Source organism: Methylobacterium sp. P1-11, from assembly GCF_008329595.1.
Taxonomy (GTDB): Bacteria; Pseudomonadota; Alphaproteobacteria; order Rhizobiales; family Beijerinckiaceae; genus Methylobacterium.
In genome coordinates this window covers 1-54,287 of the sequence record NZ_NPKS01000001.1, presented here as the reverse complement: position 1 = coordinate 54,287, position 54,287 = coordinate 1, and the positions used below count along the sequence as shown (strand labels likewise).

Below are 54,287 nucleotides of genomic sequence, written 5' to 3'. Positions count from 1 at the left end.
CAGCGGTGGCCATCGGCTGTGCGAATAGTGTCGCGTGGAACGTTCCGGCCGGCTCGGCATTCTTCGGCACGGGAGCGCGTCCGCTTCCGGGAATGACGACGTCGATGATCCCGACATCCTGGCGGCCGGCTTGCGTGGCTCTCCTTACGACCTGCCTCGCCGCGCAAGGCGCGGCGGCACGGTCCGAGAAGCGCCAGAAGACCGAAACCGCGCAGACGCCGGCTTTGACCGCCGATGCGGTGAATGCCGCCGCTCTGGGACCGCAGGACGGCGGGAAGACCGACGGCGCCAAGTCGAGCAAGAAGGCGCGGAAGGCCAAGACATCCGACGAAAAACCTGATCCCTTGATCGTCAAGGCACAGGTGCTGCTCGACCGCGCGCATTTCTATCCCGGCGCAATCGACGGCCGGAAGGGTGACAATTATCGGCGCGCCCTGTCGGCCTTCGCGGTGTCCCAAGGGCTTCCCGCAACCCAGGACCTGACGCCGGAACTCTGGGACAAGCTGCAGGCGACCAGCGATAAGCCCGCCGTCACGGAGTACACGCTGACCGAGGCCGATGCTGCGGGTCCCTATGTCGAGCGGATCCCGCCCAAGATGGAGGAGCAGGCCGAACTCAAGACGCTGGGATATACCAACCCCCGCGAGATGCTGGCGGAGCGCTTCCACATGAGCCGCGACCTCGTCGGCGCGCTCAATCCGGACAAGCCGCTCGACAAGGCCGGCACGACCATCGCCGTGGCGGCCGTGGACCCGATGACCACCGACAAGCCGAAGGGCAAGGACCTGCCCGGGGAACCGAAGGTCGAGCGCATCGAAGTCGACAAGACGAGCCGCGACGTCCGTGCGTTCGGAGGCGACGGGAAGCTCGTGGCGTACTATCCCGCCTCGATCGGCAGTTCCGAGAAGCCTGCGCCGAGCGGCGAAACGAAGGTGAAAGGCGTCGCCTTCAATCCCGACTACACCTACAACCCGAAATACGGGTTCAAAGGCGTGAAAGCGCAGCACAAGTTTACGATCCAATCCGGCCCCAACAACCCGGTGGGCCTGGTCTGGATCGACCTGGCAATTCCGAGCTACGGGATCCACGGAACGCCGGAGCCCGAGAAGGTCGGGAAGACCGAGTCCCATGGCTGCATCCGCCTGACCAACTGGAATGCCCGCGACCTGGCTGCGCATGTGACGCGGGGCGCAAAGGTCAGTTTCAAGGACGATTGACCGGCCGCTGTGCCGGTCTCCGGCCCTTGTGCCGAGAGCCACACGTACAAAAATGTATCATCGGTTAACATAGCGCCCGGTCTGAGGGTCGGAACGAGCCGGGAACGCTTGACACATTGCCCATTACGGGCGACGCCTCAGGTTGTCTCGCGGGCCGACCTTCGAGCCGCGTTCATGCACCCGGACGCTGCTCTTGCGGTGCGCAAGCCTGACCAACCGCACGGCAAATGCCCTGGCGACGGGGCATTCGAAGGGAAGACGGCCCGGCGTGATTGCTGATCCCAACGATGACGTTCTCAACGGCGTCCGCGTTCTCGTCGTCGAGGACGAGGCTGCGATCTCGATGCTGCTCGAGGACATGCTCCTCGATTTCGGCTGCGCCGTGGTCGGGCCGGCCGCGCGGCTCTCCTCGGCGCTCGAGATGGCCTCGCAGGAGACCTTCGAGGTCGCCATTCTTGACGTGAACGTGGCGGGCGAACCGATCTACCCGGTAGCCGAAGCCATCGCCAAGCGCGATCTGCCGCTCGTGTTCTCGACCGGCTATGGCGGGGCGGGCATTCGCGAACCGTTCCGGGACAGACCCGTGGTCCAGAAGCCGTTCAGCCAGGCCGATCTCAAGCGCACGCTGATCGGTGCGATCCGGGCAGCCCGCGCCTGAGGCGCGCATGGCCGCTCGGGTCGGGTGAAGCGGGCAACCCCGCGCCGGGGCCGCCGGTCAAAGCCCTTCGATCGTGAAGATCTGCTCGACATGCGCCGGCCATTCCCGGGCCCCGACGAACACGGCGTCGGCGCGGAACGTCGCCCCGGAGCACCACCCGTTGCGCCCGATCCACGCGCGGACCGCCCGGGAGAACCGCCGCCGCTTGGCGGCATCGATGGCGTCCCGCGCGTCGTCGCGCTTCGCCCGGGCCTTCACCTCCACGAACACGATGGTGTTCCAGCGCTGGACGACGAGATCGATCTCGCCGCCGGCTATGCTCACACGTCGGCCGATCGGCCAGTAGCCCTTGAGCATCAGCGCGGCCAGAGCCAGCCACTCGGCGTGGTGGCCCCGCCGATAGGCCGCACGGCGCCGCGCGGTGCGGTCTGGCAGAGCGCCGTTCATCCCTGTTCACGCGCGAGCGCCAGCGCCCGCGCGTAGACCTGGCGCCGGGGCTGCCCGGTCTCGTCGGCGACGAGGCTGGCGGCGTCCTTGATCGAGTGCCGCTCGAGCGCCCCCAGGATGAGCGCATCGAGTGCGGCATCCGAATCCGCATTCCGCTCCGGCGCCGTCGCCGCACCGATGATCACCACGATCTCACCCTTCGGCGGTCCCTCCTGGGCGAAGCGCTCGCTCAGGCTGCCCAAGGTATCCCGCCGGATGGTTTCGTAGAGTTTGGTCAGCTCGCGGGTCACGGCAGCCGGGCGTTCCGGACCGAGCACCGCGGCGGCGTCAGCCAGCATGTCGGGCAGGCGATGCGGCGACTCGAACAGGACCAGCGTGCCCGGGACCTGAATCAGCGCTTCCAGGCGGTTGCGCCGGGCTCCGGCTTTCTGCGGCAGGAAGCCTTCGAAGAAGAAGCGGTCGGTCGGAAGACCCGCGGCGACCAGGGCCGTCATCACCGCCGACGGCCCCGGCACCGGCGTGATCGCGATCCCGGCTTCGATGGCGGCCTGGACCAGCTTGTAGCCAGGATCCGAGACCAGCGGCGTGCCCGCATCCGAGACGAGGGCTAGGGCTTCGCCGGCGCGCAGCCGCGTGACCATCCGTTCGCGCACGGCCTCATTGGAATGCTCGTGATAGGCCAGCAGCGGTGTCGTGATCCCGTAATGCGCCAGAAGGTTGCGGGTGACGCGGGTGTCCTCGGCCAGAACCGCATCCGCGGCCGCCAGAGTGGCCAAGGCCCGGATGGTGATGTCGCGCAGATTCCCGATCGGGGTCGCCACGATGTGCAGGCCCGGCGACAGCGCTTCGGCTTCGCTCGCCAGCCCGAAAGCCGTGAACGTCATGCTGCGCGGTCGATCGGGGGCGAGCTTCTGGGACGGCGCGCGGGTCGAGGCGGCGGGCCCCGGGTCATCGAATCGTCGGGTCATGTCCGGCGATCTTGCCACACCCGCCGGCTCTCGTCGCGGTGAGGCCGCCCGACCGGGGGCAAGTCGGTGCCCTCACGTTTACTTTTCGAAATCCGGCCGTCAGGCTGGAGGGCCTGCCCGAAGGAGTCCGCGCCATGGCGCGCCCGACAAGCGCGCGGGACCGTCTCGTGCGCGTCACCGCCTCGACTGCCGCGCTCTGCGCCATCCTGCTGCCGCTGGGCGGCTGTCTGGGCACCGACCTCGCCCGGCGCGTGACGGCGCCGCAGGCCGAGCTGACGCCGCCGGCGGCCGTGCCGGAGGCTCCGGGCCCCGCGCCCGCGGCGCCGTCGATGCCGGCCGCGGGCAGCACCGCGCGCATCGGCTCCGGTTCGGTGAAGGTCGCCCTCGTGCTGCCGCTGACCGGCCAGGGCTCGACGGTGGGCGCGGCCCTGCGCAACGCGGCGCAGCTCGCCTACGACGAGGCGCAGCAGCCGGATCTGACAATCTTGGTCGAGGACGATCGGGGCAACCCGGACGGGGCCCGGGAGGCGACCCAGGAGGCGCTGCGCCAGGGTGCCGAGATCGTGCTCGGCCCGCTCTTCGCCGGCAGCGTCCAGGCCGCGGCGGTCGTGGCGCGGACTGCCGGCAAGCCGGTGATCGGTTTCTCGACGGATGTGACCGTGGCGAACCGTGGGGTCTACCTTTTGAGCTTCCTGCCGCAGCCGGAGGTCGACCGCGTCGTCGAGGATTCCGTGTCCGGCGGAAAGCGGTCCTTCGCGGCACTGATACCCGAGACGGCCTACGGCAACGCCGTTGAGGCGGAGTTCCGCGAGGCCGTTGCGCGCAAGGGTGCGCGGATCGCCGCCGTGGAACGCTATCCGGCCGGTGCGCCCGGGCCCGCGGTGGAGCGGCTGTCGCGTGTCATTGCCGGCCCCGGCGCCACCGCCGACGCGCTGTTCATCCCGGAGACCGCCGAGTCCCTGCCGGCCGTTGCGGCCGCGCTGACCAAGGCGGGGTTCTCACCGGCCCGGGTGCGCCCGATCGGCACCGCCCTCTGGAACGAGCCGTCGCTGTTCGCCCTGTCCGCGCTGCAAGGCGGCCGCTTCGCCTCGCCCGACCGCGCGGGCTTCTCGAATTTCAGCGGCCGCTATCAGGCCCGGTTCGGCGGCGTGCCGCCGCGCGTGGCTTCCCTGGCCTACGATGCGGTGATGCTCGCCGCAGCCCTGTCCCGGCGCTACGGCTCGCAGCGCTTCGCGGAGGCCACCCTGACGAACGGCTCGGGCTTCGCCGGCATCGACGGCACCTTCCGCTTCCGACCGGACGGGCAGAGCGAGCGGTCCCTGGCCGTCTACGAGATCCGCAACAACGCGGCGACGCCGGTCAGCCCGGCGCCGCGGGTCCTCGCAAAGCCAGGGATCTGATCAGGCCGCGAGTTCGGCGACCAGCGCGTTGAGGACGGGGGCCCCGCGCGCAGTGGTGGCAATGCGGCCGCCGGGCAGCCGCTCCAGCAGGCCGTCGCCGATCAGCATGCCGATGCGGTTGCCGTTCAGCGGGCGCCCCTTGAGAGCAGCGTAGCGCTCCGGATCGATCCCCTCGCGGAGCCGGAGGCCCATGACCAGGAATTCGTCGGCCTGATCGGCGGCCGTCAGCGTTTCGGTCTCGACGACGCCGTGTCCCGCGCGCTCGACGCGGGCGAGCCACGCCTCGGGCGACCGCTCGGTGACCGTCCCGATGCGCGCCGAGGGCGTCACCAGCCGGCCGTGGGCCCCCGGGCCGATGCCGGCATATTCGCCGTAGCGCCAGTAGAGCAGGTTGTGCCGCGACTCCGCGCCCGGACGGGCATGGTTTGAGATCTCGTAGGCCGGCAGCCCGGCCTTCGCGCAGAGATCCTGGGTGACGTCGTAGAGGGCGCGGCCGACCTCGTCGTCCGGCGTCACCAGCTTGCCGGCGGCGGCGAGCCCGTGGAACGGCGTCCCGGGCTCGATGGTGAGCTGGTAGAGCGAGAGATGCTCGGCGGCCCGCGCCAGCGCCGCGCTGAGCTCCGCCCGCCACAGCGCCGGGGTCTGCCCGGGCCGCGCGTAGATCAGGTCGAAGGAGGTCCGCGCGAAGGCCGATTGCGCCAGCTCGATCGCCTCCAGCGCCTGCGCGGCATCGTGCAGGCGTCCGAGGGTTCGCAGCGAGGCGTCGTCGAGCGCTTGGATGCCGAGGGAGACCCGGTTGACCCCGGCCGCGCGGTAGCCGTGGAAGCGGCCGGCCTCGACGCTCGACGGGTTGGCCTCGAGGGTCACCTCCGCGTCCGGCGACACCGTCCAATGGGCGGCCACCGCGTCGAGCAGGCCGGCGACGGTCGCGGGCTGCATCAGCGACGGCGTGCCGCCGCCGAGGAAGATGCTAGTGACGGTCCGGCCGGGCGTGCGGGCGGCATTGTGGGCGATCTCCGCCCGGAAGGCCGCGAGGAAGCGCGGCTCGTCCACGCCCGCGTGGCGGACGTGGCTGTTGAAGTCGCAATACGGGCACTTCGCGGCGCAGAAGGGCCAGTGCAGGTAGATCCCGAAGCCCGCGTCGCGGGTCGGATGGTCCGGGCCGGTCGATGCCATGATGGCCGGGATGTGAGCGTCCGCGCGCCGTTTGGCAATCAGGAGCCGGGCGCGAGGCAGGCCCGGCTCAACTCGACGAAGGCCCGAGCCCGGTGCGACAGGCCCCGCCCCCGCTGCCAGTCGACCCCGTGTTTCTCCTCGGCGCTCATCTCGCCGAAGGTCCGGTCGTGGCCGTCCGGCCGGAAGATCGGATCGTAACCGAAGCCCGCCGAGCCCCGCGGCGCGACAAGGTCGCCGAACACCCGCCCCTCGAACAGCTCGGTATGGCCGTCCGGCCAGGCCAGAACCAGGGCCGACACGAAATGCGCCCGCCGTTCAGTCGCGCTGCGCCTGTCGAGTTCGACGAAGATCCGGGCCATCGCGCCGGCGAAATCCTTGGTCGGACCGGCCCAGCGGGCCGAGAAGATGCCTGGCGCCCCGTCGAGACCGTCCACGCAGAGGCCCGAATCGTCCGCGAAGGCCGGAAGCCCGGTAGCGTCGGCCGCTGCCTGGGCCTTGATGGCGGCATTCTCGGCGAACATCGTGCCGGTCTCCTCGGGCTCCGGCAGGCCGAGTTCGCCCGCCGACACCGCCTCGATCCCGAACGGCGCCAGAAGTTCGCGCATCTCGGCGAGCTTGCCGGCATTGTGGGTGGCGATCACCACCTTCCCGGTGAGGCGTCGGCTCACGCGATGGCTTCCTTCTGGAGGGCGACCAAGCGCTCGGTGCCGGCGCGGGCTAGGCCCAGGAGTTCCAGGAGCTGCTCCTGGGTGAACGGCTCCATCTCGGCGGTGCCCTGCACCTCAACGATCCCGCCACGACCGGTGAGCACGAAGTTGGCGTCGGTCTCCGCCGCCGAATCCTCCGCGTAGTCGAGGTCGAGGACCGGCAGGCCCTTGTAGAGGCCGCAGGACACGGCGGCGACGTGGTCGCGGAGCGGATCGACCGAGATGATCGAGCGCGTCCGCATCCAGGCGAAGCAATCGTGGAGGGCCACCCAGGCGCCGGTGATCGCGGCCGTCCGGGTGCCCCCATCGGCCTGGATGACGTCGCAGTCGATCGTGATCTGGCGTTCGCCCATGGCCGGCAGGTTGGTGACGGCGCGCAGCGACCGGCCGATCAGCCGCTGGATCTCCTGTGTCCGACCCGACGGCTTCCCGGAACCGACCTCGCGGCGGGTGCGTTCGTGCGTCGCACGCGGAAGCATGGCATACTCCGCCGTGACCCAGCCCTTGCCGGAACCGCGCAGCCACGGGGGAGCACGCTCTTCCAGCGACGCGGTGCAGAGCACCCGGGTGTTGCCGAAACCGACGAGGCACGAGCCCTCGGCGTAGCGCGAGACCGCGCGCTCCAGGGTCACGGGCCGCAATTCGTCGGCGGCACGCTTGGAAGGCCGCATTGCGGGCCCCTTCTGTCGAAAGTGTCGAGGGCCGGGCTCTTAGGCCGACGCGCCAGCGCGGGCAAGCAGCGCCTGACGGATTGATCCGGGCGGGACGGTTCGACATGATCGGACCACAGGATGATTACGTGACACACCCCAGTCCCAACCTCTCCCACGGCCAGTCCATGCAGGCCCTTGCCGCCCTCAACGAGCGTGCCCGGGAGATCTTTCGGCAGATCGTCGAGAGCTATCTCACGACCGGCGAGCCCATGGGATCCCGGAATCTCGCCCGGATCCTCCCGATGGCGCTGTCGCCGGCCTCGATCCGGAACGTGATGGCAGATCTGGAGCATTCCGGCCTGATCTTCGCGCCGCACACCTCGGCCGGGCGCCTGCCGACCGAACTCGGATTGCGCTTCTTCGTCGACGCAATGCTCGAGCTCGGCGACGTCAGCCAGGACGAGCAGGCCCGCATCGAGGCCCAGATGCGCGCGGCAGCCTCGGGCCATACGTTCGACTCGGCTCTGGCCGAGGCCTCGACCATGCTGTCGGGGGTCTCGCGCGGGGCCGGCGTCGTCCTGACCACCAAGGCGAACGTGAACCTGAAGCACATCGAGTTTGTGCGTCTCGATCCCGCCCGCGCCCTCGTCATCCTCGTCTCGGACGATGGCTCGGTCGAGAATCGTCTCGTGGACCTGCCGCCCGGTCTGCCGGCGGGAGCCCTTCAGGAGGCCACGAACTTCCTGAACGCGCGGCTGCAGGGCCGAACCCTGGGCTCCTTGCGGGCCGAGATCGAGGCCGGCCGCAAGGCGATGAAGCGCGAACTCGATGCGATCACCGAGCGCCTGGTGGATGCCGGTCTCGCCACGCCGGTGGGACCGACCGAGGCGCGCCAGCTGATCGTGCGGGGTCAGGCCAACCTGCTCGACGACCTGCGCGCCGTGGAGGATCTCGAACGCATCCGCCTGCTGTTCAACGACCTGGAGACCCAGAAGGATGTCATCGACCTCCTGGCCCGCGCGGAGGGCGGCGAGGGCGTGCGGATCTTCATCGGCTCGGAGAACAAGCTGTTCTCGCTGTCGGGTTCGTCACTGATCGCGGCGCCGTTCCGCGACGGATCGCAGAAGATCGTGGGGGTCGTCGGGGTGATCGGCCCGACACGGCTCAACTACGCGCGCATCGTGCCGATGGTCGACTACACGGCCCGCGTGGTGTCGAAGCTGCTCGATGGCGGGAGATAGGGAACGCCGGGCGGATGATCCGCCCGGTGCTCGTGGTTGGCCGCCGGCCGATCAGGCCGGAATGACGTCGACAATCTCGTAGGTGTCGGGATCGATGATCACGATGTCGTCGCGCACGAGGATGAACTCGTAGCCCTCGTATTCCGGGACGAGGGTGACGATCGCCGGCGGAAGACGATGCAGCGTCACCGAACGCGGGATTGCGGTGCCGACTGCGAGGCCGAAGGCGACGTCCCGGATGGGCGAGACGCCCAGACGGGTGATCGAGCTGCGGAACTCGGTCCGCTGCCGGGTATCGAGCCGGCCGACGGCACCGCGGACGGCGCCACCCTCACGGGCGCCTGCGCGGCCGCCCCGCTCACCGGCCGGCCCGCGGCCGCCCCGATCGGAACCGGCGGCGTCGCGGTTGCCGCGCTCGCCACCGGCGCCTTGTTCGCGGGCCCCGGGATTTGCAGCCGTACCGGCCCGGTCCGACGGACCGTTGCGCTCGGCTGCGCCACCAGGGCGCCCCGGACCTTCGGCACCGCGACCGGCCGGACCACCCGGCTCAGCGCCGCGCGGACCGCCCTCGGCCCCCCCGGCACCACGCATGGCGCCGCCCTCGGCGCCGCCGGCACCGCCCCGCATGCCGCCGCCCGGGCCTGCGCCGCCACCGGCCGGCCCCGCACCTGCACCGGCAGCCGCTCCGCCGGGACCGCCGGAACCACCACCCGCCCCGGCACCGCCGGCGCCCGGGCCGCCCTGCGCGAAGGCCGTCGCCGCTCCGGCCACGACGATAGCTGCCGCAACGGTGTCTCTCAGAATGCGCTTCATGGCCTCTCCTCCTGGACTTGCCGGAGCGCCAGCGACGCCCATGCCGGCCCGCAACGGGGCCTCGGGGCGAACCGTTCCGTCCCGCGGCGTCGTGGACGCACCGCAGTGACACGGTCCCGCGCTGTCCTCGGCTAAGTCCGATCACGGCCTTGCGATCAGGCGCGTCGCCTGTAACGTCGCGCCGCACGAAGAAGAGACCGGCCGCGGCCGGCATCAAGATTGATCGACGGAGACACCATGTCCGCCTCGCGAGACGATACGATCGGTATCGCACCGAGCGCCCTCGATGACGCCGCGGACCGGAAGCGCCGCATCTGGGCGATCGTCGGCTCGTCCTCCGGCAACCTCGTCGAGTGGTACGACTTCTACTGCTACGCGTTCTTCGCCCTGTACTTCGCGCCGGCCTTCTTCCCGAAGGGCGATTCCACCAGCCAGCTTCTCCAGACCGCCGGTATCTTCGCGGTGGGCTTCTTCATGCGGCCGATCGGCGGCTGGCTGTTCGGGCGCATCGCCGACCGGGTCGGCCGCCGCACCTCGATGGTCATCTCGGTGCTGATGATGTGCTTCGGCTCACTGCTGATCGGCATCCTGCCGACCTACGAGCATGTCGGCACGCTCGCCCCCGTGCTGCTGCTCCTGGCGCGCATGCTCCAGGGCCTGTCCGTCGGCGGCGAGTACGGCACCTCGGCGACCTACATGAGCGAGGTGGCGATCAAGGGGAAGCGCGGCTTCTTCGCGTCGTTCCAGTACGTGACGCTGATCGGCGGCCAGCTCCTCGCCTCGCTGGTCCTGGTCCTGCTCCAGACCGTCATGACCGGCCCGGAACTCACGGCCTGGGGCTGGCGCATCCCGTTCTTCATCGGTGCCGCGCTGGCGGTCGTCGCGCTCTATCTTCGGCGCTCGCTGGCCGAGACCAAGGACAACAGCGACAAGGAAACCGCCGGCACCTTTTCCGAGCTGGCCAAGCACTGGCGCGCCTTCCTGGTGGTGGTGGCCTACACGGCCGGCGGCTCCCTGAGCTTCTACACCTTCACGACCTACATGCAGAAGTACCTCGTCAATACCGCCGGCATGCCGAAGATCTCGGCGTCGCAGACGATGACGGTGGTGCTGTTCGTCTACATGATCATCCAGCCGATCTTCGGGGCGTTGTCCGACAAGATCGGCCGCAAGGCCAACATGCTGCTCTACAGCGGCCTCGGCACGCTGATGGTGGTGCCGCTGATGACGGCGCTCGGCACCAACAAGGACCCCTATCTCGCCTTCGCGCTGATCACCCTCGGGCTCGCGGTGGTGTCGTTCTACACGGGCATCAGCGGCATCGTGAAGGCGGAGCTGTTCCCCACCAACATTCGCGCCCTCGGGGTCGGCCTCTCCTACGCGGTCGCCAACGCCACCTTCGGTGGCACCGCCGAGTTCGTGGCGCTGTGGTTCAAGGACAACGGCATGGAGAGCACGTTCTTCTGGTACGTGACCGTCCTGATGGCGATCGCCTTCGTGGCCTCGCTGATCATGCCGAACCCCAAGGTCCACGGCTATCTCGACGGCGCCGGTACCGTCGAGGAGGCTCTCGGCAAGAAGCCGCGCCTCGCCCATGCCTGATCGGTAGGCCGTCCGGCTGGACCGGCCCCCGTTTTCACGCTGATATGTCTCCCGCCGGGCGCGCCAGACGTCCGCGGGAGGATACCATGCTCAGGAAAGCCGCCGCCGGGGCGTTGGCCCTGCTTTGCCTTGCAGCCGTCTCGGCGCCGCGAGCCGAAGAGGGGGCATCCGCCCAAACGCCGTTCAAGCCGACGCTCCCGTCAGGCTACTTCTTCGTCGGCGGCCGCTACGCGACAGCAGGCGGCAAGACCACGGCCCACGGGCAGATGTTCGTGGAATACCGCGCCCCCGCGCGGGTGACGCAGCCCTATCCGATCGTCCTCGTGCATGGCACCGCCCAGACCGGAGCCAACTTCCTCGGCACGCCCGACGGAAGGGCGGGCTGGGCGGACCGCTTCGCCGCCAAGGGCTTCGCGGTCTACGTGGTCGATCAGGTGGGGCGCGGCCGCTCCGGCGGCGATCCCGAGACCTACGGCCCCTACGCCCGTCTCCCGGCCGAGGATCTGGAGACGGTGTTCACCGGCCAGGAGCGCCGCGTGCTCTATCCGCAGGCGACGCTGCACAGCCGGTGGCCGGGCGGCCCGGGGATTCGCGGCAACGCCGCGTTCGACCAATTCTATCTCTCCCAGGTGCCGTACATCGCCAGCGCTCTGAAAAGCGAGGAGCTGGTCGATCCGGCGCTGATCGCCCTTCTGGAGAAGATCGGCCCCGCGATCCTGCTGACGCATTCCCAGGCGGGCGTCTTCGGCTGGGCGGTCTCCGATCAGCGCCCCGACCTCGTCAAGGCGCATGTCGCCGTCGAGCCCAACGGGCCGACCTTCTACGACATCCGCTTCACGGGCGGGACCGACTGGTACGAACGCGTCGGCGAGGCGCGGGCGCGGCCCTACGGAATCACCCGGGTGCCGCTGCATTTCGAGCCGCCGGTGAGCAGCCCCGCCGACCTGACCGTGGTGCAGGCCGACGCAGCCACGGCGCCCGACAAGATCCGCTGCTGGCTCCAGGGCGAGCCGGTCCGCACCCTGCCGAATCTGGCCCGGGTGCCGGCCGTGATCGTGACGGCCGAGGCCTCGTTTCGCGCCACCATGGACGATTGCACGGCCGCTTTCCTCACCCAGGCGGGCGCCAAGCCGGACCGGCTGGCCCTCGCCGAGCACGGCATCCACGGCAACGGCCACATGATGATGCTGGAAGAAAACAGCGACGCGGTGGCGGATGCGATCGTCGGCTGGATCGAAGGCCGGATCCCGGCGCCTGCGCGTCCTTAACCGGCTGCTTACCCTGTCCCGGCGAGGGTGGGCCCGTCATCCGATGAGGGAACGCATGACCGACATGACCGACACCGTGGGCGTCGCGGGCGACCGCATCCGCTCGATCATCGAGCGCGTGGAACGGCTGGAGGAGGAGATCAAGGATCTGATGGAGGCCAAGAAGGAGATCTTCGCCGAGGCCAAGGGCGAGGGCCTCGACGTGAAGGTGCTCAAGGAGATCCTGAAGATCCGCAAGCAGGACAAGGACGAGCGCGACGAGCAGGAGACGCTGCTCGATGTCTACCTGCGCGCCATGGACGCGCCCTCGCCGGCCCCGATCGCGGCGGCGGCCTGACGTCTTCGACGGGGTGCGGCGCCGCCCGCGCCGCCCCTCCCCTCAGACCCGGGTCCCGGCGGCGAGATACGCGGCGATGTTGCTCCGGATCCGGTCCAGGGGCACCTCGGCCGGGTCCGGCAGGACGAAGCGCGCGCCCGTGATCGTCTCGTAGGCGCGGATGTAGACTGCGGCGGTCTCCAGCACGACCTCGGCAGGGATCTCCGGGATCGGATCCTTGTAGGGATCGCAGCGGGCCACGACCCAGTTGCGCACGAAGTCCTTGTCGAAGCTCTCCGGCGCCGATCCTGCGGCGAAGCGCTCGGGATAGCTCTGGGCGAACCAGTATCGGCTGCTGTCCGGCGTGTGGATCTCGTCCGCGAGGACGATCCGGCCCTCGGGATCAAGGCCGAACTCGTATTTCGTGTCGGCGAGGATGAGGCCGCGTTCGGCGGCCAGCGCCACGCCGCGGGCGAACAGGGTCAGGGCAGCCTCCGACACGGTGCGCCACTGCTCGGCCGTGAGTAGCCCGCGTTCCAGAATCTCCATCTCGGTCAGCGGCTCGTCGTGGCCGCCGTCGAACGCCTTGGTGGTCGGCGTGATGATCGCCTCCGGCAGGCGCTCGTTCGGCCGCATCCCATCTGGGAAATGATGGCCGTACATGTCCCGCTCGCCCGCCCGGTAGCGCGTCAGGATCGAGGTCGAGGTCGTGCCGGCGAGGTAGCCGCGCACCACCACCTCCACCGGCAGGATCTCCAGGCGCCGGCCGACCACCACGTTGGGGTCGGGATAGGCGATGACGTGGTTCGGGCAAAGGTCGGCAGTCTGCTCGAACCAGTAGCGCGCGGTCTGGGTTAGGACCTGGCCCTTGAACGGGATCGCCGCGAGCGGCCGGTCGAAGGCGCTGATCCGATCTGATGTGATGAGGATGCGGCGGCCGTCGGGCAGGTCGTAATTGTCCCGGACCTTGCCCCGGTAATGATTCGGCAGCTCGGGCAGGGTCGCGTCGCGCAGGACCTGATGCGCGTGTGGGGCGAGATCTGCCGTGTTCATCGAACTTTCCGTCAGGCTGTGCGGCGACCGCGCCGCCGGACCTCTGTGCGCGGATAGGCTAGAGATTTCCAGCCCCGGCCTGCGCGGGTGCCCCAGGGGTCGGCGCGGCTGCACACGCTTCGGCGAACAAGGGGCGGCGCTCGGGAGCTGCGATCTGCCACGCAATGCTCTGGTCGGGTTCGATCCCGGACCCTATTGTTGCGCGGGATGACAGAGGGTGGATTGCCGGCCGCACGAGGCAGAACGGCCCCGCTGGATGGCCGAGGCGCAATGTTCGAGACACCGCATCAATCGAGCAAACACCCGTTCCTGCGCCGGATCGAGACCGTTGCCCTCTTCAAACTCACCGATGAGGAGCAGGCCGCGCTCGTGGCGCTCCCCATGCAAGTCGCACAGATCGAGGCCAACCAGGACATCGTCCGGGAGGGCGACCGACCGTCCCGAAGTTTCACGCTGCTCAGCGGGATCGCCTGTACCTACAAGTCGACGCGTGCCGGCAAGCGGCAGGTGATGAGCTATCATGTCCCCGGTGACATGCCTGATTTTCAGAGCCTGTACCTGGACGTGCTCGATATCAGCATCGCCACGGTCAGTTCCTGCCGCCTCGGCTTCGTCCAGCACGAGACGGTCCGGGCGCTGCTGCGCGCGCATCCTCGGCTCAACGAGGTCTTCTGGCGCGCGACGCTCATCGACGCCGCCATGGTGCGCGAGTGGATGCTCAATACGGGTCGTCGCGAAGCCTACGCGCGGATGGCCCACCTGTTCTGCGAATTGGTAACCCGCCTCGGCGCGGTCGGGCTGGCACCGGACCGGGTCTGCGACCTGCCCATGACGCAGCCCGAACTCGCGGACGCGCTGGGGATCACGTCGGTTCATGTCAACCGCACGATCAGGGATCTCAAATCCGCCGGGCTGATTTCACTGCGTGGCCGCCGCCTCACCGTCCATGACTGGGCCGGGCTGCAGGCGGCGGCGGAGTTCGATGCAACCTACCTGCATCTGCGTGATCCGGCGGCTCAATGAGCCGTGTCAGGACGGTCAAGGCCCTTCCAGTCACCAGCGCGGTGCAGCTTTACCTCGCTCCTCGCGTCGGCAGAACCCGCGCCGGGCCCGGGTTCGCAGCGTAACGGAGAGATTTGAGAGAGATGGACAAACAGACGCCGCGCTTGTGATCGACTTCAGGATCGGGCGCTCAGCGAACTGATGGTGCCCAGGGGCGGAATCGAACCACCGACACTGCGATTTTCAGTCGCATGCTCTACCAACTGAGCTACCTGGGCGTCGTCCGCGCCGGTGTCGGCCTCGGACGAGGCGGGGTATAGTGAGTGCTTCGCGGCCTGTCCAGCCTTGCCGCGACGTCGGCGTGCCGGAAACGCCGGAAAAATTCATCCTTCCGGATCGGGCTCAGGCGGCACCTCGTCGGTGTCGATCTCCTCGGGGATCGCGTAGCGCTCGTTGAGCCATCGCCCGAGATCGACGTCGGCGCAGCGCTGGGAGCAGAACGGCCGGAATTCCGGCGTGGACGCACGCCGACAGATCGGACAGGGCGGCTGTCGCTCCCGGCTCATGCCAAGGCGCCCCAGCCGGCGCGCACCGGATATCCTTCGCCGTCGAGGAGGCTCAAGGTCTCGTAGAGGGGCAAGCCGACGACGGCGCTGTACGAGCCGACAAGCTTCACCACGAAGGCTCCCGCCAATCCCTGGATCGCGTAGCCGCCGGCTTTGCCGCGCCATTCCCCAGAAGCCACGTAGCCCTGGATGTCCCGGCCGGAGAGCCGCTTGAACCGGACACGGGTCTCGACGATCCGCTCCCGTCGCCCGCGCGGCGAGGCCAGGCAGACCGCGGTGTAGACCCGGTGCTGGCGCCCGGAGAGCAGGCGCAGGCAATCCGCGGCCTCGTCGGGGATTTCGGCCTTCGGAAGAACCCGCCGTCCGACCGCGACAACCGTATCGGCCGACAGGAGCCAGGTCGGCGTGGCGGTGTCCTCCAAGTGGAGCGCCGCTTCGGCCGTCGCGAGCTTGGTCCGGGCGAGGCGGCGCGCCAATTCGCGTGGCGTCTCGGCCTTGCGCGGCGTCTCGTCGATCTCGGCCGGCAGGAGAGCCGCCGGCTCGATGCCGATCTGCTGCAGCAGCGCGAGACGGCGTGGCGACGCGGAGGCGAGCACAAGTCGCGCGGTCGGCCCCTGCATCGCGCCGATCGCTTCAGGTTTGGCGTCCATGATGTTCCGTTCGCACAATCGACCGGAGCCGTGTGCGCCCTGCGCGGGGGCACTCCGTCGGCCGGGACAGGCTCGATGCGCCTGTCTGATAAGGGAAGGGGTCGGGCTTGTGAACTCAAGCGGATCCGGTCGGCCGCGCGGATCCAGGCTCCGCAGCGCCAAGGCTTCCGCGCCGGACGCCATACATGCCGGGAAGACTAGGCCGGACCGGCATTGTGAGTTCATCACCGCAGGCCGATCAGAAACTGGCGCAGGCACACGCCCAAGATCAGCGCAAGTCGTCGCCGGCGGCTGTAACGTCCCGTTAACCACGATCGCTCGAGTATGTCTTCGCCCGAACGGAATCGACATCGATGCTGAACGCTGATCCGCTCAAGCAGCGTCCGACCCTCGTCCACACGGCCCTGCTCGCTCGCGCCCTGGAGGGCCTCAGGCCCGAAGTCACCTCGCCGGTCGAGATCTGGCAGCGGCTCACCGAACGCTACGTCGTCGATCTCGACGCCGTCGCGGCCCTACTCCCCGCCGACGAACCGGAAACGCAGTGGTTGCCCGCCCGCGATTGAGCCGGCCCCGATCACGCATGCCGGAGGCTCGTGCAACTGGCATGTGACGTGCTTGAACACCGCGGCAAGAAGTCTTCGCTACCACGAGGAAGCACCCAGGCAACGACAACGCGGCGGCTCGCGCGCCAGAGCACCCCGCGGACCTTTCGATCACTCGAAGCCGAGGTCCGTCATGTCGGAACTGCTCTCCGTCGCTCTGGTCTGTGCCGGCACGCTGCTGGCCCAGGACTGCTCCCGCGATACCGCTCTCGACGTCATCATCGCTCCGGCGCACACGCCGATGGAGTGCCTCATGCACGCGCAGACGATGGCCGCACAGGCCGGGCTGCCGGGCGGCAGCGACCGGTACCTGAAGATCGCCTGCGAACATCGGCGGACCGAGGCAGACCCTCACCCGGTCATCCGCCGCGCCTCATGACGCGGCCCATGCATAGCCTGGTGCATCAAAGTCACGTCACGATAATTCTTGTTGGCATTCCACTTGAGGACAGTTGCCGGCTTTGGGAACGAGACCCATCCTGCACGGCCACGCCGATGCAGTCCGAAGTCCGGCATCCGCCAACATTGCCGCCCCGATGGCCCGCGTGCCGGGCAGGGCTCAAGCGAGTGCCTGCCCGATGCTGTACGACGCGTTCGACCTCCAGACCGACATGGCGGCCCAGACCCGGGCGTGGGGTCGGCTTCTGAACGACATCTGGTCGCCGTGGGTCGCGTGGGGCGAGCCGGCGACCTGGATGTCCGCCGGCGCCCGGATGATGATGCGTACGGGCCTGACCTTCGCGCGGCCTCCCTACGGCATCGAGTCGGTGAATGTCGGAAACAGGAGCGTCGCGGTCTCGGAGGAACCGGTCGAGGTCACGCCTTTCGGAACGCTGCTGCATTTCAAGAAGGACATCCACACCGAGCAGCCCAAAGTGCTGATGGTCGCCCCGATGTCGGGCCATTTCGCCACGCTGCTGCGCGCCACCGTGCGCACGATGCTGCCCGACCACGATGTCTACATCACCGACTGGCACAATGCCCGCGACGTGCCGCTGTCGGAGGGCAAGTTCGGCTTCGACGATTATGTGGGCCATCTGATCCAGTTCCTGCAGACGATGGGTGAAGGCGCCCATCTGGTGGCGGTCTGCCAGCCGGCCGTGCAGGCCCTCGTGGCCGCCGCCGCGATGGCGCAGGCCAAGGATCCCGCCGCCCCCCGCAGCATGACGCTGATGGCCGGCCCAGTGGATTGCCGGGTCAATCCGACAGGCGTGAACGAGCTCGCGAATTCCAAGCCGATCGACTGGTTCGAGAAGAACCTGATCGCGACGGTTCCGAAGCGCCACAAGGGAGCCGGCCGCAAGGTGTATCCGGGCTTCGTGCAGGTCTCGGCCTTCATGGCGATGAACACAAAGCGCCACGTTCAGGGCCATGCCGACCTGTTCTGGCACATGGCCAACGGCGAGCACGACAAGGCCGAGGCGATCGAGACTTTCTACGATGAGTATTTCGCCGTACTCGACCTCGCGGCCGAGTTCTATCTGGAGACGGTCAAGACCGTCTTCCAGGATCATGCCCTCGCCCGGAACGCCGTGACCTATCGCGGAGAGCCGATCGACCTGCGCGCGATCCGCCGCACCGCCCTGATGACCGTCGAGGGCGAGCGGGACGACATCTGCGCGGTCGGTCAGACGATGGCGGCCCACGACCTGTGCTCGGACCTCGCCCCCTACATGCGGACGCATCACCTGCAGGCGGGCGTCGGCCATTACGGCGTCTTCGCCGGGCGGCGCTGGGAGTCGCAGATCTATCCGCAGGTGCGCAACTTCATCCAATCACACGATTGATCAGACCCGCGACGAGGCGACCGTCGCGCCGATTTGACCCGCCGACCTGCCCGGCCCACCATGCTAGGCTCTTCTGACGGGAGCCCGAAGCGCGGTTCCTTGAGCCACTCCTTGCGGCGTGAGGCGGAACGGTCGGCGTGATCGGCAGGAACGGCATCGAGAGCAAGACCGAGGCGGGCGGTCTCAGCGCGGCATCCACGCGGCTCGACCGGCTCGTGGCGCAGGCGCGGGCGGCTTCCCTGTGGGAGCAGGCCTGGCCGATTATCTGGCGCGGGATCGCAGTCGGGCTGCTCTTCCTGGTTATCTCCTGGTCGGGCGTCTGGCTCGATCTCACGCCGCTCTGGCGTCAGATCGGCCTCATGGCCTTGGCCGTCCTCCTCATCGTCGCGCTTCTGCCGCTGATCCACATCGCCCGGCCGGACCGGCGTCTGGCCCTGGCGCGGCTCGATCGCGAGGCCGCGGCGTGCGATCCGAAGCTGCGGCATGGGCCGGCCTCCGCGGCGCAGGACAGCCTTGCCGTTGGCGCCGCCGATCCGGGAAGCCGGTTGCTGTGGGATCTCCATCAACGCCGCGCCGCGGAGGCGATCTCGGCTCTGCGGATCGGATTGCCGAAACCGGGTATGACCCGGCGCGATCCCTTCGCCCTGCGGGCCGGTCTGGTCGTTGCCGCAATCGCCAGCCTGTTCGCGGCCGGTCCCGAATGGCGTCAGCGGATCGGCGCCGCCTTCGACTGGCATGAACCGGCTGCGCCCGGCCCGAATTTCCGCGTGGACGGCTGGATCGATCCGCCGCTCTACACGCGGCTTCCGCCGCTGCTGATCGCCATGGACGGCAGCGATCAGCACCTGCGCGCGCCGGTCAATGCGCAGTTGATCGTGCGGATCGCCGGCCAGGGCAAGGCCGCGTCCGAGACGACCCTTACGCCCAATGCCGGCCTTGTCGCCGTCCCGGGTCAGGAGGCACGTCCCGACCTGCGGGAGGAGCGGTTTCGCATCATCGGCGGGGCCGCGCTGACGATCGTAACCCCGGCGGGCAAGCAGCGCCTGACCGTCGACGCGATTCCGGACCGGCCGCCGGAGGTGACCGCCGTGGGCGGCCCCGAGGTGAATGGGCGCGGCACCTTCAACCTGACCTACCGGGCCAAGGACGATTACGGGATCAGCTCGGCGGAAGCCGTGATCGCGCCGCTGAGATCGGCGCGCGCCCTCGTGCCGGTTCCGCAGATCAATCTGGCGCTGCCCGGCGATGCGAGCGGGGAATCCGACACCAAGACCCTGGTGGATCTGACGGACAGTCCCTGGACCGGGGCGCGGGTCCGCTATCACATCGTGGTCAAGGACGAGGCCGGCCAGGAGGGTCGCACGGCGGATTCCGAGATCGTTCTGCCGGCGCGCCCGTTCCGCGAGCCGCTCGCGCGGGCCCTCGCGGAGGAACGTCGCCGCCTCGTCACGGCTCCCGACACGGACCGCCGATGGGTCCAGGGGGCTCTGGACGCGCTGCTGGTCGCGCCCGCCACGTTCACGCCGCAGCCTGCGATCTTCCTGGGTCTGCGAACCGCGACCGAGCGCCTGCGCCGCGCCAGGACGGATGCGGACCTCGTCGAGGTGGCCGATCTCCTCTGGGAGATGGCCCTGAAGATCGAGGACGGCGACCTCTCTGACGCCGAGAAGCAGCTCCGCCAAGCCCAGGACCGCCTGAAGGAGGCGATCGAGCGCAACGCGCCCGATGATGAGATCAAGCGCCTGACCCAGGACCTGAAGCAGGCGCTCGATAAATTCCTGTCCGAGATGGCGCAGAAGCAGGGGCGTCAGCCCAGCGAGCAGAGCGAGCGCAGCCAGAACAACAGGCAATCGAAGACGGTTACACCCGAGGATCTCGACAAGATGATCCAGGACATGGCGGAGGCGATGAAGCGCGGTGACACCGCCGAGGCGCAGCGCCTGATGGAGCAGCTGCGCAACATCCTGGAGAACCTCCAGACCGCCGAACGCGGGAGCCGCTCGGATCAGGCCTCCCGTGAGATGCAGAAGCAGATGCGCGATCTCGATTCCATGGCCAAGGACCAACAGGGCCTGCGCGACGAGACCTTCAAGGACGGCCAGGAAGAACGCGGCGGCCAGCGCCAGCAGAATCGCGGTCAGCCGCAGCAGGGGCAGCGCGGACAGCAGGGCCAGAAGCAGCCGGGCCAGCAGGGTCAGAGCCCGCAGGGGCAACAGGGCCAGGGGCAGCAAGGCCAGGGGCAGCAGGGCCAGGGGCAGCAGGGTAATGTCGGGGAGCGTCAGCAGGCGCTCCGGCAGCGCTTGGAGGACCTTCAGCAGCGCATGAAGGAGAACGGCATGCGCGGCGAGCAAGGACTCGCCGACGCCGAGGAGGCGATGCGCGAGGCCGAGAACGCCCTGAAGGACGGCGATTCGGGCGAAGCAGTCGACGCGCAGGGGCGCGCCCTCGACGGGTTGAAGCGCGGTGCCGACGGCATGGCTCAGCAAATGCAGGAGATGGCCGAGGGTCAGGGCGAAGGCCAGCAGGACGGCGGCCAGCAGCCAGGGCAGCAGGGTCAGGCCGGCGCCCGCGACGACGATCCCCTCGGGCGCCCGACCCGCGGCCGTGACATGAGCGACGGGCGGGTGCGCGTGCCCACGGCCGACGAATCGGCGGTCCAGCGTGCCCGGCGCATCATGGAAGAGCTGCGGCGCAAACTCGGCGACCCGAGCCGTCCCCGCGAGGAACTCGACTATTTCGAGCGCCTGCTCCGCCGCAACTGAGCGTCCGCTCCCTCACGCAACGCACAGCCGCCGCAAGGCTCCCGCCCTATCCGGATCGCCGACCGCATGTCGTCCAATACCCTCGTCCTGATCGCCTGCCTGGCCGTCGCTGTCATCCTGCTCCTGGGCTTGGCCAACATGATGCGGGGCGGCAGCGCCAGCCTCTCGCAGAAGCTGATGCGCCTGCGCGTGCTCCTGCAATTCGTGGCGATCGTGATCATCATGGGCGTCGTCTGGTGGCGCTCGGCCTGACGGGTGCTGGAACGGGTGTGACCGCGCCGCCGCACTGAACGCCTTTCGCTGCGGCAAGGGATGAATTGGCCGCCGCACCCCGCGAGCCTCTGCTACGCTCGGTAGAAGCAAATCGCTGCGCCCGATCGGCCGAGCCCGCATGACTGCCCCTTCTCGCCTCTGTCTGTTCGGTATCCTGACCGGGGCGGCCATCCTGCCGGCTTCGGCCGCCGACGTGCCGCCGCCTGCCGCCTACGCGGCGCCCGTCCAGCCGCTCAGCATCGTGTCGGAGATCCGGATCGGCGGCGCGGTGCAGGATCCCGGCAGCGCCGAGGGCAAGCTCCCCGGCTTCAGCAAGGCAAACATCAACGGCGAGATCCTGTTCGCCAAGCCCGTCCTCAGCATGGATCCGTTCTGGCAGGCCTTCGTGCCGCGGCCGACGGTCGGCGGCAGCTACAACACCGGCGGCCGGACCAGCTACGCCTATCTCGGCGCCACCTGGACCCTCGAAGTATTCCCGGAAACCTTCAACCGCCGGGTCTTCCTCGACGGGTTCTTCGGCGGCGTGGCCCATAATGGCTGGACCGGCCCGAAGGCGGAGACGCCCTACGGGTTCAATACGCTCGGCTGTTCTCCCATGTTCCGCGAGGCGGCGGCCCTGGGCTTCCGCCTGACGGAGCACTGGAGCATCATGGCAACGGTCGAGCACATGTCGAATGCCGGACTCTGCGCCAACAACCGCGGCTTGACCAATTACGGCGGCAAGATCGGCTATACGTTCTGAGGCGCTGAACCTCTTGGTCAAGCTCAACCGCATCTACACCCGAACCGGCGACAAGGGCACGACCGCGCTGGCCGACGGACAGCGTCGCTCGAAGGCGGATCTCCGGGTCGAGACTTATGGCACCGTGGACGAGACCAATGCCTGCATCGGGATGGCGCGCCTGCACACGCAGGGGCCGCTCGATCAGATGCTCGGCGCGATCCAGAATGACCTGTTCGACCTCGGGGCCGACCTGGCGACACCGCCGAGCCCGGAGCCTCTCCCCTACGAGCCGCTGAGGATCGTGGCGAGCCAGGTCGACCGTCTGGAGCGCGATATCGATGCTCTCAACGCGACCATCCCGCCGCTGAAATCCTTCGTGCTGCCCGGCGGCTCGCCGGCCGCAGCGGCCCTGCACCTCGCACGGACCGTCTGCCGACGCGCGGAGCGGCTGGCGGTCGGCCTCGCAGCCCGGGACGACGAGACGGTGTCGCCGGAGGCGCTGCGCTACCTTAACCGGCTGTCGGATTTCCTGTTCGTGGCGAGCCGCGCGGCCAACGGCGACGGATCCGACGACGTGCTCTGGGTACCCGGCGCCAACCGCTGAGCCGGCACCAGGCCTTTTCGCGGGCTCGCCACGGCGTCGCGTTGACAAGGCGGAAATGTGGCCGTTACGGTCCGCGCGCCTTGCGTGCCCTGGCCACGCTGCGCTTCGAGCGCCCGTGGGAGTGGCCTGCACGACGACAAGAATCCTCGGGGAAGGATCGTGACCGCCATGAAGGTGCTGGTGCCCGTCAAGCGGGTGGTGGACTACAACGTCAAGATTCGCGTGAAGGCCGACGGCTCCGGTGTCGAGCTCGCCAACGTGAAGATGTCCATGAACCCCTTCGATGAGATCGCCGTGGAAGAGGCGATCCGCCTGAAGGAGAAGGGCACGGTCACCGAGATCGTTGCGGTGTCGATCGGCCCGCAGCAGGCACAGGAGACGCTGCGCACGGCGCTGGCCATGGGTGCCGACCGCGCAATCCTCGTGAAGACGGACGTGAATTGCGAGCCCCTCGCCGTGGCGAAGCTTCTCAAGGCCGTCGTCGAGAAGGAGAACCCGCAGCTCGTCATCCTCGGCAAGCAGGCGATCGACGACGATTCGAACCAGACCGGGCAGATGCTCGGCGCGCTGCTCGGCTGGCCGCAGGGCACCTTCGCGTACAAGATCGAGCCCGGCGAGGGTAGCCTCGACGTCACACGCGAGGTTGATGGCGGCCTGCAGACCGTCAGCCTCAAATTGCCGGCGGTCGTGACAACGGATCTCCGCCTCAACGAGCCGCGTTACGCGTCGCTGCCCAACATCATGAAGGCCAAGAAGAAGCCGCTTGAGGAGCTGGCACCGGACGCGCTCGGTGTCGACGTGACCCCGCGGCTCACGGTGCTCAAGACCGTCGAACCGCCGGGCCGCTCGGCCGGCGTGAAGGTCGGTTCCGCGGCCGAGCTCGTTCAGAAGCTCAAGGTCGAAGCCGGCGTGATCTGATCCGCAGGCGGGGCTCCCGAGACCCGGTCGAGCCCCGCGCCACCACCCTCAAGGGCACCACAGACCATGACGACACTCCTCTTCGTCGAGCACGGCAACGGCCACATCAAGGACAGCACGCTGAAAGCGCTGTCCGCCGCGAAGGAGATCGGGGCGCCGATCCACGCTCTCGTTCTGGGCGCCGGCTCGAAGGCCGTGGCCGAGGCTGCGGCCAAGCTCGACGGCGTCGAGAAGGTCCTGAGCGCAGAAGACGCCGTCTACGACCACGACCTCGCGGAGCCCGTCGGGGCGCTGATCGCGTCGGTCGCCGGTCCGTACGACGTGATCATCGCGTCGGCCTCGACCACCGGCAAGAACGTGCTGCCGCGTGTGGCCGCCCTTCTCGACGTCGCGCAGGTCTCCGATATCATCAAGGTGGTCGCGCCCGATACGTTCGAGCGGCCGATCTACGCCGGCAACGCGATCCAGACCGTGCAGGCCCCCGCGGGAAAAACGGTGATCACGGTGCGCACGGCGGCGTTCAAGGCGGCGGGTGAAGGCGGCGCGGTTGCCCCGATCGAGCCCGTCTCCGCGGCCGCGCCCGCGGCTGGTGGCTCGACCTTCAAGGGCGAGGAGATCGCCAAGTCAGACCGGCCTGAGCTGGCCTCGGCGCGTATCATCGTGTCCGGCGGCCGCTCGCTCGGCTCGTCGGAGAAGTTCCACGAGCTGATCGAGCCGCTGGCCGACTCGCTCGGCGCCGCGGTCGGCGCCTCCCGCGCTGCGGTCGATGCCGGCTACGCACCGAACGATTGGCAGGTTGGGCAGACCGGCAAGGTCGTAGCGCCCGATCTCTACGTCGCGGTGGGCATCTCGGGCGCAATCCAGCATCTCGCCGGCATGAAGGACTCGAAGGTCATCGTCGCCATCAATAAGGATGAGGACGCTCCGATCTTCCAAGTGGCCGATTATGGGCTCGTCGGTGACCTCTTCCAGGTCGTACCCGAGCTGCAATCCGAGATCGGCAAAGCCAAGGGTCAGTAACGGACCGAGTTCTGGCAACCCGAGAGTCGTGTCTCAGAACGCGGTTTCACGGGTTCCTTCCGGATCGAAGATTGGTCTAGAAGGCTGCAGCGGCGAGACTACGCGCGGTGCCGTCGCGTTCGTGCCGTCCGGCTTGCCGCGCGGCCGTGGATCGGCATCCGCATTGGGGGCACAGGTCGGCACATGCATATGGAGATCAAGCGGGTCGGCATCATCGGCGCGGGCCAGATGGGCAGCGGCATCGCGCAGGTCTGCGCCACCGCCGGCTTGGACGTCCTGTTGAATGATCGCGATTCCGCCCGGCTCGACAACGGCTTGAACGTGATCGAGGGCAGCCTCGCGCGCCTCGTCGCGAAGGGTTCGTTGACGGAGGGCGATAGCGGCGAGGCCCGCGCCCGCATCGTTCCAGCGCGAGATTACGCCGCCCTTGCGCCGTGCGATCTCGTGATCGAGGCGGCGACCGAGAACGAGGCGACGAAGCGCGAGATCTTCACCACGCTGTGCGGATCGCTCCGGCCGGAGACCTTGGTGGCGACGAATACGTCGTCGATCTCCATTACGCGGCTGGCGGCGGCGACCGACCGACCGGAAAAGTTCATCGGCATCCACTTCATGAACCCGGTGCCGGTGATGCAGCTCGTCGAGCTGATTCGCGGCATCGCCACCGAGGATACGACCTACGAATCGGCCAAGGCGTTCATCGCGAAGCTCGGCAAGACCTCGACTATGTCGGAGGATTTCCCGGCCTTCATCGTCAACCGCATCCTGCTGCCGATGATCAACGAGGCGATCTACACGCTCTACGAAGGCGTCGGATCGGTCGAGTCGATCGACACTGCAATGAAGCTCGGCGCCAACCACCCGATGGGGCCGTTGCAGCTGGCCGACTTCATTGGCCTCGACACCTGCCTGTCGGTCATGCAGGTGCTCTACGAAGGCCTGGCCGATTCGAAGTACCGCCCCTGCCCGCTGCTGGTGAAGTACGTCGAGGCCGGCTGGCTCGGCCGCAAGGCCAAACGCGGCTTCTACGATTACCGTGGGCCGACGCCGATCCCGACCCGCTGAGACTGCGCGTTGCGGGACGGCCTCATGAAGCCGTCCCGGCTCGCTCTTACTTCGCTGCGCCGCCGTTGGCGCCCGGCTGAGCCGGCTGCGGATAGGACGGGTTCCCGCCCGGAACACCGGTGCTGTTCGACGGCGACGCGCCGCCGGACTGGCCGGTGACCGACCCCGTCACTTCCTTACGCGACGCGTCCTGGCTCTGGCTGGCGTAGTCCTTCGGCGAATTGGCACCGTTCCACGTGAGCAGACCCACGGTGGCGATCGCCAGCAGCACGAGGCTCGCCACCAGAACCCAGAGGACGGGTTTGCCGCGCTCGCCCTGTCGGCTTTCGTTCGGGTTCAATCTCTCGGCCATCTGAAAAACCTTCTTCGGCGGGACGCCACACGCCGAAACGGGCGCTGTGCGACACGATCTCGTTACCGGCCGCCAACGCGGGGCCGCCGAAGCAGGTTCCTGCCGGGTCGCGGTGTTACCGTCCGGTGGTCAGAAGGATCTTGCCGAGATGGGCGCTGGATTCCATCAATTCGTGCGCCTCCCGGGCTCGCTCGAGCGGGAACGTGGCATGGGTGACCGTCCGGATCCGCCCGGCATCGAGTTCGGGCCAGATGTCCCGGCGCAGGCCGTCGGCGATCGCGGCCTTGTCGGCTTTCCCCCGCGGGCGAAGCGTCGAGCCCGTGAAGGTCAGGCGATTGCGCATGATCGGCGTGATGTTCAGGCCGTCGACCTTGTAGCCGCCCATCAGGGCGATCATCACCAGACGGCCGTCGGGTGCCAGCGACTTGAGATTCCGGGGAAGATAGCTCGCGCCGATCATGTCGAGGATGACATCGACGCCGCGTCCGTCGGTGAGGCGCTTCAGCTCCTCAGCGAAATCGAGTTTCTTGTAGTCGATCGCGGCGTCAGCGCCGAGTTCCTCGCAGAATCGGCACTTCTCGGCCGAGCCCGCCGTAGCGAAGACCCGGGCGCCGACATGCTTGGCGATCTGGATCGCGGTCGCGCCGATGCCGCTCGATCCGCCATGGACGAGGAAACTCTCGCCGCGTGCGAGGCGACCGCGCTGAACGACGTTCGAGTAGACCGTGAAGAAGGTCTCCGGCAGGCCGCCGGCATCGATCAGCGAGACAGCTTTCGGACGCGGCAAACAATGGGACGCCTCGGCCACGGCGTACTCTGCGTAGCCGCCGCTGATCACGAGGGCGCAGACCTCGTCCCCAAGCGACAGGCCGTTGACCTCGCGTCCAAGCGCGACCACGCGTCCGGCGACTTCGAGGCCCGGGATCTCGGTAGCGCCGGGCGGTGGCGGATACACGCCGGAACGCTGCGCCACATCGGGCCGGTTCACGCCGGCGGCCACCACTTCGATCAGGACCTGTCCGGACCCCGGGCTCGGCACGGGGGCGGTCTCGAGGCTGATCACCTCCGGGCCACCGGAACCCGCATAGCGGATCTGGCGCATGGTCCCGGGCAGGTCGGTGGTGGCCATCAACGATAATCCTCGGCGCGCAGGTGGTCTCGGCCGCGCTCACAACGTCGCGGTTCGGCTCTAGTTGCGGCAACGGACGCGCTTGGCAAGCCGAAGGCGCCGAACGCGTCCGCTGCCGGTTCAGGGGCCGGCCTACCGGGCCGCCGCCTTCACCGCCGCGGGCAGTACGATCTGCCCCTGCGCGAGGCTCTTCGGCCAGATCGCGATCTGCTTGCCATCCTGCCACTGCGCCATCAGGCCTGTGATGAAGCCGGGACCGTACTTGATCGAGTGGGTGAACGGGTCGTCCTTGCCGTAGAACTGCGTGCGCCCGACCGTGCCCACCCAGTCGGTCTTCTCGAGAGCATCCACGAGCTTGTCGGCCTCCGTCGTGCCGGCGCGCTTCACGGCATCGGCCGCGTAGTAGACCTGATCATAGGCCATGTAGCCGGCGTAGGACGGATCGCTGCCGAAGCGCTTCTTGAACGCGTCGCTGAAGGCGAGCGACTTGTCGGTGATGGCGGCACCCGGCACCGCGATGCTCTGGAAGATAACCCCCTGCGTCGCGCCGTTGGTGTTGGCCCAGAAGGTCGAGGAGGTCGCCTGCGAGTTCATGCCGGTCATGGCGAGCGGCACCTGCTGGTTCTGCCACTGCACGGTCGGCTGCACGCCGACATGCGAGATTCCGGTGACGATCAGGTCGGGCTTGGCCGCCTCGATCTTGTTGTAGATCGGCGTGAAGTCGCCCGTGTCCGGCGAGAAGCGGATGTGATCGACGACCTTCACGCCGATCTCGGGCAGGCACTTTTCGTAGCTGACGTCGAGGGGACGGGTCCAGGCCGCGTCCTCGCTCATGATCGCGGCGGTCTTCACCTTCATCAAGTCGATCAGCATGTCCTTCGTGGAATCGCAGATCGATTGAGCCAGGGCCGCCGAGGTGAGATAGCCGTGGAAGGTGTACTTGTTGCGCGCGTAATCCTTGTGGACGGCGAGGCTGATCTCGTTCGAGGCCGCGCCCGGGGTGATCATCGGCGTCTTGAGCCGGGCCGCCCAGGGCATCAGCGCCAGCACGACCTCCGAGATGTAGCTGGCGATGACGAGGTTGACCTTGTCCTCGGACACCGCCCGCTGGAAGGCGCGGACTGCGTCGGAAGCCGAACTCTTGTCGTCGTAGGTGACGACCTGGATCTGGCGCCCGTCGATGCCGCCCTGGGCGTTGATCTCGTCGGCGGCGAGCTGCACCGCCTGCGGGATCGAGGCCCCGACCACCGACTGCGCCTCGGCGATCACCCCGATCTTGATCGGATCGGCGGCACGGGCCTGCGTCGGTCCCAACAACCCCGCTACTGCGAGCAGGGCCAGGGCCCGACTCGAAACGCTGCGTTCCATCGGCATGGGCTTCCTCCTGCGGCCCGTGCGCCTGTTGTCGCCGCATCAGGTCCGCGCCAGGATTGTGCAACACGCCGGCGCCTGAATACAATGTGCAGACGCGAAATCCGGTGACAGATGGCCTGTCAGCTGCCCGCACGTCTGAAGATCAGGCTCAGATTGTTCGCCGGCATGGCTACGCGCCCGGTCAGGCCGAGCCCGTACCGGGCCGCTTCTGCCGCGACGGCTTCCAGATCCCGCACGCCCCCGTTTGGGTCCCGCTCGCGCAGTGACGCATCGAAGGCAGCGTTGCTCTCCGCATCGTATCGTCCGGCCTCGCGGAACGGACCATAGAGGAACAGGACGCCCTCCTCCGCCAGGACACGGCCGGCTCCGGCCATCAGGCCCTCGGTGGCGGCCCAGGGCGCGATGTGAATCATGTTGATGCAGACGATTGCGTCGACGCCGGCGACCGGCCAGGCCGTGGCCGTCGCGTCAAGGTCGAGGGGCGGCACGATATTGGACAAACCTGTCCGGCGGGCATGGGCGGCGATGCTGCGCCGGGCGGCGGGTTCGGGATCGCTCGGGAGCCAACCGAGACCCGGCAGGGCCGCGGCAACATGTACGGCGTGTTCACCGGAGCCGCTTGCGATCTCCAGAACGGTGCCGGTCTCGGGCAGGATCTCGCGGAGTACGCTGAGGATCGCGTCGCGGTTGCGCGCGACGGCCGGCGCCGTCAGAGCGTCGTGGCTGTCGATTTCCCAGCCGAGCATGAACACCTGCCGTCGGTTTCAGCGGCCTACCGATGGGGTGACTGCCGGACGCGGCTAGCGCACCCTCATTGCGCGCATGGACCCGTTACCATACTGCATCCCAGCGATGTTGTGCCCGTTCAACGTAGCGTCTGAGCCAGCCGGCCCATCCGTCGGGATAACAAATGCCGCTGTCGTGCGACTCTCCTGCGGCGCACGCAGCCGCCCTTCCGGGCCCGGCTTCATCGAGGGCCGACGGCATCATCGCCACGGGCGTCGTCGGCCTGGATGCCATGCTCGGGCCGTGCGGCTTCCACCGCGGCTCCAGCGCCCGGATTTCCGGCGCCGCGGGTACCGGCAAGAGCATGCTTGCCGCCTCGATCATCGACGCGGCCTGCCGGCGCGGGGAGCGCTGCATGGCCTTCATGTTCGAGGAGAGCGGCGCACTGATCATCCGCAACGCGCACTCCATCGGGCTCGACCTCGACATGCACGTGTCGAGCGGCCGCCTCCGCTTCGAGGCCGCACGGCCGAGCCTGTTCGGGGTGGAGACGCATCTTGCGCGGATGCACCGCGACCTCGATCAGTTCCCGCAGGAAGTCGTGGTGATCGACCCGGCCCCCACCTTGTGCGGGCCGGCGGGCGCGTTGCAGGCCACGCTCCTGCGGATGATCGACCTGGTCAAGGCGCGGCATCACGGCGTCCTTCACCACGCTGCGCAGTGACGGCTCCCTGATGGAGGACAACGATTTCGGCGTGTCTTCCCTGATGGATGCCTGGGTCAAGCTCCAGAACATGGAGGCGAACGGGGAGCGGACCAGCACCCTCTACGTCATCCCGTCGCGGGGCATGAGCCAGTCCAACCAGATCCGCGAATGTCTGATGTCGTCGGAAGGGATTCAGTTGATGGATGCCTATATTGGTCCATCAGGCGTCCTCGCCGGCACGGCTCGCCTGGTTGAGGAGGCGCAGGAGCGAGCCGCCGCGCAGCACCGGGACGCCACCGAGCGACGACTGCGGGAGATGGCGCGCCACCGGTCCGGCCTCGAGCGCCAGATCGAGGATCTCATGGCCGCCCTCGAGGCGGCCGTGGACGAGGAGGAGAGCCCCCGCGCCGAAGACGGGGCGCGGGGTTGTCCTCGAGCCGGAGCAGCAGGCGTCGATCGCACGACGGAGTGCCGCGGATTGGGTGATACGGCCACGGACGACCAAGCACCCGACACGGATCCCGACCGCGATCCCGGCCACTATCATCTCCGCCTCTACGTCCCGGGACAGACTGCCCAGTCGGTACGCTGCTCTACGGCAACCGGCGGCTGGCTGACACGCTCGGCGAGCCGCAGGAGCGCCTGACCGGCCACCGCCCGGCCTTTGCGCGGCGCCAAGCCCCGCGGCCCGAGGTGTTCGAGGTTGGCGCATCGCTGCGGGCCGTGGCGGAAACGCTGGATTCGGTCACGGGCGCGCGCATCACTGTGGTTGCCGAGATCCCCGACGCTCGCTGCAACATCCGCGCGGACCTGAGCCGGTTCGAAACCGCCCTGATCAACATGGCGGTGAACGCCCGCGACGCCATGGGGGGGCGAGGGCACGTTGACCCTGAAGCTCACGGGGGACCGCCCGATGCCGGCGATCCGCGGCCATGCCGGCTCGCGCAGCACCTTCGCGGCGGTGGCGCTGTCCGACGCCGGCATCGGGATTCCGCCCGACGCGCTGCCGCGCATCATCTCGACGGCGCCAGCCTCTGCGTGCTCGTGGTCGAGGATAACATCGAGGTTGGCCGCTTCGCCACGCAGATCCTCGACGATCTCGGCCACAAAACGGTCTGGTCGACGACCGCCGAGGAGGCGCTCGTTGAGATCGAGAGGATTCCGTTCCGCTTCGACGCCGTGTTCTCCGACGTGATGATGCCCGCTCTGCCGGTCGTCGTCACCTCCGGCTACAGCCACGTGCTGGCGCAGGAGGGCGTCCACGGCTTCGACCTGGTCCAGAAGCCCTATCCGGTTGATCAGCTCTCGCAGATTCTCCGCAAGGTGATCGGCAGGGGCCGCGCCGGGTCCCGGCGCGCCAGGGCCTGAAGCCGGGTCCTAGCGGGTGCCGTACATCCGGTCTCCGGCATCGCCGAGGCCGGGGACGATGTAGCCGTGGTCGTTCAGGTGGCTGTCGATGGCCGCAGTCCAAACCGGAACGTCGGGATGGGCGGCCTGGAACTTGGCAAGGCCCTCCGGAGCCGCCAGCAGGCACACGAACCGCAGATCCGAGGCACCCCGAGCCTTCAGGCGGTCGAGGGCCGCGATGGCCGAATTGGCGGTGGCCAGCATCGGATCCAAGACCAAGACCGTCCGGTCGGCGAGATCGGAGGGGGCCTTGAAGTAATACTCCACGGCCTCCAGCGTGTCGGGATCCCGGTATAGACCGATATGCGCGACGCGGGCCGAGGGCACCAGCGACAGCATGCCGTCGAGAAAGCCGATCCCCGCCCTCAGGATCGGCGCCAGGACCAGCTTCTTGCCCTGGATCTGCTGCCCCTGCATCGGCTGGAGCGGAGTCTCGATCGTGACGGGCTCCAGCGGCAGATCCCGCGTCACCTCGTAGGCGAGGAGCATCCCGATCTCGTTGAGGATCTGACGGAAGCCCTTCGTCGACCGGTTCTTGTCCCGCAGATACGTGAGCTTGTGCTGCACGAGCGGGTGATCGACTACAGTGACCCGACCCGTCTGCATGTCCAACCCCTCCCCTTGCGGTTGAAGGACCAATGCCGGACCCGGGGCTGAGGTGCAACTCGGCTTGGTGATCCGCAGGGTGGGCCACGCGGATGCGACCACGACGAGACGCGCTGCGTGCAGGCCGGATGTCTCAAGACATGTCCTTCCACGGCTGTATCCGCGGCGTCCGGTCCGGATCAGGATACGCAGCAGGACATACGAGCGGTTTCAGATCCGCGCCGGCCAGTTCGATCAGATCGCCGGCGACGGTAGCCGTCGGCATTGTCCTATCCCCGCGCGACGCGCCGCCATGGCAGGTTTGACGCTGTGAACGAAAAGCTGTTTTTTAACCTCGGTACTGGATCGTCTATCAGTATACTCGGATTTTAAATGCGATAAACATCCATAGATTTGGTATTTACTTATATAAATACTTTTATTGTTGCGTGGCATCATATGGTTTTAGCGCTGAACGGAGAGGACATCCATGAATCTCCTGTTGATTCCGGGGTTATAAATGAGAGAGAAAGTATCGCCCTGCGTGATGCTCCCTTCCTATCCTCTCTTCTGGTCCGCCTGTTTCATGCGTATATCCATACCGCTCAAAGCAATACTCGCCATGATCTTTGTTGGCCTCGCTCTGGTCTCAGCTGTTCAGAGCGGCATGTCCCTGCGTGAACTCGCGGCCGTCGGTGAGAAGACGACGGCTCTGGCAAAGGACTGGGTGCCCTCGCTCGAGAAGGTCGGTGCGATCGAGGTCGCGGCGTCCGAAGTCCGGATCAAACAGTACCGGCTGATCCTCCTGTCGGATACGCCGGAGCACCGCGCGGCCAACGAAGCCAACCTCGCAAAGACGCACGCCCAGTTTCTGGACGCGCGACGGGCCTATGAGCCGCTGATCAGCACGCCTGAGGAACGAAGCCTCTACGACGCCTTCGATGAGTCCTGGACCCCTTTTGAACGGGCGGACCGTGAGGTGCGCCGCCTGATGGAAGCGGGTCTGCAGCAGGATGCAAAGGCGTTGCTGATCAAACCCGAGGTCGTGGCCCTCTACGACAGCGCTCGTGCGACCTTGGCGCGCTTGGTGCAACATGACGAGAAAGCCGCATCCCAGGATGCCAATACTGCAATGAACAGGGTCGATCGCGCATCCGTCACCGCAATCATCGGGATCGCTCTCGCGTTACTTACGGCTTTCGGTGCGGCGCTCTTCGGCCTCGTCTACATCTCGCGCCCGATCGCAGCGATGACCGGCGCAATGAGCAAACTCGCGCGGGGCGACACGGCGACGGACATTCCGTTCCGGCATCGCCGCGACGAGATCGGCGCGATGGCAGCAGCGGTCCAGGTCTTCAAGGACAACCTGATCCGCACACGGCAACTCGAAGCCGAGGCCGAAGAGGCGCGGAGGGAAGCGGAACGTCAGCGCAGCCACGGTATGCGCCTGATGGCCGACCAGTTCGCGGAAGCCGTGGGCGAAATCATCGCGCAGGTCTCGGCCTCGGCCACCGGGCTGCAGGCGACTGCCCGGAGCATGACGGAAACCGCCGCGAAGACCGCCGAGCAATCCACCACTGTCGCGGCCGCCGCCGAGCAGGCGGGCAGCAACGTGAACACCGTGGCGGCGGCGGCCGAGGAACTGGGCACCTCCGTCCAAGAGATCGGCCGGCAGGTCAATGGTTCGGCCACGCTCGCGCGGGCGGCGGTCGACGAGACGGATCAGACCGGCGCTATGGTCCAGGAGCTGAGCGACGCTGTCGTCAGGATCGGCGACGTTGTCGGATTGATCTCGACCATCGCGGGTCAGACGAACCTGCTGGCGTTGAACGCCACGATCGAGGCAGCCCGGGCGGGGATCGCCGGTCGCGGCTTCGCGGTCGTGGCCACCGAGGTCAAGGCACTGGCCGAACAGACTGCTCGGGCAACCGACGAGATTTCGGGCCAGATCGCGCGGGTTCAGGCCTCGACGGACCAGGCCGTCTCAGCGATCGGAGCCATCACGGCGCGGATCCGCGAGATCAACGGCGTGGCGACTTCGATCGCCGCCGCGGTGGAGGAACAGGGCGCAGCGACCCACGAGATTGTGCGCAACGTCGGCCATGCCGCGGCGGGAACCGGCGAGGTCACCAGCAATATCGTGAGCGTCGCGAACGCCGCCGAGAAGACCGGCGCGGCGGCCGGGCAGGTCCTGATCGAAGCCTCCCGGCTTTCCGAACGGTCCGACCACCTGAATGCCGAAGTCGCACGATTCCTGGGCATGGTCCGCGCGGCCTGACACCCGGTTCCGATCGCGGCGGCTTCAGAGCGATGTGTTGATGCGTCCGGGCCGATCGGCCCGGACGCTGCAATTGCGATCACTCAGACCGCGTGGCCGCCGCCGTCGGTCCGGCGCTTGGCCATGAAGGCATCAAACTGCTCGCGGTCCCGGGCCCGCTTCAACTCCTCGACGAACTCTGAAAAGGCGCGGCTCTCTTCCTCGAGAGCACGCCGCTGCGCCTCAAGCCGGTCCAGCTCGGCCCGACGATAGGCATCGAAAGCGGCATTGCCGGTGCTGTCCCGGCGGCTGGCGGCCTCGAAGGCGCGGGCGAAGCGCGAGGCGGGACGCCCCCCCTCGAACTCGGACACGGTCCGGCGCGCGGCGGCGCGCAGCTCCGAGAAGGCCGGGTAGCCGGCGAGCTTCCAGGCTACCAACGCAAGGCCCACCGGCCACCAATAGATGAAGCCGACCACGATCGCGCCGATCTCCAGGGAGCGGCGGGGGAACGGGCCGGACCGGCAGAGCCTGCCGGTCGCCCAGGGAGAAGAGGATTGAGAGGTCACGGCTGTGCTCCGCTGTCCATGTGAACGCGGTTAACATGCGGGTGCGGCGGAGGCCTTTCAAGCCCGCCCAGGTCCGGTCTCGCGCTCGCCCCTCTGGGCCGCTCCGTGGACCAGGGCCAAGACTCCGGCGCGCAGCAACTCGTATTTGTCGGGAAATCCGGGGCCGCGCGGCAGATGACCGGCAGCCGAGAGCGTCGCGAGCCCGTGGGCCAGGGCCCAGACCTCCAGGGCGATGAAGCGGGGTGCCACGCCCCCGAAACCGTCCGCGAACGTCGCCTGGAGTGCTTCGACCAGAAGGTCGAAGGGGCTTGGCCGCGCGACCGGTTCCGCGGCACCAAGATCTGCGCCGCCGGCCGGTGTTCCGCGCGTCTCGAAGATGGCCGCGTAATAGGCCGGCTCCTCCTCGGCAAAGGCGAGGTAGGTCTCGCCCATGCGGGTGAACCGCTCCAGCGGCGTCCCCCGCGACGTCAGGGCCCGCGCCAGTCGCGCGGCGAGTTCCGCGAAGCCGCGCCCAGCGAGTTCTTCCAACAGCGCCTCACGCCCGCGGAAATGGCGATACAGCGCGGCCGGTGTCACGCCGACCAGGCGCGCGGCATCCACCAAGGTGAAGCCACCGATCCCGCGCTCGGCAATGAATCGGCGCGCGGCCTCGAGGAGGGCCTCCTTCAGATTGCCGTGATGGTAACTCCGCCGGTCGTCCGGCCCGTCCCGCCAGGGTCGCAAGATCTCACATCTCCTTCCCGCGCCTGTTGCACCTCACCGGACCTTCGCCCCGCTGTCGAGTCCGAAGGTGCGCTGACCTCCGTTCGGAGATCCGCCTAAGCATGACAGCCGAACGCGACGGTTGTTTCGGACGGGCCAAGCCCGCTTGACCGCCTCAGGCAAGCGTAACATTATTACACGTGCGAGCCGAGCGGCGTCGACGGGTGGCTTTGCCGTGCGGGTGCTGGCTTTGCGAACGCAGGATAACGAGCATCGCGCATGGCTTTCGTGAGCCTCAGGGCGTGGCGGGCCCGGTCGGCGGAGCGCGCCGAGTTGGGGTCGCGTCTCAAGCAAGAGCTGCGCTCGGCGCTCAACCTTGGGGACGCCGATGCGCTGGCGGTCAACGAGATCGCCTGCACCGATCCCGGCTGTCCGGACATGGAGACCATCGTGCTGGTGATGCGCGCCGGCGCGCCGACGCGAGCTCTGAGGATCCGGCGCCCCATCGACGCTGTGGATGCGCACGATATTGCGGCGCTCGCCGAGGAAGACCGGTCCTCCGACGTCTCGATAACGTGATCCGGCGCGGCGCTTTCGGGCCTCCCAGCCGTTCAGGCCGCAGGGACGCGTCCGCGCGCGCGGCGTAGCATTCCTCAAACGCCACGATCCGGTCGGGCGGGTCTCGGGAGGGAAGCACGCCATGATGAGCCGCCGTCACGTCCTCGCGCTCGCCGTCCTCGCCCTTGCCGTGAATGGGCCGTTCGGCGCGCTTGCGCCAGCGCGCGCCGGCGAGACGCGGCCGTTCACGGATGCGGCCTTCGAAGCCGCGCAAAACAGCGGAAAGCCGGTCCTGATCGCGGTCAGCGCCCCCTGGTGCCCGATCTGCCGAACGCAGAAGCCGATCCTCGCGAAACTTTCGGCCGAGCCGCGCTTCAGGGATCTCCAGATCTTCGATATCGACTTTGACAGCCAGAAGGATCTGCTGAGGCGCCTGAACGTCCGGATGCAGAGCACGCTGATCGCCTACAAGGGTGCGACGGAGGTCGGCCGATCAGTGGGCGAGACGCAGCCGGAATGGATCGAGGGGCTCGTGGAGAAGACCCTCTGACCGTCGGTGCGCCGCGAAGCAGGCTGTCCGGTCCCGTTCAGGGAAGCCTCGGCATAAGCGCGATGCGGGTCCGCGTGATGGGTCCGGCGGAGATTGTCACCGGTGTCGAGCACCCTTTCGTCAGATGTCCCGGGTCCCGATGCGATCGTGGCCGTGCCCGTGCGGAACGAAGAGGAGCGGATTGCGGCCTGTCTGAAGGCCATCGACGCTCAGGAGGGTGTGGACGCGGGCCGCCTCGGCATCGTCCTGTTCCTGAATAATTGCACGGACAACACGGAAGCGCTCGTGTCCGCGCTGGTGCCGACGCTGTCGATCCCGGTCCGGGTGCGCGTCGAGAATTTTTCCGGCGCCCATGCCGGCTGGGCGCGGCGCAAGGCGATGGATGCCGCCGCGGAATGGCTGGGTGATGCGGGGAATGCGGGGATCATCCTGTCCACCGATGCCGACAGCCGCGTCCCGCCCAACTGGGTGGCCCGCAACCGCGCGGCGATCCTGGCGGGTGCCGATGCGGTCGCCGGCCGGGTCGAACTCGACGCGGCGGAGGCGGCACTGCTGCCGCCATCGCTGCCCGCCCGGGGTCGCCTGGAGGATCTCTATGACGCCCTGATCACCGAGGCGGAGGCACGGATCGATCCCGATCCGCACGATCCCTGGCCGTGCCACCGGACCGCGATCGGCGCGACTCTGGCGGTGACCCGCAGCGCCTACCTTCAAGTCGGCGGCATGCCCGAGATCCCGCTCGGAGAGGACGGCGCCTTCATCGCCCGCCTGCTCGAGCATGGGCTGCGCGTCCGCCATGCCACCGACGTCTGCGTGACCATTTCGGCCCGTCTCGCCGGACGGGCACCGGGCGGCGTCGCCGACACGATCCGCTCGCGCTGCGAAGAGCCCGACGCGCTCTGCGACGCCCGGATGGAAACCTTTCCGCGGGTCGTGCGGCGCTACGTTTGGCGCCGGCGGTTTCGCGCGATGCACGGGCGCGGGCTGCTCGCCCGGACCGATGCCTGGGCGCGGGCGATCGGGATCGCGCCCGCGGAGGCGCTGCGGATCGCGGCCCTCCCCCTCGGTCAAGCCATTGCGGAAGCGGAGCGCACCAGCCCGCGACTGGCCTATCGCCCGATCGGGCCGCGCCAGCTGCCCGGTCAGATCCGAATCGCCCGGCTTGGAGTCGCCGCGATCCGTGTCGGCCTCGGATTCGCCGGCCTTTTGCAACGAGTCGCCGGCAGGGCGGCGTCCGAACGAACGGCTACCCACCCGCATGGCAGCCGCATCTGATCCCCTCAGGAGCGGCGTTCCAGCACGTCCCGCGGCGCGACGCCGAAGCGGCGGCGGATCAGCGCAACTTAGACTGAATGAAGTTGCGGAGGTGCGCTGACCCGTCCCGGCCTCAGGGGGCGGATCGACCTCAATGGTCGGCGGCCGCGACCCGCCCGTCGGTCCGGGCAGCGGACGCATTGGCGAAACGCAGCACGACGCTACGTCCCTCGGAGGGGGGCGCCGACAGGCTTGCGCGGAACCGGGCGCTGTCGGACGAGGCGAGGACGGAGCGGGGCGGGGCGACCGAAAATGTCCGGATCGTCCGGCCGCCGGCGTCGCGAATCTCGACGCTCAACGGCGCAACCGGCGTGTCCGAGCGGGCAATGCCGACGAGATCGCCCTCCACGACGAGTTCCGCGGGACGGCCATCCTCGGCCGGGTTGCCGAAGGCCACCACGTCGCGAATCTCGATGCCACGCACATTCACCGGAAGGCCGATACGCGCGAACAGGGACGCGGTCTGCGGCACGGCCCGCACCACATTGGTACGGGCGAGGCAAATAAGGGGAAATGCCGCCAGAAGCGTCAGACCGAAAGCCAGCGAAGGCGACAGGCCGGGGATCGCACGGCGGCCCTTGCCGCCAAGCTTCCTGGGCCGGGCGGGACGCTGGATCGCCGGAGCCGGGACGTCGCTGGCAATCCGTACCGACGCGGTCGCCTCCTCCCAGGCCGCATCCGTGAGCGGATCGGCCTCGGCGCGCGCGGCGAGTTCGGCCTCGTGTCCGGCGAGGACATCGGCGGGCGTGATGAACCAAGTCTCGCGGCAGGCGGCACAGCGGACCGAACGGCCCTCCATGCCGACCTTGCTGGCGTCGATCCGATATTCGCTCGCGCAGCTTGGACAGGCGATCAGCATACGCGCCATACTCGCATCGATCGGCCGCAGCGGGGCCGAAAAGTGAATTTCCTTGAGGAAGTGTCGCCGAACAGGGTTAAGCGGCAGTGAAATCCCCGAGGCCTTGAAAACGCCCCCCGGTGCGGCGATTCCCGGGGGATGGACAGACGACACACGGCACGGTCTTGAACCTACAGGCGAGCATGAAGAGCCTGCTGCCCGGCGCGGAGCGGCCAGTGGTGCAGTTCGAGAATGTCGGCATGCGCTACGGCCTCGGGCCGGAAGTGCTATCCGACGTGAGCTTTCGAATCGCGCCGCGTTCCTTCCAGTTCCTGACCGGACCCTCCGGGGCCGGGAAGACGACTCTGCTCCGCCTGATCCTGCTGTCGGTCCGGCCAACCCGCGGGCTCGTGTCGATCTTCGGCGAAGAGGTCAGCGACATTTCGGCCAAGGCGCTGACCGGGCTTCGGCGCCGCATGGGCGTGGTGTTCCAGGATTTCCGCCTTCTGGACCACCTCACCACCTACGAGAACGTGGCCCTGCCGCTGCGCGTCCAGGGCCGGGCCGAGGCCAGCTACCGGGCTGAGGTGGTCGAGCTGCTGCGCTGGGTCGGTCTCGGCGAGCGCATGCACGCCCTGCCGCCACTGCTCTCGGGCGGTGAGAAGCAACGCGCCGCCATCGCCCGTGCGCTGATCGCGCGGCCCGACCTGCTGCTCGCCGACGAGCCCACCGGCAACGTCGACCCGGGCCTCGGTCGACGGCTGCTGCGCCTGTTCCTGGAGCTGAACAAGCTCGGGACGTCGGTCATCATTGCCACCCACGATTTCGGCATCATGGACGCGGTCGACGCTCGCCGGATGGTCCTGGGCGAAGGCCGGCTGCGGATCGAGGAATGAGCACTCAGGCGATACCGCGGACGAAGTCGGGCGGAGCAGTCATGCCGCCGGATCCGTCGACGCCGGCCAATCTGCGGCGCAACGCCCCGCTGGTCCCTACCGACACGGCGGCCGGCCGGTCGCTGGCGGCGGTCATCGCGATCCTCACCTTCCTCGCCGGTCTCTGCGCGGGCGCGGCCGAGATGGTCGCCACGAACGCCGCCCAGTGGCAGGGCGATGTGGCGCGGGAGATCACGATCCAGGTTCGGCCGGGTCCCGGCCGCGACGTCGATGCCGATGTGACCCGCGCCGACGGCATCGCCAGGTCCGAACCCGGGATCGCGGAATCGCGGGTCTTCAGCAAGGCGGAAGCCGAGCGTCTGCTCGAACCCTGGCTCGGAAGTGGGCTCGACCTGTCGGACCTCCCGGTCCCGCGGCTGATCGCCCTCAAGCTCGCGACCGGCGCCGGGACCGACTTGAAGCGCCTGCGGTCTCGGCTCGTCGAGGCCTTGCCGGGTGTCGCCAGCCTCGACGATCACGCCCTCTGGCTCCAGCGCCTCTCGACCGCCGCCAACGCCTTCGTCGGGATCGGAATTGGTCTCGTGCTGCTCGTCCTGATCGCGACCGGGCTCGCCGTGACCTTCGCGACCCGCGGTGCCATGGCGAGCAACCGCGAGGTCGTGGAAGTGCTGCATTTCGTCGGCGCCGATGACGATTACATCGCTCGCGCCTTTCAGCGACGGTTCTTCGGCTTGGGCCTGCGCGGTGGTGCGATCGGAGCGGGACTGGCGATTGTCGCCTTCGTCATCGCCGGCCTCTTCGCCCGGGCCGCGCGCTCCGGTCCCGCGGGCCAGGAGGTCGAGGCTCTGTTCGGGGCCTTCCATATCGGTGTGCGTGGCTATGCCAGCGTGATTCTGATCGGCGTGATCGCCTCGCTGGTCACGGGCATCGTCTCGCGCGTGACCGTTCGGCGATTCCTGGCCTGATCGTCCGCGACTTCACGACCAGGTGGAAATTGGGGGTCTTCCCAGCGCGTTTACCATCTGGAAACTTTATCGTTACGGTGTGGAAAGAGGCGGAAATGGCGGCCTCCGAGCCGCCGCAATCGGCGCCGATCCTCCGGAGGATGACCACGCGTATGCTGCGCGCATCGGATCCGCCCTCGACCGATGCAGTCGGCTGGGCCTGGCACGAGCGGGGTCTTCCGCGCCGGGCGGTCGCACGCCCGCGCCGTCGGCGGCACGTCGTTCTCTGGACCTTCAGCCTCTGTGCCTGCGTCGGAATGCTGGCGTTGTTGACCGGGTTCCTCGTCTTCGTCGGTGCCCTCGCCCGCCACGAGCGCACGCCCGCCGACCGGGCCGACGGCATCGTGGCGCTCACCGGCGGCGCCCAGCGAATCGGCGACGCGATCGATCTGCTTGCCGGAGGCTATGGCCGGCGCCTGCTCATCACCGGCGTCAACGAACGGACCAGCCGCGACGAGATCGCCCGCCTGAACCCGACGCAGCGCGCCCTGATCGCCTGCTGCGTGGATCTCGATTACCGGGCGCGCAACACCATCGGGAATGCCATCGAGACGCGCCGCTGGATGCGGGCGCACCGGTTCAGCACAGTCGCGGTGGTGACATCGAACTACCACATGCCGCGCACGCTGGTTGAACTCGACCATGCCCTGCAGGACAGCGACCGGGTCCTGCCGCATCCCGTGGTGACCGAGGCATTCGACGCTGATCGCTGGTGGCAGAGCCCGCCCGCCGCACGCTTGCTGGCCTCCGAATACGTGAAGTTCCTGGTGAGCTGGGTGCGTACGCGCTTCGAGGCCGATCCGGAGCAGTCGCGAGCCGCGATCCTGATCGGACGCCGCAAGCCGGTGAAGATGGTGGCCGAGCCGCGGATGCTGCGCGGTGTCGATGAGAACGCCTTCGCTTCCAGGCGGACTGATTGATCAGCGGCGAGGATCGCTCAGCCAGCTTCGCGGCACCGGCTACCCCTTGCAGCGCGCCTTGATGGCCGCCGAGAATTCCCGGTCCGAGCCCTGAACCTGGGCGAGGCGCTCACTGCGCTCGGAACCGGACAGGCAGCGCCCGTAAACGCTCGCGACGCGGCGCATGGTCTCGACGTGACGGCGCCAGACGCGGCAATTCTTGGCCTCGTCGCCATCGGCCTGCTCCAGCTGGTCGAGGGCCTGGCGCTGCATCGACTGCGCCACGAGGAGATCGCGCGCGCAGGTCGTGTCGCCCTGGGCCACGGCAGAGGTCGAGAAGGCAACCGCGACGCTCAGAGCAGTGGCAATGCGAAGGATCGGCATCGTCAGGCGGCCTGAGGCGCGGTCGAGCGCGTCAGCAGCGCGTAGAGGGCACCGGCGTCCCGGGCCGCGCGGATATGAGTGAGCATACCCGGCTCGCGCAGAAGACGGGCCACCTGCGCCAGCGCCTTCAGGTGATCGGCGCCCGCGCCTTCGGGCGCGAGCAGCAGGAAGGCAATATCGACGGGCTGGCCGTCCAGCGATTCGAAATCAACCGGGCGATCGAACCGAGCGAACAGCCCGAAGAGACGATCCAGGCCCGGCAGCTTGCCGTGTGGGATCGCCACCCCATCGCCGATTCCGGTCGACCCGAGCCGCTCACGCTGGAGAAGCGTGTCGAACACGGCCCGCTCGCCCAAAGCCGGAAGGCGTCGGGCCGCCTGCGTCGCGAGATCCTGCAGCACCTGCTTCTTGGCGCGGGCGCGCAGGGCCGGCACGACCGACTCAGGGTCGAGAAATTCCAGAACTGGCATCGATCGACCGTTGCCCCGTCGCCCGTTCGCAAGGAACCGGGCCTCGTCGCGAGGGCATCGACGACCGTGCCGGCCGTGCCCCCGCTGAATCAATCGGTTGGGAAACCAGCCGGTTCCGGCTCCGTTCCTCCCAACCGACCGTGTCACTCGGCGGCGTTCGGCGGGTCCACCCAGCCGATCGCCCCGTCGCTGCGCCGATATACGACGTTGACGCGGCCGGTACCAGCGTGGACGAACACAACCACTGGGGATCCCGTCATGTCGAGCGCCGTCACGGCCTCGCCGATGGTGCGACGCTGGAGGGTCTTGGTGCTCTCGGCGACGATGGGCGGGTGAGCATCGCCCTCCGCGGCATCGTCGTCTTCCGGCTCCGGTGCGGCAAACACCGCGTACGCGGCCTCCACCGCCGCGGCATCTCCCGGCCCGGTGGCGTGCTGCTTGAGCTTGTGCTTGTAGCGGCGAAGCCGGGTCTCGAGGCGCTCGGCGGTTTGCTCGAAGCTCGCTCGCGCGTCATGAGCAAAGCCGTTCGCCTCGATCGTCAGTCCGGAGACGAGATGCAGCACGCAATCCGTCCGGAAGGCGGCCCCGTCGCGCCGGAGCGTGACGTGCCCGTTGCAGGAATCATGCATGTGCGAGTCAAGATATTTGGCCTGGATCGCGGACATCCGTTCCTCGACGCGGCCGCGCAGACTCTCGCCGAGATCCACGCCGTGGCCAGTGACTCGCAACGATCCCATGCCGCCTCCCCCGTTCTGATGCAGTCAGCCGAATTAGAGAGCCGGCTCGGGTTAAGTCAACGGAGCCGCTTGCGGTTCAAGCGGTTGCTTAACCCTGGGTTCAGCCACCCGATCCGTATAGAGGGGGCGCCCGAGACATGGCCCCCAGCGACGTGAGACGACCGCCTGCATGACGATCGACGCCGGACTTTCCGTTGCTCCGACACGCCGCACTCTGCTGGTCGGCACGCTCGGCGCCGCCGCAGGATTGCTCCCGGCCGTCGCGCGGGCGGCCGATCCGGAGAAGGCACCGGCCTTGCCCGGCAGCGGAGAGGCCTTCGAGGCGGGCACGCTCACGGATCTCGCGCGCGCGCGCGCTGCCGCGCCCTATGTTGCACCGAAGGTGGGTGACGTTCCTGCGGTTCTGAAGAGCTTGTCCCGCGAGGGCTACGAGGCGATCCGCCCGGCTGAGGGCCGCGCAGTCTGGGCCGACCGGGATATCGGCTACGTGCTTGAGCCGCTTCTGCGCGGATCGATCTTCGAGACGCCCGTCGCGCTGTCCATCGTCGAGAACGGGCTGGTCCAGCCGGTCGCGTACGACAAGACGGCCTTCGCAGCGCCGGGACTCGAACTGCCGGATCTCGCGGTCGGCGCCGCATTCTCTGGCTTCCGCCTGCGCGCCCGGTTCGAGGGGGCCGATGCGGTGTCGAATTTCGCTCTGTTCCAGGGCGCCTCGTTCTTCCGCCTCGTCGCCGAGGGGCAGGATTTCGGCATCAACGCCCGGGCGCTCGCCCTGCGTCCGGCGGATTCCCGCGGCGAGGAATTTCCCTTGTTCCGGGCGCTGTTCATCGAGACGCCGGCACCGGGGCAGCCGGTGGTGGTCCACGCCCTCGCCGAGTCCGAATCGGCGACCGCGGCGTTCAAGATCACCCTGACGGCCGGCCGCGACGTCTCCACGGCGTCGATCGACGGGACGGTCTTCGCCCGCTCCGAACTCGACCATATCGGGCTCGGCGGCATGCAGGGCAGCTACCTGTTCGGGCCCCTCGACCGGAACCGCGTCGACGATCTGCGCGCGGCGGCCTTCTCGGTGGAGGGACTGGCGATCCACAACGGCTCTGGCGAGCCGATCTGGCGCCCCGTGCACAATCCCGAAGCTCTCCAGGTTTCAGCCTTCGTGGATCGCGGGCCGAAGGGGTTCGGCCTGATGCAGCGCGCCCGCGCATACGACGATTTCGAGGATGATCGGCGGCATTGGGAACAGCGCCCGTCCCTCTGGCTGGAACCCTTGGACGACTGGAACGAGGGTGCGATCGCGCTGCTCGAGATTCCGAGCGATTCCGAGCTGAACGAGAACGTGTTTGCCTATTGGCGGCCGAAGGCGAAGCTGGCGAAGGGCGCGGAGATGCGCTTCCAGTGCCGTCAGCATTGGTCCAAGGGCTGGCCGGATCCGCTGCCGCCCGAGATCGCGCGGATCCGCGACAGCCGCTGCGGTCACGGCAGCACGGGCAACCGCCGCCTGTTTGCCGTCGATTTCGAAGGGGACGTGCTGTTCCAGCCCGGCGAGATCGACGTCGATCTCGGTGCTTCGACCGGGACGATCACCCGCCAGGACCGGTTCCGGTATCCGGACCGCAAGACCTTACGGATCCTGTTCGAACTCGATCCCGGCGGCGAGCGCGCCAGCGAGCTGCGTCTGGCGCTCCGGCGCGGTCAGACCCGGGTGAGCGAGACTTGGCTGTTTCGCTGGACACCGTGAGTTCCCCCATCAGCTGAGGACCGGCCCGCACCGTGCGATTGGACGAGACGATGACCTTCCCGCCAGCGATGGACGCTGGGTCCGGACGCGAGACCGGCCCCGGCGGCGATCGCGCGATGCCTCCGGAGGCGCCCCTGGCCATGCCCGTCCAGGATCTGTCGCGCTGGGATCCGGGCACGGGCCATCGGCCGGCACGATCCCACCGGAATCAGTGGCCAGAGCGGCTTCTGGTCTTCGGCGGCGCGCTGGTCCTGACAGCCTATGGCGGCTGGCAGATGGTCGAGACGGTGTCGGTCTCGGGGAGCCCGACCGCGCTTCAGCTCGTGCTGGTCGTCCTGTTCTGCCTGACGTTTTCGTGGATCGCACTGGCGTTCACCAGTGCCGTGCTCGGCTTCGGATTGCTGCTGCGGCGGCCGCGCCCGATGCCGGGCCCGACGGCGCTGAGCACGCGGACGGCGATCCTGATGCCCGTCTACAACGAAGCCACGGCCCGCACCTTCGCGGGCATCGAGGCCATGCGCGAGGCCGTCGAGGCCACCGGGCTCGGAGACCATTTCGACTGGTTCATCCTGTCCGATTCGACCCAGCCCGATGCCTGGATCGCCGAAGAGCGGGCCTTCCTCGACCTGCGCGGTCGCCTCGGCCCCGATGCGCGGCTCTACTACCGGCACCGGCCGAAGAACCATCACCGCAAGGCCGGAAATATCGGCGACTTCGTCACGCGATGGGGTGGCCGCTACGAACACATGCTCGTGCTGGACGCCGACAGCCTGATGAGCGGTTCGGCAATGGTGGCGCTGGCCGCCGCCATGGAGGCGGATCCGGATGCCGGCATCATCCAGACGCTGCCGCTGATCATCAACCGCAACACCCTGTTCGCCCGGCTCCAGCAATTTGCGGCTCGGATCTACGGTCCGGTCATCGCCGCCGGCCTCGCCGCGTGGTCAGGGCGGGACGGCAATTACTGGGGCCACAACGCGATCATCCGGACCCGCGCGTTCGCCGAATCCTGCGGCCTTCCGGACCTGCTGGGAAAGCCCCCCTTCGGCGGGCACATCCTGTCCCACGATTTCGTCGAGGCGGCGCTGATCCGCCGAGCCGGCTGGGCGGTGTACATGCTCCATCGCCTTCCGGGCTCGTATGAGGAGAGCCCGCCCTCGCTGATCGACGTCGCAGTCCGCGATCGGCGGTGGGCGCAAGGCAATCTCCAGCACGCGCGGGTGATCGGTGCCGCGGGGCTGCACCCGGCCACCCGTCAGCACTTCGCGACCGGTATCGCCGGCTATCTCGCCTCGCCGCTCTGGTTGCTTCAGCTTGTGGTCGGCATCCTGCTGGTGCTGCAGACGGCCACGGAGCGGCCCGACTATTTCGGCGGCGCCGGCTTCTCCCCGGTCTTCCCGCGGTTCGACCCGGTCCGCGCGCTTCAATTGTTCGGCCTGACCATGGCGGTTCTGCTGGCACCCAAGCTGCTCGGCCTGATCCTCGCCCTTTTGGACGGCCCCGTGCGGCGCGCCTGCGGTGGCGCCGGCCGGCTCGTCCTGTCGAGCCTCGTCGAGATCCTGCTGTCCGCCCTCGTGGCGCCGGTGGCGATGGTGATCCAGTCGGGCTCCGTGATGGGCATCCTGCTGGGACGGGACACGGGGTGGAATCCGCAGCGGCGCGATGACGGCTCGATCCCGCTGCGCGACATCGTCGCCCGCCATCGCTGGCACATGCTGCTGGGTCTCGTGGCGGGCGTTGCCGCCTTCGCGATCGCCACCTCGCTGTTCCTCTGGATGAGCCCGACGATCCTGGGTCTGGTGCTGGCGATTCCGATCTCCTGGGCAAGCGGCCAGCTCGGACTGGGCTTGGCGCTCAAGCGTCGTCTTCTCCTCGCTACGCCCGAGGAGGCTTCGCCCCCAGAAATTGCGGTCCGCGCCGCGGCCCTCACGGCTCGCAATGCGGATCGCGGCTTCGATGATGCCGACTCGCTCGCCGCGATCCACGCCGATCCCGGTCTCGCGCTGGCCCATAGCCGGATGCTCCCCGTGGGGCAGCGGCGGCCTCGGGGGGCGATCGATGCGGACCAGACCCTCGCCGCCGCCAAGATCTGCGAAGCCGAGACGGTCGCTGAGGCGCAGGCGTGGCTGTCATTGAAAGAGCGGATGGCTCTGCTGCACGACCGAGCCCTTGTCGACCGCTTGGTTCGCCTCGAGGAAGGCAACCCGTGATCGCGTTTCGATGGCCTTCGCAGTTTCGGCGCGTCTTCGCTGGGCCGGCAAGAACGACGCGTCGTTTTCAGGTCCGTTCACGTCGGCCCGATAGGCTGGTCCCGGGCTCGAGCCACCGGCACGGGTGGGAAGTGATTAACCATTCGGATCCTAGACTCGCCCATTGTCCTTCGGATCCGGTCATGACCCTGCTGCTCGTGTTCCTGCTCCTGCCGCTCGCTGTCGCCATCGTTCTGGCGCGCGGCGAGCCGATCCGCACCATCAGCTGCCTCGGCGCGATGGGCGTGGGTTGCGTGATCGCCTGCACGAGCGTGATCGGTCTTTTCCGCCACCGGACCCGGACGACCTGAGGCGAACCGGCTATCCGTCTCTTTACAGGAACCCGACCTGACGGGGGCCACCGGCCAGGCTGCGACCCGCCCTGGCGACGAGCTGGGAAAAGGCCAAGGCGGCCGCCGTCGCCTGGGCCCGGGACGGGAAGCTGCGCCGCGACTCGAGGACCGGCTCGTCGGTCTCGTTGACGAGGACCCAGGACCAGAGCGACCGGCTGCGCTCGCGGATCTCGAATTGCACGGGCGCCTGCCTTTCCGGGACATGCGAAGCGACACACTCGCATCAGCGGGTGACATCCCGATGACGGGCACGAAAATCGTCAAGGTAGGCAAGCGGTCCGCGTCTGCCAGCGAAGACGTCTACTTACGTGGACTGTCAGGCGGAGGATTGATGAATTCGCGTTGTCCTAGCTATCCGTTGTTCAAGGATGCGCAGACCAGCCGGCTATAGCGTTGCTAAGAAAAGCTCGATGTCGGGGATTGTCCCCAGAATTCATGCCGGCTCCGGCGAGTGCCGACGCCGCAATCCGTAGCGCCGCATCTGAAGAGCGGAACGCGCAGGTGACCGGATTGACTGGATCTTGATCTTCCCGATTGTTGCGCACCGGGGCTCGGAGCTTACTGGCGGCAGCACCTGTCGGTGCTGCGAAGCGGGTCGACGTGATGGCGAACCACAGCAGACTCCCGGCCGAGCGGTCGCGCCGGATCCTCGGCGATCTGGCCGAGACCCTCGGATGTACGGTTGACGTATTTTTCGATGCGGCTCGGCACAACGAGGTCGCGATGACCGAAGAACTGCTCAATCTGTGGTTCTCGATCAAGGATTCGCGAGCCCGCCATCGCATCCTGGACTGCGCCCGGACCGTCAAGGTGGAGGCAGCGACGCGGGAGCAGACCTGACCAGCGCCATGTTTCCGACGGCTTGGCGTTTCACGCAGGCAGACCGTCCCTCGCTGCGTCCTGACCGGAGAATCCATGAAAGCCGTGAACGCGCTGATCGCCGAAGAACTCGGTGTCGGGCAGGCGCAGGTCGCCGCTGCCGTCGCGCTCCTCGACGGTGGCGCGACCGTGCCCTTCATCGCGCGCTATCGGAAGGAGAACACGGGCGGCCTCGACGACACGCAGCTGCGAAAGCTCGAGGAGCGGCTGTCCTATCTGCGTGACCTGAACGAGAGGCGCGCCGCGATCGTCGCGAGCATCACGGCCCAGGGCAAGATGTCCCCGCCCCTCGCGGCGGCCCTCGACGCTGCCGATACGAAGGCGCGCCTTGAAGACCTGTACCTGCCGTTCCGCCCGAAGCGGCGTTCGAAGGCGCAATCCGCCCGCGATGCAGGCCTCGAACCCTTGGCCCAGGCCCTGCTCAGCCGACCCGACCGGGCGCCCGAGGCCGTCGCGGCCATTTACGTTTCGGATGCGCGCGGCGTTCCGGATGCGGACGCCGCGCTGGACGGGGCCCGTGCCATCCTGATCGAGCGCTTCGCCGAGGACGCCGACCTCGTCGGGCGCCTGCGGGCGGATTACTGGCGGACCGGTCAGCTCGTCTCCCAGTTGCGCAAGGGCAAAGCCAATGAGGGGGCGAAGTTTTCCGATTACTTCGCCTGGAGCGAGCGGCTGGAACGGATGCCCTCGCACCGCATCCTGGCGATCTTCCGCGGCGAACGCGAAGAGGTGCTCGACGTCGGCTTCATCGCGGAGGGTGAGGATTCGCCCCCCGGCATCCCCGGGCCGTTTGAAACCGCGATCTGCCGCCGCTTCGACATCGCATCGCGCGGACGCCCCGGCGATTCCTGGCTTCTTGAAACCGTGCGCGCGGCGTGGCGGACCAAGATCCGAACCGGGATCAAGCAGGATCTGCGCGGCCGCTTGTTCGAACGGGCCGAGGACGAGGCCGTGACGGTCTTCGCCGGAAACCTGAAGGACCTGCTCCTGGCTGCCCCGGCGGGCGGGCGGACCACGATGGGCCTCGACCCGGGCTATCGGAACGGCGTGAAGGTCGCGGTGGTGGACCGCACCGGGCGAGTGCTCGCGGTGGAGACGACCTATCCGCATGAGCCTCAGCGCCGCTGGCGTGAGGCGGTCGCGGCGCTGGGGCGCCTGTGCCGCCTCCACGGCGTGGAGCTTCTGGCCATCGGCAACGGGACGGCTTCCCGCGAGACCGAACGCCTTGCGGCAGAGATCATCGCGGCGAACCCGGATCTTCCGATCGCGAAGGTCATGGTCTCCGAGGCCGGCGCCTCCGTCTACTCGGCCTCGGAGATCGCGGCCCGGGAGCTTCCCGATCTCGATGTGTCCCATCGCGGCGCCGCGTCGATCGCCCGGCGCCTCCAGGATCCCCTGGCTGAGCTGGTCAAGATCGACCCCAAGTCGATCGGCGTCGGCCAGTACCAGCACGATGTCAGCGAAGCGAAGCTGTCGCGCTCGCTCTCCGCGGTCGTGGAGGATGCCGTGAATGCCGTCGGGGTGGACGTCAACACGGCCTCCCCTGCCCTTCTGGCGCAGGTCTCCGGTCTCGGCGCCGCGATGGCGACCCGGATCGTTGCGCATCGCGACGCCCAGGGGCCGTTCCGGACGCGCTCGGCGCTCAAGGACGTTCCGGGTCTCGGGCCGAAGACCTTCGAGCTGGCTGCCGGGTTCCTGCGCATCCAGGGTGGCGACGACCCGCTGGACGGTTCGGGCGTTCACCCGGAAGCCTATCCGGTGGTCCGCCGCATCCTCCGGGAAACCAGGAGCGACATTCACGTCCTGCTGGGCAATACCGCCATCCTCGGCCGCCTCGCGCCCGAGACCTTCGTCGACGCGCGCTTCGGCGTGCCGACCGTCCGCGACATCATCGCCGAGCTCGAGAAGCCGGGACGTGATCCGCGGCCGGCCTTCAAGACGGCGCGGTTCGACGACGGCGTCGAGTCGATCGGTGATCTCAAGCCGGGTATGCTGCTGGAAGGCGTGGTCACCAACGTGGCCGCGTTCGGTGCCTTCGTGGATATCGGCGTCCATCAGGACGGGCTCGTCCACATCTCGGCCATGGCGCGGCGGCGGATCGCGTCGCCCGCGGAGGTCGTCCGACTCGGAGAAGTCGTCCGGGTTCTGGTGCTCAACGTCGATGTTCCACGCAAGCGCATCGCGCTGTCGCTGCGGCTCGACGACCCGATCGAACCGGCTCAGTCACCGCGACGTGCGGCCGAGCCGAAGGCAGAGGCGCCTCGAAATCGACCGAGCCCGAGCGCGGAAGCCGCGCCGAGCGGGGCGTTGGCAGAGGCCCTCCGTCGCGCTGCCGCGTCGCCGCGGCGCACCTGATGTCAAAGCGCGTTCCGAGTCGGCGATGCCGAAGGAGGTGTGCTGCTGCCGGCGGCCGGAACGCGGTCGATCATGGTTAGCGCTTCGTAAACCTCCGTCCGGTCACAGTGCTGGCTTCGTGCCGCTGAGCACGATCCCAACCACCTGATCCCGGTCCCGGAACCGCTGCGGCGGCCCGACTCTCGGAGGCTCTGATGCACACGCACGCTGCGGGGACCAACAACCCGAACCCGATGATCGGCCCGGCACGCCTGATCAGAGCTGCCTTCGAAGGCTCGGACATGGCCGCGCTGGCCGCCGAAATTCTCGCGCGCAGCGACGATGCCGTCGTCGACGCGGGCACGGCGATGGATATGGCGACGATCCTGCTGCTGAAGCATCGTTTCGACCAGGGGCTCGCGCTTCAGACCGAGGTTCTGCAGGGGCAGCGGCTCTTCTCGCTGCGCTCGAACCCGGATCAGGCGCGGGTCCGGGTCCTCATCCTCGTCACGGCCGGCGATCTCATGGCCAACACGCCGCTCGATTTCCTGCTGAACGACGACGATTTCGGCCTCAGCTATCTCTACTTCTGTCCCGGCGATGAGGTGCCGCGCGATCTTCCCGAGCACGATGTGATCATCACGGGTATCGCTCATTCAGCCGTCGCCGAACCGCTCCTGGAAGACCTCGCGGCGGCCGCCGACCGGTGGACATGTCCGGTCGTCAATCACCCGCGCCACGTCCTCAAGACCTCACGGCACGGGATCGTGGATGCGCTCCGCGGCGCTGAGGGAGTCCTGGCACCGGATGTCGTCCGGGTGAGCCGGTCTGCTCTGAGCGCGGCGGCGTCCCGCCTTCCCGAGGGCCTGACTTATCCGGTCCTCGTACGGCCGCTCGACACGCATGCCGGAAACGACCTTCAGAAGGTCGATCGAACAGAGGATTTGAAACGTTACCTCGACCACGCGACCGGCGAGGCGTTCTACGTCACGCAGTTCTGCGACTACCGCGGTGCCGACGGCCTCTTCCGAAAACTCCGCGTCGTCCTGATCGACGGCGTTCCGTTCCTGTGTCACTTGGCCATTCGTGACCACTGGATGATCCATTACCTCAACGCCGGCATGCTCGAGGACGCGGAGAAGCGGCAGGCCGAGGCCGCGGCAATGGACACATTCGACGCCGAGTTCGCGCAGCGCCATCGCGCCGCCTTCGCCGAAATCCATCGGCGGATCGGGCTCGATTATCTGGTCATCGACTGCGCGGAAAGTGCGGACGGGCGACTGCTGATCTTCGAGGCGGATACCGGGATGGTCGTCCACGACATGGATCCCGTGGATCTGTTTCCCTACAAGGTGCCGCAGATGCGCCGGGTGTTCTCCGCCTTCCAGGAGGCCGTGCGCCTTCGGGCTCAAGGGCGTTCCGCCTAGGGCGGGCCCCGGGAGCCCACGCTCCGTGAGACCGGTGCGCTGCCCGGCGCCGTCACCAGGGGATACGGCCGAAGCGATCGATCAGCCGCTGATACTCGGCATCGCTTTCGGCCTTGGACGTACCGCCCTGGCCGACATCCGAGGTCCCGGAGCCCGGATGCACCAGGCGGCACACCAGCGGCAGGACGAAGCCGTGGCGCATCAGGCGTATGTTGGGTCCGCCATTGCGCAGAACGTTGGCGAGCCAGGGGCGGACCTGGATCGCGTCCTGTAGGGTGCCGGGCGCCGTCGCCTCGACGAGGTGGACCCGGCGCAGGCCGGTCTCGGCGAGGCGGCCGAGCCACTCGTTGTCGTAGTGCCACTTCGAGGCCGGGCTGATCGCGCCGACCTGCGCGAAGGTGGTCCGCCGCATCAGCCAGCCCGACGGCGTCGCGAAGTCGTTGATCCGGACCACCTCGCCGGCCTCGTCCACCTCGAGCTGTGTCGAGGAAACGAAATCGAAGCTCTCGAGGGTCCGGAGCGCGAAGCCGAGATATGGCGGCAGCCAGTGATCGTCGTCCTCGAGGAAGCCGACGTAGTCCCAGCTGGCATCGACGGCGCGGATCGCGGCGTTCAGCGCGGGGATCTGCCCCTTGCGCTCACCGCGCGCGAAGGTGATCTGCGGATGGTCCGCGAGGTGCGCCGGGATCTCGGTCTCGGGGTCGGTCCCGACGAAGAAGTGGATGGTCACCGGTCTGTCGAGTTCCTGGGCGTTGGCGCTCTCCACCGCATGGTCCAGGAAGTACTGACCGGCTTTCCCGGCCAGGGTCGAGGGCTTCAGCCGAGATGGCGTGATGATCGCAATTCTCATTCCCACGCCTCATCGTGTCGAGCGCGGAACGCCCGCGCACGGGGCACAGTCAGGTGACGGCCGATCGGTCCGCCGGTAATCGCTCAGAGCTTGTAGGACTGCTCGCCGATATGGCCGAGCTCCTTGCTCAGATACGGATCGCACCAGATCCGGAAACCCGCGGCACGGACGCGATCGCTGAACTCGAAATCCTCGCCGATGTTAACGCCGGCCTCCTCGTCGACACGAAACCGGAAATAGGGCCGCTTCAGGCTTTCGAAGACCGTGGACTTGATCAACAGGAAGCCTGTTGGGATCCGTGCCATCTCCAACAAGCCCTTCGGTGCGTCGGCCGGCTGTTCCGGCAGGATCTCGCCGAGGAAGTGGAACGGGGCCGTGCGCCGCGAATAGGTCGCGCCGATGATGTCGACCTGCCGCACGAGGAGCTTGAGCAAGGCATCCTTTGGGAAGGTCATGTCGCTGTCGATGAACAGGACATACTCCGCGCCGTGTTTCTGCGCGAATTCAAGGCCCAGATTGCGGGCGTCGGCAACGATCGACGATTTTCCGACCACGATCGACATCGGCATCTCGCCGAGCGAATGCATCATCGATCCGAGACTGACTGCGAAATCCGCATGGACCATGGTCCCGCACGGGATCGCGATCGCCACATGGGGAAATTTCGCCGGCGCGGAGGGGTTCGGGCCGCCAACATCACCAGAGGCTTGAGCGATCACAGCTGAGCTCCGTACAAGGTGCGCCCCATCCCCTCTTCCACACACCGCATCGGATCGTCTCCGCTCGGACAAGTGCGACAGAGTTGGCTTGCGCCTCGTCTTATCGAGGTGGATGGTTAATAAATTTTGAACTCGGGTCGAAATCTATCAATACTTGACGGATTTTGGAGTTAATTTATTAACGATCGCCTCAACAGGGCGACGCGTCGACAATTGATTTAACCGCTGTGAAACGTTTGAGGCGCGATTACTGGCGTGCCCGAGAAACGGGTGCATCAAATCAGAAAGATACGACCCATGTCCTCGATCACCCTGTCGGCCGCCACGCGTCAGAACCTGCTCTCGCTGCAGGACACCGCCCAGCTGATGGCGACCACGCAGAACCGGCTCGCGACCGGCAAGACGGTCAACTCCGCCCTCGACAACCCGACCAACTTCTTCACCTCGCAGGCGCTCGACGGCCGCTCCTCGAGCCTGAACAGCCTGCTCGACGGCATCTCCAACGGCGTCCAGTCGATCCAGGCCGCCAACCAGGGCATCACCTCGATCCAGAAGCTGGTCGACCAGGCCAAGTCGATCGCCAGCCAGGCCCTCTCGACCCAGCTCTCCACGACCGGAACCGCCGCCGGCGCCTATAGCGCCAGCACCGCCTCCCAGTCGGTGCTCCTGACCATCAACGGCACCTCCGTCTCGGCCACCATCGCCGCCTCCTCCAGCATCAGCGCCACCGTCGCCGCCCTGAACTCGGCGGTCAGCTCGGCCTCGACCTCCTCCAGCGGCTCGTTCGGCGCC

At 68.1% G+C, this 54,287-nt stretch carries 58 protein-coding genes, 1 tRNA gene and 1 pseudogene (1 of these 60 running past the window's edge); 36 read left to right on the top strand and 24 right to left on the bottom strand.

What is annotated here, in order from left to right; all coding sequences use genetic code 11:
* The 3 genes from CIW48_RS00290 to CIW48_RS00280 form a co-directional block, all read left to right on the top strand.
* Positions 1–28, top strand: partial view of an extensin family protein gene (locus CIW48_RS00290; protein WP_246695073.1) — the end only. The gene continues 887 nt to the left of window position 1, outside the view; the window shows 28 of its 915 coding nt (coding positions 888–915); the start codon falls outside the window, past its left edge; the stop codon is at positions 26–28.
* A 64-nt stretch (positions 29–92) separates the two neighbouring features.
* The gene (locus tag CIW48_RS00285) at positions 93–1,217 is read left to right on the top strand and encodes a L,D-transpeptidase (protein ID WP_246695072.1); all 1,125 of its coding nucleotides are present in this window, start codon (positions 93–95) and stop codon (positions 1,215–1,217) included.
* 268 nt (positions 1,218–1,485) lie between these two features.
* Entirely contained in the window at positions 1,486–1,875 is a 390-nt protein-coding gene (locus CIW48_RS00280) for a response regulator (protein ID WP_091783420.1), read from the top strand.
* 57 nt (positions 1,876–1,932) lie between these two features.
* Here CIW48_RS00280 and CIW48_RS00275 read toward each other — a convergent pair whose 3' ends face one another.
* Positions 1,933–2,322 (bottom strand): YraN family protein, encoded by a 390-nt coding sequence (locus CIW48_RS00275; protein ID WP_149308000.1) that lies wholly within the window; start codon positions 2,320–2,322, stop codon positions 1,933–1,935.
* Positions 2,319–3,290: a 16S rRNA (cytidine(1402)-2'-O)-methyltransferase gene (gene rsmI / locus CIW48_RS00270; RefSeq protein WP_149307998.1), complete on the bottom strand. Its 972-nt coding sequence runs from the start codon at positions 3,288–3,290 to the stop codon at positions 2,319–2,321. Before rsmI ends, CIW48_RS00275 begins: the two co-directional genes overlap by 4 nt.
* A 134-nt stretch (positions 3,291–3,424) precedes the next feature.
* Here rsmI and CIW48_RS00265 point away from each other — a divergent pair, with 134 nt between their 5' ends.
* Positions 3,425–4,690 (top strand): penicillin-binding protein activator, encoded by a 1,266-nt coding sequence (locus tag CIW48_RS00265; protein ID WP_149307996.1) that lies wholly within the window; start codon positions 3,425–3,427, stop codon positions 4,688–4,690.
* Here the strand turns inward: CIW48_RS00265 and hemW are convergent, their stop codons facing one another.
* The 3 genes from hemW to rph are packed head-to-tail and all read right to left on the bottom strand — an operon-like array spanning position 4,691 to position 7,244.
* Entirely contained in the window at positions 4,691–5,866 is a 1,176-nt protein-coding gene (gene hemW / locus CIW48_RS00260) for a radical SAM family heme chaperone HemW (RefSeq protein ID WP_173009142.1), read from the bottom strand.
* Between the two features lie 38 nt (positions 5,867–5,904).
* Entirely contained in the window at positions 5,905–6,534 is a 630-nt protein-coding gene (gene rdgB / locus CIW48_RS00255; protein ID WP_149307992.1) for an RdgB/HAM1 family non-canonical purine NTP pyrophosphatase, read from the bottom strand.
* Complete coding sequence (gene rph, locus CIW48_RS00250) at positions 6,531–7,244, bottom strand: ribonuclease PH (RefSeq protein ID WP_149307990.1); 714 nt, start codon at positions 7,242–7,244, stop codon at positions 6,531–6,533. The genes rdgB and rph overlap by 4 nt, the downstream gene beginning before the upstream one ends.
* Positions 7,245–7,411: 167 nt before the next feature.
* Here rph and hrcA point away from each other — a divergent pair, with 167 nt between their 5' ends.
* Positions 7,412–8,467 carry a heat-inducible transcriptional repressor HrcA gene (gene hrcA, locus CIW48_RS00245; RefSeq protein WP_091783683.1) on the top strand — a complete coding sequence of 352 codons (1,056 nt, stop codon included), beginning with the start codon at positions 7,412–7,414 and terminating at the stop codon, positions 8,465–8,467.
* Positions 8,468–8,518: 51 nt separating this feature from the next.
* On the opposite strand, the gene CIW48_RS00240 is transcribed toward hrcA, so the two are convergent.
* The gene (locus tag CIW48_RS00240; protein WP_149307988.1) at positions 8,519–9,280 is read right to left on the bottom strand and encodes a DUF1236 domain-containing protein; all 762 of its coding nucleotides are present in this window, start codon (positions 9,278–9,280) and stop codon (positions 8,519–8,521) included.
* A gap of 237 nt (positions 9,281–9,517) precedes the next feature.
* Here CIW48_RS00240 and CIW48_RS00235 point away from each other — a divergent pair, with 237 nt between their 5' ends.
* The 3 genes from CIW48_RS00235 to CIW48_RS00225 all read left to right on the top strand — a co-directional run bounded on the left by CIW48_RS00235 (position 9,518) and on the right by CIW48_RS00225 (position 12,487).
* Positions 9,518–10,882, top strand: a complete 1,365-nt coding sequence (locus CIW48_RS00235) for an MFS family transporter (protein WP_149307986.1) — start codon at positions 9,518–9,520, stop codon at positions 10,880–10,882.
* A gap of 86 nt (positions 10,883–10,968) precedes the next feature.
* Complete coding sequence (locus tag CIW48_RS00230; protein ID WP_149307984.1) at positions 10,969–12,150, top strand: alpha/beta hydrolase; 1,182 nt, start codon at positions 10,969–10,971, stop codon at positions 12,148–12,150.
* Positions 12,151–12,205: 55 nt separating this feature from the next.
* Positions 12,206–12,487 (top strand): DUF2312 domain-containing protein, encoded by a 282-nt coding sequence (locus CIW48_RS00225; RefSeq protein ID WP_091783390.1) that lies wholly within the window; start codon positions 12,206–12,208, stop codon positions 12,485–12,487.
* A gap of 42 nt (positions 12,488–12,529) precedes the next feature.
* Here the strand turns inward: CIW48_RS00225 and CIW48_RS00220 are convergent, their stop codons facing one another.
* The gene (locus CIW48_RS00220; protein WP_149307983.1) at positions 12,530–13,519 is read right to left on the bottom strand and encodes a phosphoribosylaminoimidazolesuccinocarboxamide synthase; all 990 of its coding nucleotides are present in this window, start codon (positions 13,517–13,519) and stop codon (positions 12,530–12,532) included.
* A 270-nt stretch (positions 13,520–13,789) separates the two neighbouring features.
* Between CIW48_RS00220 and CIW48_RS00215 the strand changes: the two genes are divergently transcribed.
* On the top strand, positions 13,790–14,542 hold the full coding sequence (locus CIW48_RS00215; RefSeq protein WP_149307980.1) for a Crp/Fnr family transcriptional regulator: 753 nt from the start codon (positions 13,790–13,792) through the stop codon (positions 14,540–14,542).
* A 181-nt stretch (positions 14,543–14,723) separates the two neighbouring features.
* Here CIW48_RS00215 and CIW48_RS00210 read toward each other — a convergent pair.
* From CIW48_RS00210 to CIW48_RS00200, 3 genes are all read right to left on the bottom strand, one after another.
* Positions 14,724–14,799: transfer RNA gene (locus CIW48_RS00210), tRNA-Phe, on the bottom strand.
* Positions 14,800–14,904: 105 nt separating this feature from the next.
* Complete coding sequence (yacG, locus tag CIW48_RS00205; protein ID WP_149307978.1) at positions 14,905–15,087, bottom strand: DNA gyrase inhibitor YacG; 183 nt, start codon at positions 15,085–15,087, stop codon at positions 14,905–14,907.
* Positions 15,084–15,737 carry a Maf-like protein gene (locus CIW48_RS00200; protein ID WP_091783373.1) on the bottom strand — a complete coding sequence of 218 codons (654 nt, stop codon included), beginning with the start codon at positions 15,735–15,737 and terminating at the stop codon, positions 15,084–15,086. Before CIW48_RS00200 ends, yacG begins: the two co-directional genes overlap by 4 nt.
* Positions 15,738–16,090: 353 nt before the next feature.
* On the opposite strand from CIW48_RS00200, the gene CIW48_RS00195 reads away from it, so the two are divergent.
* The 10 genes from CIW48_RS00195 (at position 16,091) to CIW48_RS00150 (ending at position 25,492) form a co-directional block, all read left to right on the top strand.
* The gene (locus CIW48_RS00195; RefSeq protein ID WP_091783370.1) at positions 16,091–16,300 is read left to right on the top strand and encodes a hypothetical protein; all 210 of its coding nucleotides are present in this window, start codon (positions 16,091–16,093) and stop codon (positions 16,298–16,300) included.
* A 172-nt stretch (positions 16,301–16,472) separates the two neighbouring features.
* Entirely contained in the window at positions 16,473–16,718 is a 246-nt protein-coding gene (locus CIW48_RS00190; protein WP_149307976.1) for a hypothetical protein, read from the top strand.
* Between the two features lie 199 nt (positions 16,719–16,917).
* A complete protein-coding gene (gene phaZ, locus CIW48_RS00185) occupies positions 16,918–18,126 on the top strand; it encodes a polyhydroxyalkanoate depolymerase (protein ID WP_149307974.1) in 1,209 nt (402 codons plus the stop codon).
* Positions 18,127–18,263: 137 nt separating this feature from the next.
* Complete coding sequence (locus CIW48_RS00180) at positions 18,264–20,888, top strand: TIGR02302 family protein (protein WP_149307972.1); 2,625 nt, start codon at positions 18,264–18,266, stop codon at positions 20,886–20,888.
* 66 nt (positions 20,889–20,954) lie between these two features.
* Positions 20,955–21,140: a twin transmembrane helix small protein gene (locus CIW48_RS00175; RefSeq protein WP_091783358.1), complete on the top strand. Its 186-nt coding sequence runs from the start codon at positions 20,955–20,957 to the stop codon at positions 21,138–21,140.
* Between the two features lie 139 nt (positions 21,141–21,279).
* Positions 21,280–21,903: an acyloxyacyl hydrolase gene (locus CIW48_RS00170; RefSeq protein WP_149307970.1), complete on the top strand. Its 624-nt coding sequence runs from the start codon at positions 21,280–21,282 to the stop codon at positions 21,901–21,903.
* Positions 21,904–21,916: 13 nt separating this feature from the next.
* Entirely contained in the window at positions 21,917–22,489 is a 573-nt protein-coding gene (locus CIW48_RS00165; protein ID WP_149307968.1) for a cob(I)yrinic acid a,c-diamide adenosyltransferase, read from the top strand.
* Between the two features lie 168 nt (positions 22,490–22,657).
* Complete coding sequence (locus CIW48_RS00160; RefSeq protein ID WP_149308613.1) at positions 22,658–23,407, top strand: electron transfer flavoprotein subunit beta/FixA family protein; 750 nt, start codon at positions 22,658–22,660, stop codon at positions 23,405–23,407.
* 66 nt (positions 23,408–23,473) lie between these two features.
* Positions 23,474–24,427, top strand: a complete 954-nt coding sequence (locus CIW48_RS00155; protein ID WP_149307966.1) for an FAD-binding protein — start codon at positions 23,474–23,476, stop codon at positions 24,425–24,427.
* A 183-nt stretch (positions 24,428–24,610) separates the two neighbouring features.
* Positions 24,611–25,492, top strand: a complete 882-nt coding sequence (locus tag CIW48_RS00150) for a 3-hydroxybutyryl-CoA dehydrogenase (protein WP_149307964.1) — start codon at positions 24,611–24,613, stop codon at positions 25,490–25,492.
* Between the two features lie 46 nt (positions 25,493–25,538).
* Here CIW48_RS00150 and CIW48_RS00145 read toward each other — a convergent pair whose 3' ends face one another.
* The 4 genes from CIW48_RS00145 to CIW48_RS00130 form a co-directional block, all read right to left on the bottom strand.
* Positions 25,539–25,844 (bottom strand): hypothetical protein, encoded by a 306-nt coding sequence (locus tag CIW48_RS00145; protein WP_149307962.1) that lies wholly within the window; start codon positions 25,842–25,844, stop codon positions 25,539–25,541.
* A gap of 115 nt (positions 25,845–25,959) precedes the next feature.
* Positions 25,960–26,973, bottom strand: a complete 1,014-nt coding sequence (locus CIW48_RS00140; protein WP_149307960.1) for an NAD(P)H-quinone oxidoreductase — start codon at positions 26,971–26,973, stop codon at positions 25,960–25,962.
* Between the two features lie 132 nt (positions 26,974–27,105).
* Positions 27,106–28,347, bottom strand: coding sequence for an ABC transporter substrate-binding protein (locus CIW48_RS00135; RefSeq protein ID WP_149307958.1), 1,242 nt, complete (start codon positions 28,345–28,347; stop codon positions 27,106–27,108).
* Positions 28,348–28,466: 119 nt separating this feature from the next.
* Complete coding sequence (locus CIW48_RS00130; RefSeq protein WP_149307956.1) at positions 28,467–29,093, bottom strand: DUF938 domain-containing protein; 627 nt, start codon at positions 29,091–29,093, stop codon at positions 28,467–28,469.
* A 164-nt stretch (positions 29,094–29,257) separates the two neighbouring features.
* Between CIW48_RS00130 and CIW48_RS33760 the strand changes: the two genes are divergently transcribed.
* The 3 genes from CIW48_RS33760 (at position 29,258) to CIW48_RS00120 (ending at position 31,147) form a co-directional block, all read left to right on the top strand.
* Complete coding sequence (locus CIW48_RS33760) at positions 29,258–29,797, top strand: ATPase domain-containing protein (protein WP_246695071.1); 540 nt, start codon at positions 29,258–29,260, stop codon at positions 29,795–29,797.
* Between the two features lie 10 nt (positions 29,798–29,807).
* A complete protein-coding gene (locus CIW48_RS33755) occupies positions 29,808–30,425 on the top strand; it encodes a hypothetical protein (protein ID WP_246695070.1) in 618 nt (205 codons plus the stop codon).
* Positions 30,426–30,502: 77 nt separating this feature from the next.
* Positions 30,503–31,147 carry a hypothetical protein gene (locus CIW48_RS00120; protein WP_246695069.1) on the top strand — a complete coding sequence of 215 codons (645 nt, stop codon included), beginning with the start codon at positions 30,503–30,505 and terminating at the stop codon, positions 31,145–31,147.
* A gap of 9 nt (positions 31,148–31,156) precedes the next feature.
* Here the strand turns inward: CIW48_RS00120 and upp are convergent, their stop codons facing one another.
* Positions 31,157–31,792, bottom strand: coding sequence for a uracil phosphoribosyltransferase (gene upp, locus CIW48_RS00115; protein WP_149307954.1), 636 nt, complete (start codon positions 31,790–31,792; stop codon positions 31,157–31,159).
* Between the two features lie 565 nt (positions 31,793–32,357).
* Here upp and CIW48_RS00110 point away from each other — a divergent pair.
* The gene (locus CIW48_RS00110) at positions 32,358–34,049 is read left to right on the top strand and encodes a methyl-accepting chemotaxis protein (RefSeq protein WP_149307952.1); all 1,692 of its coding nucleotides are present in this window, start codon (positions 32,358–32,360) and stop codon (positions 34,047–34,049) included.
* Between the two features lie 83 nt (positions 34,050–34,132).
* Here the strand turns inward: CIW48_RS00110 and CIW48_RS00105 are convergent, their stop codons facing one another.
* Both CIW48_RS00105 and CIW48_RS00100 read right to left on the bottom strand, forming a co-directional pair.
* Positions 34,133–34,594, bottom strand: coding sequence for a DUF2852 domain-containing protein (locus tag CIW48_RS00105; protein WP_149307950.1), 462 nt, complete (start codon positions 34,592–34,594; stop codon positions 34,133–34,135).
* Between the two features lie 57 nt (positions 34,595–34,651).
* Positions 34,652–35,317, bottom strand: a complete 666-nt coding sequence (locus tag CIW48_RS00100; protein WP_149307948.1) for a TetR/AcrR family transcriptional regulator — start codon at positions 35,315–35,317, stop codon at positions 34,652–34,654.
* A 258-nt stretch (positions 35,318–35,575) separates the two neighbouring features.
* Here CIW48_RS00100 and CIW48_RS00095 point away from each other — a divergent pair, with 258 nt between their 5' ends.
* From CIW48_RS00095 to CIW48_RS00085, 3 genes are all read left to right on the top strand, one after another.
* Positions 35,576–35,875: a hypothetical protein gene (locus CIW48_RS00095; protein WP_149307946.1), complete on the top strand. Its 300-nt coding sequence runs from the start codon at positions 35,576–35,578 to the stop codon at positions 35,873–35,875.
* Positions 35,876–35,996: 121 nt separating this feature from the next.
* Positions 35,997–36,404, top strand: coding sequence for a thioredoxin family protein (locus tag CIW48_RS00090; protein WP_149307944.1), 408 nt, complete (start codon positions 35,997–35,999; stop codon positions 36,402–36,404).
* A gap of 102 nt (positions 36,405–36,506) precedes the next feature.
* On the top strand, positions 36,507–37,679 hold the full coding sequence (locus CIW48_RS00085) for a glycosyltransferase family 2 protein (RefSeq protein WP_149307942.1): 1,173 nt from the start codon (positions 36,507–36,509) through the stop codon (positions 37,677–37,679).
* 130 nt (positions 37,680–37,809) lie between these two features.
* Here CIW48_RS00085 and CIW48_RS00080 read toward each other — a convergent pair whose 3' ends face one another.
* Complete coding sequence (locus tag CIW48_RS00080; RefSeq protein WP_348645119.1) at positions 37,810–38,586, bottom strand: zinc-ribbon domain-containing protein; 777 nt, start codon at positions 38,584–38,586, stop codon at positions 37,810–37,812.
* A 173-nt stretch (positions 38,587–38,759) separates the two neighbouring features.
* Here CIW48_RS00080 and ftsE point away from each other — a divergent pair, with 173 nt between their 5' ends.
* The 3 genes from ftsE to CIW48_RS00065 all read left to right on the top strand — a co-directional run bounded on the left by ftsE (position 38,760) and on the right by CIW48_RS00065 (position 41,376).
* Positions 38,760–39,452, top strand: coding sequence for a cell division ATP-binding protein FtsE (gene ftsE / locus CIW48_RS00075; protein WP_020093599.1), 693 nt, complete (start codon positions 38,760–38,762; stop codon positions 39,450–39,452).
* 41 nt (positions 39,453–39,493) lie between these two features.
* Positions 39,494–40,417: an ABC transporter permease gene (locus tag CIW48_RS00070; protein WP_246695068.1), complete on the top strand. Its 924-nt coding sequence runs from the start codon at positions 39,494–39,496 to the stop codon at positions 40,415–40,417.
* Positions 40,418–40,569: 152 nt separating this feature from the next.
* Positions 40,570–41,376, top strand: a complete 807-nt coding sequence (locus CIW48_RS00065; RefSeq protein WP_149307938.1) for a YdcF family protein — start codon at positions 40,570–40,572, stop codon at positions 41,374–41,376.
* Positions 41,377–41,415: 39 nt separating this feature from the next.
* Here the strand turns inward: CIW48_RS00065 and CIW48_RS00060 are convergent, their stop codons facing one another.
* From CIW48_RS00060 to CIW48_RS00050, 3 genes are all read right to left on the bottom strand, one after another.
* Positions 41,416–41,739 (bottom strand): hypothetical protein, encoded by a 324-nt coding sequence (locus tag CIW48_RS00060; RefSeq protein WP_149307936.1) that lies wholly within the window; start codon positions 41,737–41,739, stop codon positions 41,416–41,418.
* Between the two features lie 2 nt (positions 41,740–41,741).
* Positions 41,742–42,209, bottom strand: coding sequence for a PTS IIA-like nitrogen regulatory protein PtsN (ptsN, locus tag CIW48_RS00055; protein ID WP_149307934.1), 468 nt, complete (start codon positions 42,207–42,209; stop codon positions 41,742–41,744).
* Positions 42,210–42,352: 143 nt separating this feature from the next.
* Entirely contained in the window at positions 42,353–42,946 is a 594-nt protein-coding gene (locus CIW48_RS00050; protein ID WP_149307931.1) for an HPF/RaiA family ribosome-associated protein, read from the bottom strand.
* A 169-nt stretch (positions 42,947–43,115) separates the two neighbouring features.
* Here CIW48_RS00050 and CIW48_RS00045 point away from each other — a divergent pair, with 169 nt between their 5' ends.
* The 3 genes from CIW48_RS00045 (at position 43,116) to CIW48_RS33050 (ending at position 47,244) form a co-directional block, all read left to right on the top strand.
* A complete protein-coding gene (locus CIW48_RS00045; RefSeq protein WP_149307929.1) occupies positions 43,116–44,684 on the top strand; it encodes a glucan biosynthesis protein D in 1,569 nt (522 codons plus the stop codon).
* 68 nt (positions 44,685–44,752) lie between these two features.
* Positions 44,753–46,894, top strand: a complete 2,142-nt coding sequence (gene mdoH, locus CIW48_RS00040) for a glucans biosynthesis glucosyltransferase MdoH (protein ID WP_149308609.1) — start codon at positions 44,753–44,755, stop codon at positions 46,892–46,894.
* 182 nt (positions 46,895–47,076) lie between these two features.
* Positions 47,077–47,244, top strand: a complete 168-nt coding sequence (locus CIW48_RS33050) for a hypothetical protein (RefSeq protein ID WP_173009140.1) — start codon at positions 47,077–47,079, stop codon at positions 47,242–47,244.
* A 22-nt stretch (positions 47,245–47,266) separates the two neighbouring features.
* Here the strand turns inward: CIW48_RS33050 and CIW48_RS00035 are convergent, their stop codons facing one another.
* Positions 47,267–47,467: a hypothetical protein gene (locus tag CIW48_RS00035; protein WP_091783297.1), complete on the bottom strand. Its 201-nt coding sequence runs from the start codon at positions 47,465–47,467 to the stop codon at positions 47,267–47,269.
* Between the two features lie 422 nt (positions 47,468–47,889).
* Here CIW48_RS00035 and CIW48_RS00030 point away from each other — a divergent pair, with 422 nt between their 5' ends.
* The 3 genes from CIW48_RS00030 to CIW48_RS00020 all read left to right on the top strand — a co-directional run bounded on the left by CIW48_RS00030 (position 47,890) and on the right by CIW48_RS00020 (position 51,926).
* Positions 47,890–48,126 carry a hypothetical protein gene (locus tag CIW48_RS00030; RefSeq protein WP_149308607.1) on the top strand — a complete coding sequence of 79 codons (237 nt, stop codon included), beginning with the start codon at positions 47,890–47,892 and terminating at the stop codon, positions 48,124–48,126.
* 75 nt (positions 48,127–48,201) lie between these two features.
* Positions 48,202–50,520 carry a Tex family protein gene (locus tag CIW48_RS00025; RefSeq protein ID WP_149307927.1) on the top strand — a complete coding sequence of 773 codons (2,319 nt, stop codon included), beginning with the start codon at positions 48,202–48,204 and terminating at the stop codon, positions 50,518–50,520.
* Between the two features lie 194 nt (positions 50,521–50,714).
* Complete coding sequence (locus CIW48_RS00020; protein ID WP_149307925.1) at positions 50,715–51,926, top strand: hypothetical protein; 1,212 nt, start codon at positions 50,715–50,717, stop codon at positions 51,924–51,926.
* Between the two features lie 52 nt (positions 51,927–51,978).
* Here the strand turns inward: CIW48_RS00020 and CIW48_RS00015 are convergent, their stop codons facing one another.
* Both CIW48_RS00015 and CIW48_RS00010 read right to left on the bottom strand, forming a co-directional pair.
* Positions 51,979–52,776: a glycosyltransferase family A protein gene (locus tag CIW48_RS00015; protein WP_149307923.1), complete on the bottom strand. Its 798-nt coding sequence runs from the start codon at positions 52,774–52,776 to the stop codon at positions 51,979–51,981.
* A gap of 83 nt (positions 52,777–52,859) precedes the next feature.
* Positions 52,860–53,567: a hypothetical protein gene (locus CIW48_RS00010; RefSeq protein WP_246695067.1), complete on the bottom strand. Its 708-nt coding sequence runs from the start codon at positions 53,565–53,567 to the stop codon at positions 52,860–52,862.
* Positions 53,568–53,792: 225 nt separating this feature from the next.
* Between CIW48_RS00010 and CIW48_RS00005 the strand changes: the two are divergent.
* Positions 53,793–54,287: pseudogene (locus tag CIW48_RS00005) on the top strand (flagellar protein); the annotation flags it as partial.

Bases quoted from the DNA above. Each gene is read 5' to 3' on its own strand.
- hrcA (WP_091783683.1), top strand. From the start codon at position 7,412: ATGCAGGCCCTTGCCGCCCTCAACGAGCGTGCCCGGGAGATCTTTCGG.
- CIW48_RS00230 (WP_149307984.1), top strand. From the start codon at position 10,969: ATGCTCAGGAAAGCCGCCGCCGGGGCGTTGGCCCTGCTTTGCCTTGCA.
- CIW48_RS00140 (WP_149307960.1), bottom strand. From the start codon at position 26,973: ATGGCCACCACCGACCTGCCCGGGACCATGCGCCAGATCCGCTATGCG.
- CIW48_RS33050 (WP_173009140.1), top strand. From the start codon at position 47,077: ATGACCCTGCTGCTCGTGTTCCTGCTCCTGCCGCTCGCTGTCGCCATC.
- CIW48_RS00225 (WP_091783390.1), top strand. From the start codon at position 12,206: ATGACCGACATGACCGACACCGTGGGCGTCGCGGGCGACCGCATCCGC.
- CIW48_RS00020 (WP_149307925.1), top strand. From the start codon at position 50,715: ATGCACACGCACGCTGCGGGGACCAACAACCCGAACCCGATGATCGGC.
- CIW48_RS33760 (WP_246695071.1), top strand. From the start codon at position 29,258: ATGCCGCTGTCGTGCGACTCTCCTGCGGCGCACGCAGCCGCCCTTCCG.
- CIW48_RS00045 (WP_149307929.1), top strand. From the start codon at position 43,116: ATGACGATCGACGCCGGACTTTCCGTTGCTCCGACACGCCGCACTCTG.
- phaZ (WP_149307974.1), top strand. From the start codon at position 16,918: ATGCTGTACGACGCGTTCGACCTCCAGACCGACATGGCGGCCCAGACC.
- CIW48_RS00160 (WP_149308613.1), top strand. From the start codon at position 22,658: ATGAAGGTGCTGGTGCCCGTCAAGCGGGTGGTGGACTACAACGTCAAG.
- hemW (WP_173009142.1), bottom strand. From the start codon at position 5,866: ATGGCATCGACCGGCCCGGACCATCCGACCCGCGACGCGGGCTTCGGG.
- CIW48_RS00050 (WP_149307931.1), bottom strand. From the start codon at position 42,946: ATGGGATCGTTGCGAGTCACTGGCCACGGCGTGGATCTCGGCGAGAGT.
- CIW48_RS00240 (WP_149307988.1), bottom strand. From the start codon at position 9,280: ATGAAGCGCATTCTGAGAGACACCGTTGCGGCAGCTATCGTCGTGGCC.
- ptsN (WP_149307934.1), bottom strand. From the start codon at position 42,209: ATGCCAGTTCTGGAATTTCTCGACCCTGAGTCGGTCGTGCCGGCCCTG.
- yacG (WP_149307978.1), bottom strand. From the start codon at position 15,087: ATGAGCCGGGAGCGACAGCCGCCCTGTCCGATCTGTCGGCGTGCGTCC.
- CIW48_RS00285 (WP_246695072.1), top strand. From the start codon at position 93: ATGACGACGTCGATGATCCCGACATCCTGGCGGCCGGCTTGCGTGGCT.
- CIW48_RS00135 (WP_149307958.1), bottom strand. From the start codon at position 28,347: ATGCCGATGGAACGCAGCGTTTCGAGTCGGGCCCTGGCCCTGCTCGCA.
- CIW48_RS00095 (WP_149307946.1), top strand. From the start codon at position 35,576: ATGGCTTTCGTGAGCCTCAGGGCGTGGCGGGCCCGGTCGGCGGAGCGC.
- CIW48_RS00265 (WP_149307996.1), top strand. From the start codon at position 3,425: ATGGCGCGCCCGACAAGCGCGCGGGACCGTCTCGTGCGCGTCACCGCC.
- CIW48_RS00235 (WP_149307986.1), top strand. From the start codon at position 9,518: ATGTCCGCCTCGCGAGACGATACGATCGGTATCGCACCGAGCGCCCTC.
- CIW48_RS00150 (WP_149307964.1), top strand. From the start codon at position 24,611: ATGCATATGGAGATCAAGCGGGTCGGCATCATCGGCGCGGGCCAGATG.
- CIW48_RS00200 (WP_091783373.1), bottom strand. From the start codon at position 15,737: ATGGACGCCAAACCTGAAGCGATCGGCGCGATGCAGGGGCCGACCGCG.
- ftsE (WP_020093599.1), top strand. From the start codon at position 38,760: ATGAAGAGCCTGCTGCCCGGCGCGGAGCGGCCAGTGGTGCAGTTCGAG.
- CIW48_RS00195 (WP_091783370.1), top strand. From the start codon at position 16,091: ATGCTGAACGCTGATCCGCTCAAGCAGCGTCCGACCCTCGTCCACACG.
- CIW48_RS00065 (WP_149307938.1), top strand. From the start codon at position 40,570: ATGCTGCGCGCATCGGATCCGCCCTCGACCGATGCAGTCGGCTGGGCC.
- CIW48_RS00215 (WP_149307980.1), top strand. From the start codon at position 13,790: ATGTTCGAGACACCGCATCAATCGAGCAAACACCCGTTCCTGCGCCGG.
- mdoH (WP_149308609.1), top strand. From the start codon at position 44,753: ATGGACGCTGGGTCCGGACGCGAGACCGGCCCCGGCGGCGATCGCGCG.
- CIW48_RS00060 (WP_149307936.1), bottom strand. From the start codon at position 41,739: ATGCCGATCCTTCGCATTGCCACTGCTCTGAGCGTCGCGGTTGCCTTC.
- CIW48_RS00080 (WP_348645119.1), bottom strand. From the start codon at position 38,586: ATGGCGCGTATGCTGATCGCCTGTCCAAGCTGCGCGAGCGAATATCGG.
- rsmI (WP_149307998.1), bottom strand. From the start codon at position 3,290: ATGACCCGACGATTCGATGACCCGGGGCCCGCCGCCTCGACCCGCGCG.
- CIW48_RS00015 (WP_149307923.1), bottom strand. From the start codon at position 52,776: ATGAGAATTGCGATCATCACGCCATCTCGGCTGAAGCCCTCGACCCTG.
- CIW48_RS00220 (WP_149307983.1), bottom strand. From the start codon at position 13,519: ATGAACACGGCAGATCTCGCCCCACACGCGCATCAGGTCCTGCGCGAC.
- CIW48_RS00275 (WP_149308000.1), bottom strand. From the start codon at position 2,322: ATGAACGGCGCTCTGCCAGACCGCACCGCGCGGCGCCGTGCGGCCTAT.
- CIW48_RS00190 (WP_149307976.1), top strand. From the start codon at position 16,473: ATGTCGGAACTGCTCTCCGTCGCTCTGGTCTGTGCCGGCACGCTGCTG.
- CIW48_RS00155 (WP_149307966.1), top strand. From the start codon at position 23,474: ATGACGACACTCCTCTTCGTCGAGCACGGCAACGGCCACATCAAGGAC.
- CIW48_RS00170 (WP_149307970.1), top strand. From the start codon at position 21,280: ATGACTGCCCCTTCTCGCCTCTGTCTGTTCGGTATCCTGACCGGGGCG.
- CIW48_RS33755 (WP_246695070.1), top strand. From the start codon at position 29,808: ATGGAGGACAACGATTTCGGCGTGTCTTCCCTGATGGATGCCTGGGTC.
- CIW48_RS00110 (WP_149307952.1), top strand. From the start codon at position 32,358: ATGCGTATATCCATACCGCTCAAAGCAATACTCGCCATGATCTTTGTT.
- CIW48_RS00145 (WP_149307962.1), bottom strand. From the start codon at position 25,844: ATGGCCGAGAGATTGAACCCGAACGAAAGCCGACAGGGCGAGCGCGGC.
- CIW48_RS00175 (WP_091783358.1), top strand. From the start codon at position 20,955: ATGTCGTCCAATACCCTCGTCCTGATCGCCTGCCTGGCCGTCGCTGTC.
- CIW48_RS00025 (WP_149307927.1), top strand. From the start codon at position 48,202: ATGAAAGCCGTGAACGCGCTGATCGCCGAAGAACTCGGTGTCGGGCAG.
- rph (WP_149307990.1), bottom strand. From the start codon at position 7,244: ATGCGGCCTTCCAAGCGTGCCGCCGACGAATTGCGGCCCGTGACCCTG.
- CIW48_RS00090 (WP_149307944.1), top strand. From the start codon at position 35,997: ATGATGAGCCGCCGTCACGTCCTCGCGCTCGCCGTCCTCGCCCTTGCC.
- CIW48_RS00070 (WP_246695068.1), top strand. From the start codon at position 39,494: ATGCCGCCGGATCCGTCGACGCCGGCCAATCTGCGGCGCAACGCCCCG.
- upp (WP_149307954.1), bottom strand. From the start codon at position 31,792: ATGCAGACGGGTCGGGTCACTGTAGTCGATCACCCGCTCGTGCAGCAC.
- CIW48_RS00130 (WP_149307956.1), bottom strand. From the start codon at position 29,093: ATGCTCGGCTGGGAAATCGACAGCCACGACGCTCTGACGGCGCCGGCC.
- CIW48_RS00030 (WP_149308607.1), top strand. From the start codon at position 47,890: ATGGCGAACCACAGCAGACTCCCGGCCGAGCGGTCGCGCCGGATCCTC.